Here is a 57,671-nt window from a genome sequence, read left to right on the forward strand (position 1 = left end):
CCCGCGGACTCCCCCCACACCCACCCCGACCGCACCCTCGCCCACTCCGGCACGGCCAGGAGCCGCCCGCCCCGCCGCCAGAAAGACCCCGGCGGCGGACTCCTCATGGGACGCCCCTTCGGCGTGCCCGTCTACGTCGCGCCCAGCTGGTTCCTCGTCGCGGCCCTCATCACCTGGGTGTTCGGCGGCCAGCTGGACCGCGTCCTGCCCGAGCTCGGCGCCGCCCGCTACCTCGTATCGCTCTTCTTCGCGGTCGCCTTCTACGCCTCCGTGCTCGTGCACGAACTCGCCCACACCGTCGCCGCCCTGCGCTTCAAGCTGCCCGTACGCCGCATCCAGCTCCAGTTCTTCGGCGGCGTCTCCGAGATCGAGAAGGAAGCCGAGACCCCGGGCCGGGAGTTCGTCCTGGCCTTCGTCGGCCCACTCCTCTCCCTCGTCCTCGCCGGCCTCTTCTACCTCGCCATGCAGCCCGTGGAACCCGGCACCGTCCCCGGCGTCCTGCTGGCCGGCCTGATGATCTCCAACCTCATCGTGGCCGCCTTCAACCTCCTGCCCGGCCTCCCCCTCGACGGCGGCCGCATGCTCCGCGCGGTCGTCTGGAAGATCACCGGCAAGCCCATGAGCGGCACCATCGCCGCCGCCTGGGTCGGCCGCGCCCTCGCCGTCTCCGTCCTCATCGGCCTCCCCCTGCTCACCCAGTCCGGAGCACTCGGCTCCAACGCCGAGGACAACGTCGGCATGGACACCGTGATGGACGCCCTGCTCGCCGCCATCCTCGCCGCGATCATCTGGACCGGCGCCGGCAACAGCCTCCGCATGGCCCGCCTGCGCGAACACCTCCCCGAACTACGCGCCCGCAACCTCACCCGCCGCGCCGTCCCGGTCGAGACGGACACCCCGCTCTCGGAGGCCCTGCGCCGCGCCAACGAAGCAGGCGCCCGCGCCCTGGTCGTCGTCGACGCCGACGGCGAACCCCTCTCCCTCGTCCGCGAGGCCGCCATCGTCGGCGTCCCCGAACACCGCCGCCCCTGGGTCGCCGTCAGCGGCCTCGCCCAAGACCTCACCGACGGCATGCGCGTCTCCGTGGAACTCGCCGGCGAGGACCTCCTGGACACCCTGCGCGCCACCCCCGCCACCGAGTACCTGGTGGTGGAGGAGACCGGAGAGATCTACGGCGTCCTCTCCGCCGCCGACGTCGAGCGCGCCTTCGTCAAGGCCATGGCCCGCCCCAACTGAAATCCAAGTGGTCGGCGCCCTCCACAAACCCCGGTAGTCTGTTCACATGTCCGAACCGACCGGTGCCGCCCGCAGGCGCGGGCCCTTCAAGGTCGGGGACCAGGTTCAGCTGACCGACCCCAAGGGCCGCCACTACACGTTCACGCTCGAGGCCGGGAAGAACTTCCACACCCACAAGGGTTCCTTCCCGCACGACGAACTGATCGGTGCTCCCGAGGGCAGCGTTGTCCGCACCACCGGGAACGTCGCCTACCTCGCGCTGCGCCCCCTGCTCCCCGACTACGTCCTGTCCATGCCCCGCGGCGCAGCCGTCGTCTACCCGAAGGACGCGGGGCAGATCCTCGCCTTCGCAGACATCTTCCCCGGCGCCCGCGTCGTCGAAGCCGGCGTCGGCTCCGGCTCGCTCAGCAGCTTCCTGCTGCGCGCCATCGGCGACCAGGGCATGCTGCACAGCTACGAGCGCCGCGAGGACTTCGCGGAGATCGCCCAGCAGAACGTGGAGCGCTACTTCGGCGGCCCGCACCCCGCCTGGCAGCTCACCGTCGGCGACCTCCAGGACAACCTGTCCGACACCGACGTCGACCGCGTCATCCTCGACATGCTCGCCCCCTGGGAATGCCTGGAAGCCGTCTCCAAGGCGCTGGTCCCCGGCGGCATCCTCTGCTGCTACGTCGCGACCACCACCCAGCTCGCCCGGACCGTCGAATCCATCCGCGAGATCGGCAGCTTCAACGAGCCGACCTCCTGGGAATCGATGATCCGCAACTGGCACGTCGAAGGCCTGGCCGTCCGCCCCGACCACCGGATGATCGGCCACACCGGGTTCCTCCTCACCGCCCGCCGCCTCGCGGACGGCGTCGAGCCGCCCATGCGCCGCCGCCGCCCCGCCAAGGGCGCCTACGGCGAGGACTACACCGGACCGAACGCCGACGGAGGCTCCGGCCGCTGAGACGGCCCCGTGCCGCGTACAACGCAACGGCGCCGTGACCGAGTTCCCGACAGTCTCCCGGAACTCGGCCACGGCGCCCTTTCATTGACACCGCACCAGAAAACGCAAGGCCGCGAGCCGACAAGCACCGCCCCCGCCGTTCCGCCGCGCTGTGACGTGTGGCACCATGCTGGCCACCCCCACCGGCACCAGCCCTCTCGGGAGTCACCCTCAGTGCAGCAATCCGCGGTCCCGGAACTCGCTCACACCCACACCCGCCCCATCCACTGGGTCGCCACCGCCACGGCAGTCGCCGGCGTCATAGCGTTCTCCTCGGTGCTCCAGCCCAATCCGGCCACGGCCGCCCAGGCCGCCGGCCCCCAGTCACACAGCGCCCCCACCACCATCACCGCCCCCGACCCCACCGCCGTCGACTTCCCGATCGAATGCGGCCCGGTCAAGGCACTGGTGGTGAAGAAGGCCTCCGGCGACCTCGACGGCGACGGCAGGCCCGAGACCGTGGCGGTCGTCCACTGCGACGCCCCCATGGGCACCCCACCCGACGGCGTCTACGTCCTCACCCAGGCCGCCGACGCCAAGACCCCGCGCGTCGTGGCGACCCTCGTGGACCCCAAGGACCGCATCACCGTCAAGACTCTCACGGTCTCCGACGCAACGGTCGCCGCCGACATGGTCGGCTACTCCTCCGACTCCGTACCCAGTTGCTGCCCCGACGTGAACACAAGCGCCAAGTGGCAGTGGAAGGACGGCGCGTTCGTCCGCTCCACACCCGCAGGCGCCCACAGCGTCTGATACGCGCGCAGGGCCCCGACGACTCAATCCGCCTCGGGCCCGTAGACCTCGACCAGGTCCGACACCCGGCGCACATGGATGCACTCGCCAGGACACTCCTTGGCCGAGTCCACCACGTCCGTCAGCAACGGCAGCGGCACCGGCGTCGTCGCGCCCTTGGCCTGCAACAGCTCGTCGCCCGCGCCCTTCACATAGGCCAGACCGTCGATGTCCAGCTCGAACACCTCGGGCGCGTACTGCGCACAGATGCCGTCGCCGGTACAGAGATCCTGATCGATCCAGACCTCGAGAGCCTCACCGTCGGCCACGGCTTCCTGCTGCACGCTCATGTCTCCTGCCCCATCGGATGCTGAACACCCACGACCCTACCCCCGGCCACCCGCGCCCGACCGGCCCTCGCAAGACGGCCCGGACAGTGACACGTCCCACCCGTCCGTACACGCTCCGTCAACGAACTCAAGACGTGAACGAGCCGCACCGGAGCCCCGGCGGAGCGGACCACAGGCGTCCGAGCCGCCGTTCCACGGCCTCCCGACCGGCGACGCTGTGGGCAACTCGGGCCCACCGTGGAAGATTTCGAGCACTCCGACCTTGGAACAGTCCGCTTCTGAAGCACGTTCACTGGGTATCCACACGGCGTAGAGGGATGGCGCAGGGTGACCGACGACACACCTTGACACTCATGGTGATCTAGGGGTTTCAATCGACACCCACCCAGGTAGGGTCTGGAAGCGTCCAGCTCCCCTTGGAGGAGGTGAGGACCGTGGCAGCCCACGACGACGACATGAACCGCGGCATCCGCCCGGGACGAGGGTCCGACGACCCGGCCGGGCAGATTGCCTACCTTGAGCAGGAGATCGCCGTCCTGCGACGCAAGCTCGCCGACTCTCCGCGGCACACGAGAATTCTCGAAGAGCGGATCGTCGAACTGCAGACCAATCTGGCCGGCGTGTCCGCCCAGAACGAGCGACTCGCCAACACACTCCGCGAGGCCCGCGACCAGATCGTGGCCCTCAAGGAGGAAGTCGACCGGCTCGCACAGCCCCCGGCCGGCTTCGGTGTCTTCCTGCAGGCCAACGAGGACGGCACCGCCGACATCTTCACCGGAGGACGCAAACTCCGGGTCAACGTCAGCCCCAGCGTCGAACTCGAAGAACTCCGGCGCGGCCAGGAACTGATGCTCAACGAAGCACTCAACGTGGTCGAGGCCATGGAGTTCGAGAGCGTCGGCGACATCGTCACCCTCAAGGAGATCCTCGAGGACGGCGAACGCGCACTGGTGCAAGGGCACACCGACGAGGAGAGGGTGGTACGGCTCGCCGAGCCACTGCTGGACGTAGTCATCCGTCCCGGCGACGCCCTGCTCCTCGAACCCCGTTCCGGATATGTCTACGAAGTCGTACCCAAGAGCGAGGTCGAGGAACTCGTCCTCGAAGAGGTCCCGGACATCGGCTACGAGCAGATCGGCGGTCTGGGCGGCCAGATCGAGGCCATCCGCGACGCGGTCGAGCTCCCGTACCTCTACCCCGACCTGTTCAAGGAGCACGAACTGCGGCCGCCCAAGGGCGTCCTGCTCTACGGACCCCCCGGATGCGGCAAGACGCTCATCGCCAAGGCCGTCGCCAACTCGCTCGCCAAGAAGGTCGCCGAAGTGACCGGGCAGGCCACGGGCAAGAGCTTCTTCCTCAACATCAAGGGCCCCGAACTCCTCAACAAGTACGTCGGCGAGACCGAGCGACAGATCCGCCTCGTCTTCCAGCGTGCACGTGAGAAGGCCTCCGAGGGCACACCCGTCATCGTCTTCTTCGACGAGATGGAATCCCTCTTCCGCACCCGCGGCTCCGGTGTCAGCTCGGACGTGGAGAACACCATCGTCCCGCAGCTGCTCGCCGAGATCGACGGCGTGGAAGGCCTGCAGAACGTGGTCGTGATCGGCGCCTCCAACCGCGAGGACATGATCGACCCCGCCATCCTGCGCCCCGGCCGCCTGGACGTGAAGATCAAGATCGAGCGTCCCGACGCCGAGGCCGCCAAGGACATCTTCGGCAAGTACCTGACCGAGCGCCTCCCGCTGCACTCCGACGACGTCGGCGAGCACGGCGGCAGCAGGTCCACCACGGTCCAGAGCATGATCCAGACCGCCGTGGAACACATGTACGCGGAGTCCGAGGAAAACCGCTTCCTGGAAGTCACCTACGCCAACGGCGACAAGGAAGTCCTCTACTTCAAGGACTTCAACTCCGGCGCCATGATCGAGAACATCGTGGGCCGCGCCAAGAAGATGGCGATCAAGGACTTCCTCGACCACAACGCCAAGGGCCTTCGCGTCTCCCACCTCCTCCAGGCCTGCGTGGACGAGTTCAAGGAGAACGAGGACCTGCCCAACACCACCAACCCGGACGACTGGGCCCGGATCTCCGGAAAGAAGGGCGAACGGATCGTCTACATCCGTACCCTCATCACCGGAAAGCAGGGCGCCGACACCGGACGCTCCATCGACACGGTGGCCAACACCGGTCAGTACCTGTAAAAGCGGGGCGGCTGCGGGTGCCCTCACCGGGTACCCGCAGCCGACTGTTTTTCAGGCAACTAACCGGAACAAGAGGCGTGCAAGGCAATGACGCAAATGATCTCCCCACCAGCGCAAAGCCGTTCTAGGCTCTTCGGTACCGCCGAGTCGCGCAGTGCGGGGACGGGCACCGCACACGCACCGGAGCGCCAGCGGTACTTGAGCGCCGCCCCCGACCGAGGGCGCCGCCGGGCAAGGAGGGCCGCATGACTGTACGGCGAGTAATGGGCATCGAGACGGAGTACGGGATCTCCGTCCCCGGCCACCCCAACGCCAATGCCATGCTCACCTCGTCCCAGATCGTCAACGCCTACGCGGCGGCGATGCACCGGGCCCGACGGGCCCGCTGGGACTTCGAGGAGGAGAACCCGCTGCGGGACGCGCGGGGCTTCGACCTCGCCCGCGAATCCGCCGACTCCAGCCAGCTCACCGACGAGGACATCGGCCTCGCCAACGTCATCCTCACCAACGGCGCACGCCTGTACGTCGACCACGCACACCCCGAGTACAGCGCCCCCGAGGTCACCAACCCACGCGACGCCGTCCTCTGGGACAAAGCCGGCGAGCGCATCATGGCGGAAGCCGCCGAGCGCGCGGCACAGCTCCCCGGCGCCCAGCCGATCCACCTCTACAAGAACAACACCGACAACAAGGGCGCCTCCTACGGCACGCACGAGAACTACCTGATGAAGCGGGAAACCCCCTTCTCGGACATCGTGCGCCACCTCACCCCCTTCTTCGTCTCCCGCCAGGTCTTCGCCGGAGCCGGCCGCGTCGGCATCGGCCAGGACGGCCACGAACACGGCTTCCAGATCAGCCAGCGCGCCGACTACTTCGAGGTCGAGGTCGGCCTCGAGACCACCCTCAAGCGCCCCATCATCAACACCCGCGACGAGCCGCACGCGGACGCCGAGAAGTACCGCCGCCTCCACGTGATCATCGGCGACGCGAACCTCTCGGAGATCTCCACCTACCTCAAGCTCGGCACCACGGCCCTGGTGCTGTCCATGATCGAGGACGGTTTCATCGCCGTCGACCTGGCGGTGGACCAGCCCGTACGCACCCTCCACCAGGTCTCCCACGACCCGACGCTCCAACGCCTGGTCACCCTCCGCAGCGGCCGCACACTCACCGCGGTCCAGCTGCAGATGGAGTACTTCGAGCTCTCCCGCAAGTACGTGGAGGAGCGCTTCGGCGCGGACGCCGATGAGCAGACCAAGGACGTCCTGGCCCGCTGGGAGGACACTCTCAACCGGCTCGAGAACGACCCCATGAGCCTCGCCGGCGAGCTGGACTGGGTCGCCAAACGCGAACTCATGGAGGGCTACCGGCGCCGCGACGACCTCGACTGGGACGCCGCGAAACTCCACCTCCTCGACCTCCAGTACGCCGACGTACGGGCCGAGAAGGGCCTCTACAACCGTCTCGCCGCCCGCGGCAGGATCAAGCGCCTCCTGGACGAGTCCGACGTCGAGCGGGCCCGTACGAAGCCGCCGGAGGACACCCGCGCGTACTTCCGGGGCCGTTGCCTCGAGCAGTACGCCGACGACGTCGCCGCGGCCTCCTGGGACTCGGTGATCTTCGATCTGCCGGGCCGGGACTCTCTGCAGCGCGTTCCAACCCTGGAACCGCTTCGCGGAACGCGTAATCACGTCAAGGAGCTCCTGGACCGCTGTCGCACCGCGGAAGACCTGGTCAGGGTCCTCTCCGGCAACTGAGCGGGTACCCGGAACGAGACCGCCGGACAGGGTGGAAATCCCATCGTCCGGGAATCATCGAGGTGGCCCCCGTACGTTGAGGAAACTGCGGGGCCGATGTCAGACCAGGCTTGTAGGGTCTGATCATCACCGATCGGCGGATAGCCGACCTGGCGACCATGTCGGGCGAAACGAGCGGGGTGAGGGTTATGTCAACCAAGGACACCGGCGGCGGCCAGCAGAAGGCCACGCGTTCCACCGAGGAAGTCGAGGAGGCGGCACCGGAGGCGGCAGCCACCGAGGACCTCAAGGAGCGCCAGGAGAAGCTGAGCGACGACGTCGACTCGGTTCTGGACGAAATCGATGATGTGCTCGAGGAGAACGCAGAGGATTTCGTGCGCTCCTTCGTGCAAAAAGGCGGGCAGTAGGCCGCGTTTCCCTTCGAATCGAAGGCTTGTCGCTAGCGGGGGCTTCGAGTGGCAGAAGAGCAAGGCGTGAAGTGCTGTCCGCGGTGCAAGGAGGACAAGCCGCGGACAGCCTTCGCAAGCAACAAGGCAATGCGTGATGGCCTGCAGGTCTACTGCCGGGACTGCGCGTCGGCGTACCACCAGGCGCGGCAAGTCGCCAAGGGGCGCAACGTTCGGCCGCGGGTGGATGTACCAGTCGGCCACAAGCACTGCCGCACGTGCGGCGAGATCAAACCGCACAGTGAGTGGACACGTAATCGCAGTGCTTCGGACGGTTTCGCGACGCTCTGCAAGTCATGCAAGGCGATCAAGGGCCGTGCGGGCCACCTGAAGCGCCATTACGGCCTCACCGAAGCCGAGCGTGACGAGATGGTCGCATCTCAGATGGGGCTCTGCGTCATCTGCCTAAAGGCTCCAGCCGTACATGTGGATCATTGCCACAAGACGGGTAGGGTCCGTGGCGTACTGTGCTTCAACTGCAATTCGGCCATCGGCAAGTTGGGGGATGACCCCGACGCCGTCCGCCGGGCCGCCGCTTACTTGGAAGGAATCGCGTGGAAGCCAACACTCGTAGCACCGGGCGTCTACCGGCTGCCTTCCTGACGCCTGGGTCCGCCTCTTTCATGGACTTCCTGTCCGACCACCAGCCGGAGATGCTGCCGGGCAACCGCCAACTGCCGCCGACCCAGGGCGTGATCGAGGCGCCGCACGGCACCACGATCGTCGGCGTGACCTTCCCGGGCGGGGTCGTGCTTGCCGGTGACCGGCGGGCCACGATGGGCAATGTCATCGCGCAGCGGGACATCGAGAAGGTGTTCCCGGCGGACGAGTACTCGGCCGTCGGCATCGCCGGTACCGCTGGTCTGGCCGTGGAGATGGTGAAGCTGTTCCAGCTGGAGCTGGAGCACTTCGAGAAGGTCGAGGGGGCGCAGCTCTCGCTGGAGGGCAAGGCGAACCGGCTGTCGACCATGATCCGTTCCAACCTCGGTATGGCCATGCAGGGCCTGGCCGTGGTGCCGCTCTTCGCCGGGTTCGACGTGGACCGTGGCAAGGGCCGAATCTTCTCCTACGACGTCACCGGTGGCCGCTCCGAGGAACACAACTTCGCCGCCACCGGCTCGGGCTCGATCTTTGCCCGGGGTGCGATGAAGAAGTTCTTCCATGACGGTCTGTCCGAGGCCGAGGCCACCATGTTGGTGGTGCAGGCCTTGTATGACGCGGCTGACGACGACTCGGCGACCGGTGGTCCCGATGTCGCGCGCCGGATCTATCCGATCGTCACCGTGATCACCGAGGACGGCTTCCGCCGGCTGACGGACGAGGAGTCCTCCGAGATCGCCCGCTCGATCCTGGAGCGGCGTCTGGAGCAGCCTGACGGTCCGCGGGCCGCGCTGCTGTAGCGGCGGATCCGGTGCTTGCAAGGTGATCGCAGTGACTTCGACAGAAAGGGACGGATAACCGGTGTCGACGCCGTTCTATGTCTCCCCCCAGCAGGCGATGGCCGACCGGGCGGAGTACGCCCGCAAGGGCATCGCCCGCGGTCGCAGCCTGGTCGTGCTGCAGTATGCCGACGGCATTGTCTTCGTCGGTGAGAATCCGTCCCGTGCGCTGCACAAGTTCAGCGAGATCTATGACCGGATCGGCTTCGCGGCGGCCGGCAAGTACAACGAGTACGAGAATCTGCGGATCGGTGGTGTGCGCTACGCGGATCTGCGTGGGTACACCTATGACCGTGATGACGTGACCGCCCGTGGTCTGGCCAATGTCTATGCCCAGACGCTGGGCACGATCTTCTCCAGTGCGGCCGAGAAGCCGTACGAGGTGGAGCTGGTCGTCGCCGAGGTGGGTGAGACGCCCGAGGGCGACCAGATCTATCGGCTGCCGCATGACGGTTCGATCGTGGACGAGCACGGTTCGGTCGCGGTGGGTGGCAATGCCGAGCAGATCAGTGGCTATCTCGATCAGCGTCATCAGGACGGCATGAGCCTCGCCGAGGCCCTCAAGCTGGCTGTCCAGGCCTTGTCCCGGGACACCAACGGCACGGAGCGGGAGATTCCCGCCGAGCGTCTGGAGGTGGCGGTGCTGGACCGTACGCGTCCGCAGCAGCGGAAGTTCAAGCGCATCGTGGGTCGTCAGCTCGACCGGCTTCTTGAGGCGGGCGGCGCGGCCACCGAGGCGGAGAGCTCCGAGGAGGAGTAGTCCCGCGTCTCACCTCGTCCTTGTGTGTGCCCCGGCCGTTGACTCGGCCGGGGCACAGCGCGTTCAGGGGGCGGTGGGGGGTGCGGTGGAGCCTCGTACGACCAGTTCGACGGGGATGTCGCCTGCGTCGGGTGTGTGGCCCTCCAGGACGGCCAGCAGGGCGCGCATGCCGTGCTCGCCGAACAGTTCGGCGTCGAGTCGTACGGTGGTCAGTTCGGGGTCGAGGGCGGCGGCGAGGGCGATGTCGTCGACGCCGGTGACGGAGACGTCGTCGGGGATGCGCAGGCCTTGTCGGCGTAGGGCTTTGTAGGCGCCGGCGGCCAGTTTGTCGTCGTCGCAGATCACGGCGGTGGGGTGGGGGCCGGGTGTGTGGAGGGCTGTCTCCGTGGCTGTCAGGGCGCCTTCGATGGACATGGGGGTGTGTGCTGTGTGCAGTGAGGTGCCAGGCACTGTTGCGAGGCGTGCGGCGAGTTCGCGTGCGCGTACCTCGAAGGTCCAGGAGGGGATGTCGGCGGCCAGGTGCAGGAAGCGTCGGTGTCCGAGGTTCAGGAGGTGGTCGGCGACCTGGCGGGTGCCGTCGGCGATGTCGAGGTTCACGGTGGCCGCGCCCAGGCTGCCGTGGGGGTCGCTGTCGAGCATCACGAGGGGGAGTTGGTCGCCGCGGATGGCGGTGAGGGCGTCGGCGGCCATGGAGGAGGCGAGGACGCCGTCGAGGGCGGCCTGGGCGGAGGCGAAGGGGTTTTTGGCGGGGCCGACGCCTTCGGGGGAGGGGTACAGGAGGACGCCGAAGCCGTGTGCGGCGGCGATGCGTGCGGCGCCGGTGTAGACGCCTGCGAAGAATTCCGTGGTGAGGGCGGGGACGACGAGCAGGACGGTGCGGGTGCGGCCGAGGCGGAGGTTGCGGGCGGCGAGGTTGGGTCGGTAGCCGAGTTCGTGGGCGGCTCGGCGTACCCGTTCCGCTGTGGCTTCGGAGACTCGGCCTCGCCATTTGTCGCCGAGGACCAGGGAGACGGCGGCCTGGGAGACGCCGACGGCTTGGGCGACGTCGCGGCTGGTGGGGCGTGCGCTGCCTCGTGCCACCGGCTGGCTGCTCCTTCGTCTGGACTCGTCGTCAGCGCACATGGTACGTATGACGGAGGACGTTATACGTAAAACCTCATGCGTCACCGGCGCACGTCACGGCACGGGAAGGGCGGGACATGGCCGCGGGATACCTGGAGATCCTCAGGGCGAGGCACGCCACGCGGTTGCTGGTCGGCACTCTCGTGGGCAGGCTGCCGAACGCCACCGCCGCCATCGCGATCGTGCTGTTCGTGCGTGCGGAGGGCGGCTCGTACAGCCTCGCCGGGGCGTTCGCGGCGGTCTACGGTGTCGCCAACGCCGTCGGGCAGCCCGTGCTGGGCCGGCTGGTGGACCTGCACGGCCAGCCCCGTGTCCAGCTGCCCGCGGCGATCGCCTCCGCCCTCGCGATGGCTGCCTTCGCGTTCATCGGCCCTGACAGGCTCGCGGCCGCCTGTGTCGCCGTGGCCGTCGCCGGGCTTTTCACGCCGCCGCTGGAGGGCGGACTGCGGGCGTTGTGGCCGAGTGTTCTGCGCAAGGAGGGGCAGGTGCACACGGCGTACGCGATGGACGCCGTGGCGCAGGAAGTCATGTTCACCCTCGGGCCGTTGCTGGTGACGGTGTGCACGTCGTTGTGGTCGGCCCGGGCCGCCTTGCTGGTCCTGAACGTCATCGGGGTGCTGGGCGCGCTGTCCGTGGTCGTCTCGCGGCCGTCGCGCGCGTGGCGATCTGCGCCGCGCGAGGCGCACTGGCTCGGCGCGCTGCGCTCGCCCGGACTGCTGGCGCTGCTGGGCGCGTTCCTGTTCGTCGGCATCGCGCTCGGGTCCATCACGGTCGCTTCGGTGCCGTACGCCGACGACCACGGCGGCGACGTGGTGTACGGCTGGCTGATGGCGGCGATCGGTCTGGGCGCCCTCGTCGGCGGCACCGTGTACGGCGCGCGGCAGTGGACCGGCGAGCCGGCGCGTCGACTACAGGTGCTGGTGGCCCTGCTGGCGGTGTGTTACCTGCCGTTGCTGCTGATGCCCGGCGCGGTCGCCATGGTGCTGCTGACCGTGGTCGCCGGGGTGTTCCTCGCGCCCGCCATCGCCTGTGCCTTCGTGCTGGTCGACCATCACGCGCCGCGGGGCACGGTCACCGAGGCTTTCTCCTGGCTTGTGACGACGTTCACCGTGGGTGCCTCGGTCGGAACGGGCGTCGCGGGGCCGGTCGTAGAGGCCGGAGGGGCGTTGTGGGGGTTCGCCGTGCCGGGTGTCGCGGGGGGTGTCTCCCTGCTTGTTCTGCTGGCCACCGGACGGGTCCTCGCAGCTCCTGGTGGGCGGGGGGTGGTTGCGGCTTCATCGGAAAATGATCCAAACCGTGCCGTCGAACCCCGTTTCAGCACAGGGGATCGGGCGTAATGTTCAGTCATGGACCGCCGCATTTTCGGGCTGGAGAACGAGTACGGCGTCACGTGTACGTTCAGGGGACAGCGACGCCTGTCTCCCGACGAGGTGGCGCGGTACCTCTTCCGCCGTGTCGTGTCATGGGGCCGCAGCAGCAATGTCTTTCTGCGAAACGGCGCCCGCCTCTATCTCGATGTCGGGTCACATCCGGAATACGCGACTCCCGAATGTGACAACGTGACGGAACTGGTCACGCACGACAAAGCAGGCGAGCGCATTCTCGAAGGACTCCTGGTGGACGCCGAACGACGCCTGCACGAGGAAGGAATCGCGGGCGACGTCTACCTCTTCAAGAACAACACGGACTCGGCCGGAAACTCCTACGGGTGCCACGAGAACTATCTCGTCGCCCGCCACGGGGAGTTCTCCCGGCTCGCGGACATCCTCATTCCCTTCCTTGTCACCCGCCAGCTGCTCTGTGGCGCAGGCAAGGTTCTGCAGACCCCGCGTGGTGCCGTGTACTGCGTCAGCCAGCGGGCCGAGCACATCTGGGAGGGCGTCTCCTCGGCGACGACGCGTTCCCGGCCGATCATCAACACGCGCGACGAACCGCACGCCGACGCCGAGCGTTACCGCCGCCTGCATGTCATCGTGGGCGACTCGAACATGTCCGAGACGACCATGCTCCTCAAGGTCGGCGCGACCGACCTCGTGCTGCGCATGATCGAGGCGGGCACCGTGATGCGCGACCTGACGCTGGAGAACCCGATCCGGGCCATCCGCGAGGTCAGCCATGACATCACCGGCCGGCGCAAGGTGCGTCTGGCCAGTGGCCGGGAGGCCTCCGCGCTGGAGGTGCAGCGCGAGTACTACGAGAAGGCCGTGGACTTCGTGGAGCGCCGCGGCATCCGTACCGGAACGGTCGAGCAGGTCCTGGAGCTGTGGGGCCGGGTGCTGGACTCGATCGAGGCCGAGGACCTCGACCGGATCGGCACCGAGATCGACTGGGTCATGAAGTACAAGCTCATCGAGCGGTACCGGGCCAAGCACAACATGACCATGTCCCACCCGCGGGTCGCGCAGATAGACCTCGCGTATCACGACATTCACCGTCGTCGTGGTCTCTACTACCTTCTGGAGAGGAAGGGTCAAGCAGCCCGTATCTGCAACGACTTGAAGATCTTCGAGGGCAAGTCGGTGCCCCCGCAGACCACTCGGGCCCGTCTTCGCGGTGACTTCATCCGCCGGGCTCAGGAACAGCGCCGGGACTTCACGGTCGACTGGGTGCATCTCAAGCTCAACGACCAGGCCCAGCGCACGGTGTTGTGCAAGGACCCGTTCCGTTCGGTCGACGACCGGGTCGAGAAGCTGATCGCCGGTATGTGAGCAATGCGTTCCGGATCGCCTTCCGGAACGCCACACGGGCGCCGTACGTTATCCGTACGGCGCCCTTCTCACGCCGTAGAGTTGCGCGCACGCCATCCACAAGATCGACCGATTACGAGGCTCTTACCGTGCGCCGACGCTCACTACTGATTGCCGTACCCGCAGGAATGGCCACGCTCGCCGCGTGCAACGAGGACGACGGGGCGAGTTCGGCGGAGAGCGGCGACAGCGCGTCGCCGTCCGCCTCGGCCACGTCCGGCGCGCCGGCGCCGAAGATCGTGGACGGGCCGCTGCCGGCGATCACCGCGGGCGCGAAGTTCGGTGAGAAGCCCACCGTCGCCAAGGGCAGCGGTGACCCGTCCGGCCAGCTCGCGGTGAAGACGCTCATCGCGGGCAACGGCCGGACGGCCGCGGAGGGCGACTTCCTCGTGGCGAACTACCTCGGCCAGATCTGGGACACGGCCAAGGTCTTCGACAACTCCTTCGACCGGGGCGCCGCGCTCGCCATCCAGCTCGCGCAGGCCGGTGTCATCGACGGCTGGCGGTACGCCCTGGTCGGCAGGAAGGTCGGCAGCCGCGTCGAGTTCTCCGTCCCGCCCACCTGGGGCTATGGCAAGGCGGGCTACGCGGAGGGTGGCATCAAGGGCACCGACACGCTGGTGTTCGTGGTGGACATGAAGGGTGTGTACCCGGTCACGAGCTCCGCCAAGGGCACGGACGTGGCGCAGGACGACGTCGATCTGCCCAAGGTGGGTACGAACACGGACGGCAAGGCGCCCTCCGTCGAGATCCCCAAGAAGGATGCGCCGAACAAGCTCGTGTCGGCCTATGTCATCGAGGGTGACGGCGAGGAGGCCGCGGCCGACAGCAGTCTGCTCGTGCAGTACAAGGGGGTGCTGTGGGACTCCGGCAAGGAGTTCGACTCGACGTATGCCAGGAAGACCCTGACGTCGTTCTCGCTGGACGGCGTCGTCAAGGGCTGGAAGCAGGGTCTGACCGGCAAGAAGGTCGGCAGTCGCGTTCTCATCGTCATCCCGCCGGCCCTGGGCTACGGCGACAACCCGCCGAGCGGCAGCGGCATCGAGAAGGACTCGACGCTGGTCTTCACGGTCGACATCCTGGCGAAGCTCTGACCCCCTCGGGGTGTAAGACTGTGTGGGTTGCCTTTCCGCAGACAAGCAGGAGCTAGAGACGTGAGCATCGAGAAGCCCGAGATCGACTTCCCTGAGGGCGAAGCCCCGGCGGACCTCGAGATCAAGGACATCTGGGAGGGTGACGGCGAGGTCGCGCAGGCCGGTCAGAACGTGACCGTGCACTACGTGGGCGTTGCCTTCAGCACCGGCGAGGAGTTCGACGCCAGCTGGAACCGTGGTACGCCGTTCAAGTTCCCCCTCGGTGGCGGCCGCGTCATCAAGGGCTGGGACCTCGGCGTGCAGGGCATGAAGGTCGGCGGCCGTCGTCAGCTGACGATCCCCGCGCACCTCGCTTACGGCAACCAGAGCCCGACCCCGGCCATCAAGCCGGGTGAGACGCTGATCTTCGTCGTCGACCTGGTCGGCGTCTGATCGTCGTACGATCACTGTCGATCATCTGGGGTCCATGCCTGTCCGGGCATGGGCCCTCGGCTTTTGCCACGCCACTGCGGGGCGGTACGGTCATCGTCAGTAAGCACCATAGGGAGGCGAAGGGCGTCGATGGCCATTGCCAAGGCCGAGCGGCTGATGAACCTGGCGCTGTGTCTGCTGGGGACGCGCAGGCCGCTGAGCAAGCGTGAGCTGCGTCAGTCCATCGAGGCCTACCTGGAAGCGAATTCGGACGACAGCTTCAACCGGATGTTCGAGCGCGACAAGGACGATCTGCGCGAACTCGGGCTCGTCATCGAGACCGTGGAGAACCTCGACGGCGACGTCGGTTACCTCGCCCGCCGCGACAGCAACCGGCTGCCTCCCGTCACCCTCGACGCCGAGGAGGCCGCCGCCCTCGGTCTCGCCGCCAAGGTGTGGCAGCAGGCGCGGCTCGCGGGCGCGGCCAGTGGCGCCCTGCAGAAGCTGCGTGCGGCCGGGCTGCCCGAGGACTTCGACCCGTACGAGGCGCACGGCGCCCTCGAGCCGCGGATCCCCGTGCACGAGGCCGCGTTCGAGCCGCTGATGCTGGCCTGCCGCGACCGCCGTCCGGTCGTCTTCGAGTACCGCAAGGCCACCGCCGCGCACCCCGAGACCCGGCATGTCGAGCCGTGGGCGCTGGAGTGCTGGCGCGGCCACTGGTATCTGGCCGGCTGGGACCGCGACCGGGGCGCCGAGCGGGTCTTCAGGCTGTCCCGGATCACCGGCAAGGTGCGTTCGCGCGGCGCCCGTTTCACCGCCGAGGTGCCGGACGTGGTGACCGTCCGCGAGACCGTCGCGAGCTGGGCGGGGGAGAGTGCCGACCGCAGTGCGCTGATCCGGCTGCGCGCGGGCGCCGGTTACCCGCTGCGGGCGAAGGCCGCCGCGGTGCGGGAACTGGGCGACGGGTGGGACGAGTTGGAGATTCCGTACGGCCATGGGCTGGACGCCTGGCTGGTGGAGTTCGGCCCGGACGTGGTCGTCCTGGAACCGGCCGAACTGCGGGCCGATGTGGTGGACCGGCTGCGTGCCGTGGCCAAGGGCTGAGGGGGAGCGAGCAACACAGTGGCAGGCAAACCGGTCAGGCCCGTCAACGCCATCGACCAGACCCGGCGGATGCTCTCCCTGGTGACCTATCTGAAGGAGCGGCCCGGCGCCCGTGTCGAGGACGTCGCCCGTGCCTTCGGGATCACCGAGGACGAGCTCGTCTCCGACCTCGACGTGCTGCCCATGTGCGGCACCAGCTTCCGCGGCGGCGACCTCCTCGACATCGACACCGACGGCGAGCGCATCTGGTGGCACAACCCCGATGACGTCGCCGAGCCGCTGCGGCTCGCCGCCGACGAGGCCACCGCGCTGCTCGTCGCCGCCCGGGCCGTCTCGACCCTGCCCGGTCTGCGCGAGGGCGACCGGCAGGCGCTGCTGCGGGCCACGGCGAAGGTGGAGACCGCGGCGGGGGAGCAGGCGGGCGCCAGCTCCCGGCTGTCGGTGACCTTCGAGTCCGAGGGCGGGGTCTTCGCCGATGTCGACCGCGCGATCTCCGAGCGGCGCCGGCTGTGGATCCGCTACTACTCACCCGCCCGCGACGAGGTCACCGAGCGCGAGATCGACCCGATCCGCCTGGTCAGCGTCGGTCACACCTACGTCGAGGCCTGGTGCCGCCGCTCCGAGGCACGCCGCACCTTCCGGCTCGACCGGGTCGCCGAGATCAAGATCCTCGACGAGCCGTCCGCGCCGCCCGAGATAGAGCTGCGGGACCTCTCGGAGGCGCTGGTGCAGCCGGCTGCCGAGGACCCGGAGGTCGTCGTCGAGGTGAGCCCGGGCGGGCGCTGGGTCGCCGAGTACTACCCGCACGACAGTGCGGATGAGCTCGCCGACGGCGGGCTGCGTATTACCCTGCGCACCCCCGACCCGACGTCCCTGCGGCGCCTGGCGCTGCGGCTCGGCCGCGACGGCCGTATCGTCTCGCCGCCCGAGCTCGCCGACAGCGCCCGGCAGGCGGCCCGCGAGGCGCTGGCGGCGTACGACGGGGTCGAGACGCAGGGTTCACACCGAACTCACACGAACGACGACGGGCAGTACGACAGGCAGGAGCAGGAGCTTTGAGCGAGTCGGCGGCGTCTGGTGTGCAGGGGATCTCGGTGGCGTCCGCGTTCTCGGGAATGCGGAGCGTCTCACCGATGGTGTTCCGGGCGGGCTGCCCGGACTGCCGCGGCCGGTTCGAGCTCGCCGCCGGGGCCCTGCGGCTGGTCGTCGGCGCCACCAGCAAGACCACCTTCTACTCCTTCACCTGCCCCGACTGCGCCGCCTCCGTCCGCAAGCCCGCGGGGGAGCGGATCGTCGAGCTGCTGACCGGGGGTGGGGTCAGCACCTTGCGGCTCCACTCCACCCTCTAGGCTCGGCACCATGTTCTGGCCGATGTTCGCGATCGCTGTGGGTTTCCTGGGACTCGTCGTGCTCGGAGTGCTCGCCGTGCGGGTGTTCCTGGAGGCGCAGCGGCTGGGCCGGCAGGTCGCGGACTCGGCGCAGCGCATCGGCCGGGCCGCGGAGGATCTGGAGCGGGCCGCGGTGAGTACCGCCCGCTCTGTGGACACGCTGTGAGTCCTGCTGTGCACGGGATGTGAGTCCTGCGCCGGAAGCGTTTTGGGTCACTTCGCCCTGTCACCCCGGGGGGCCGGGCAGGTACGCTGCTGGTCGCGGACCGGAGAACGAGGCCCGGGTCGCGGTCCGGGAGTACGCACGGGGATTGCCTCACGTTCACCCCTGAGCGTTACGATCGCTGACAACACGATCGTTCGGACACCTGTCCGACCGGTCGGACAGCACCCCACCCCAGCCGCCTCGGTGAGAAGGTAAAGACTTATGTTCGGAAGGCTCGGCGCCCCCGAGATCATTCTCATCCTCGTCGTCGTCATCCTGCTGTTCGGCGCGAAGAAGCTTCCCGACATGGCGCGCTCGCTCGGCAAGTCCGCCCGCATCCTCAAGAGCGAGGCGAAGGCGATGAAGTCCGAGGGCCAGGACAACGCGACCGCCGCGTCCGCCCCGCCCCAGGACGACCAGCAGCCCCAGTCGCAGCGCACCATCCAGGCCGCCCCCGGCGATGTGACCAGCTCCCGCCCGGTCACCGAGCCGACGGACACGACCAAGCGCTGACGCAGGGCCGGTGACCTCCGGCCCGCTGCACGAGATGGGAACGTGGGTTGCTGAAGTCTGCCCGCAATGAGGAGAAGGATCCCGAGGGGCGGATGCCCCTTGCGGATCACCTTCGTGAGCTCCGCAACCGGCTCGCGAAGGCACTGCTGGCCATCGTCCTCGTGACGATCGTCGCCGCCTTCTTCTACAACGACATCATCAACTTCCTGACGAAGCCGATCCTGGACTCGATCGGCTGCGAGCAGAGCTTCGCGGAACTCGCCAGGTCGGCCTCCTCCGACCAGCAGACCGCTGAGAAGTGCGCCCGGATCACCATCAACGGTCTGCTCGCGCCCTTCAACCTGGCTCTCCAGGTCTCGTTGATGGCCGGTATCGTGGTCGCCTCGCCGATCTGGCTGTACCAGCTCTGGGCGTTCGTCGCCCCGGGTCTGCACCGGCACGAGAAGAAGTACGCCTACGCCTTCGTCTTCACCGGTGCCCCGCTGTTCTTTCTCGGCGCCTACTTCGCGTACTCGGTGCTCCCCACCACCGCGAAGGTGCTGATCGACTTCACGCCGAGTGGCAGCATCGACAACCAGCTTCCGCTGGACGATCTGCTCCAGCTCGTCACGCGCATGGTGATCGTCTTCGGCCTCTCCTTCGAGCTGCCCCTGCTGCTGATCTTCCTGAACCTCACCGGGATGATCACCGGCAAGCGCATGCTCGGCTGGTGGCGCGGGATGATCATGGGTATCACCGTGTTCGCCGCCGTCGCGACACCGAGCACCGACCCGCTGAGCATGCTGGCGCTGGCCGGCCCCATCTGGGTGCTGTACTTCGGCGCGACGCTGTTCTCCCTGGTCAACGACAAGCGTCGGCGCCGCCGCGACGCCGAGGGCCCCGACGACGACGAGGCCTCCGACCTGGACCTCACCCCCGAGGACATCGGCGAGATCGAGACGGTCTCCGCCAGCCGGGCACTGCCCGAGCAGGCGTCGGGACCGGACCGGGTCAACGGTTATGACGACGTGACCTGAAGATCGGGTAGCCGCTCGTAGGGTCAGTGACGTGACCAGCGAGATCACCCTCTTCGTCAACCCCACCGCGGGTCGCGGCCGGGGCGCCCACGCGGCGCAGCCGGCCGCTTCCGCTTTGCGGGCGGCCGGTTTCTCCGTGCGGACGGTCCTCGGGGAGAACGCCGAGGACGCCCTCACACGCGCGCGCGGCGCCGTCGCGGACGGCACCGGCGCCCTGGTCGCCGTCGGGGGCGACGGCATGGCCAACCTGGCCCTGCAGGCCGTCGCCGGCACCCGCACCCCGCTCGGCCTGGTCGCCGTCGGCACCGGCAACGACCTCGCCCGCGCCCTGGGCCTGGCCGTGCGGGACCCGGCCGCCGCGGGCCGACGGATCGCCGAGGCGCTCAAGGGCGGCTACCTGCGTGACATCGACCTGGGGCGGGCCGGCGGCCGCTGGTTCGGCACCGTCCTCGCCTCCGGCTTCGACCTTCGCGGCAACGACCGCGGCAACGACCGCGGCAACCGCATGCGATGGCCGATGGGCCGCTTCAGGTACGACCTGGCGACGGTCGCCGAGCTGGCCGCCTTCAAGCCCGTCCCGTACCGGATCAGGCTGGACGACGGCGAGGTCCAGGAGATCGAGGCGACCCTCGTCGCGGTCGGCAACGGATCGTCGTACGGCGGGGCATGCGGATCCGTCCCGGCGCCGACCTCACCGATGGGCTGTTCGACATCACCGTGGTCGGGGACTGCGGCCGGGCCACGCTGCTCAAGGTGTTCCCGAGCGTGTACCGCGGCACGCATGTCGACCATGCCAAGGACACCGTGCACCGGGCCGCGAAGGTCGAGATCAGCGCCGTGGCGGGGGTCCGGGGGCATCCCCCGGGTGAACACAGCACCGGGTACGCCGACGGGGAGCCGCTCGGGCCGCTGCCGCCGACCGCGCGTTGCATTCCGGGAGCGGTACGCGTCGCGGGGCCCTGAAGTGCACGGACCCGGGGTTTGACAAGACGGGATCCGGATAATGATCGTCCTGTTGTCAGTGGGGCCCGGTACGCTCGAAAGCACGATGACAGAGGACCTCTCACCGGCCGAGCGGTACGCGGCCGCGCGCGTGCGCGCTGCCGAGCAGGCCACCGCGCTCGCCGACTTCCGCGAGATGTACGACTTCGGCCTCGACCCCTTCCAGATCGAGGCCTGTCAGGCGCTCGAGTCGGGGAAGGGCGTGCTGGTGGCCGCGCCCACCGGCTCGGGCAAGACGATCGTGGGCGAGTTCGCCGTCCACCTCGCCCTGCAACAAGGCAAGAAGTGCTTCTACACGACACCCATCAAGGCGCTGTCGAACCAGAAGTACGCCGACCTGTCGCGTCGTTACGGCGCCGACAAGGTCGGCCTGCTCACCGGCGACAACAGCGTCAACTCCGATGCCCCGGTGGTCGTGATGACCACCGAGGTGCTGCGCAACATGCTGTACGCGGGCTCGCAGACCCTGCTCGGTCTCGGGTACGTGGTCATGGACGAGGTGCACTACCTCTCCGACCGCTTCCGCGGTGCCGTCTGGGAGGAGGTGATCATCCATCTCCCGGAGTCGGTCACCCTGGTCTCCCTCTCGGCGACCGTGTCCAACGCCGAGGAGTTCGGCGACTGGCTCGACACCGTCCGGGGCGACACCGAGGTGATCGTCTCCGAGCACCGGCCCGTGCCGCTGTTCCAGCACGTGCTCGCCGGGCGGCGGATGTACGACCTGTTCGAGGAGGGCGAGGGCCAGAAGAAGGCCGTCAACCCCGACCTCACGCGGCTGGCCCGCATGGAGGCGCAGCGCCCGTCCTACCAGGACCGCAGACGTGGCCGTGCGATGCGCGAGGCCGACCGGGAGCGCGAGCGCAGACAGCGGTCGCGGGTGTGGACCCCGGGGCGCCCCGAGGTCATCGAGCGGCTCGACTCCGAAGGGCTGCTGCCGGCGATCACCTTCATCTTCAGCCGGGCCGCCTGTGAGGCCGCCGTACAGCAGTGTCTGTACGCCGGGCTGCGGCTCAACGACGACGAGGCGCGGGGCCGGGTGCGCGCTCTCGTCGAGGAGCGCACCGCCGCCATTCCGACCGAGGATCTGCACGTCCTGGGCTACTACGAGTGGCTGGAGGGCCTGGAGCGCGGTATCGCGGCCCATCACGCGGGCATGCTGCCGACCTTCAAGGAGGTCGTCGAGGAACTGTTCGTGCGGGGCCTGGTGAAGGCCGTGTTCGCGACCGAGACGCTCGCGCTGGGCATCAACATGCCCGCGCGGTCGGTGGTGTTGGAGAAGCTCGTCAAGTGGAACGGCGAGCAGCACGCGGACATCACGCCGGGCGAGTACACGCAGTTGACCGGGCGTGCCGGGCGGCGCGGTATCGACGTCGAGGGTCATGCCGTCGTGCTGTGGCAGCGCGGAAGCAGCCCTGAGCATCTGGCAGGCCTCGCGGGCACGCGTACGTATCCGCTGCGGTCCAGCTTCAAGCCGTCGTACAACATGGCGGTCAACCTCGTCGAGCAGTTCGGGCGGCACCGGTCGCGTGAGCTGCTTGAGACGTCCTTCGCGCAGTTCCAGGCCGACAAGTCGGTCGTGGGGATCTCGCGGCAGGTGCAGCGCAACGAGGAGGGGCTCGAGGGCTACAAGGAGTCCATGACCTGCCACCTCGGCGACTTCGAGGAGTACGCGCGACTGCGGCGCGAGCTGAAGGACCGCGAGACCGAGCTGGCCCGGCAGGGCGCCAGCGAGCGGCGGGCCGAGGCGGCCGTCGCGCTGGAGAAGCTCAAGCCCGGTGACGTCATCCATGTGCCGACGGGCAAGTACGCCGGGCTGGCACTGGTGCTGGATCCGGGGCTGCCCGCCGGGCGGTCCAACGGGCATCGCGGGTTCGAGCACCACGACGGGCCGCGCCCGCTGGTGCTGACCGCCGAGCGGCAGGTCAAGCGGCTCGCCTCGATGGACTTCCCGGTGCCCGTCGAGCCGTTGGAGCGGATGCGGATCCCGAAGTCCTTCAACCCGCGCTCGCCGCAGTCGCGTCGGGACCTCGCCTCCGCACTGCGTACCAAGGCGGGGCACATTCCGCCGGAGCGGGCTCGCAAGAAGCGGGCGCAGGCCGCCGACGACCGTGAGATCGCGCGCTTGCGGACGGCCATTCGGGCCCATGCGTGCCATGGGTGCGACGAGCGTGAGGACCATGCGCGGTGGGCCGAGCGGTACCACCGGCTGCTGCGGGACACCTCGCAGCTGGAGCGGCGTATCGAGGGCCGTACCAACACCATCGCGCGGACCTTCGACCGGATCGTGGCGCTGCTGACCGAGCTGGACTATCTGCGGGGCGACGAGGTCACCGAGCACGGGAAGCGGCTGGCGCGGCTTTACGGTGAGCTCGATCTGCTGGCCAGTGAGTGTCTGCGGGCCGGGGTGTGGGAGGGGCTTTCCCCCGCTGAACTCGCCGCGTGCGTCTCCGCGTTGGTGTACGAGGCGCGGGTCGGTGACGATGCGATGGCGCCCAAGCTGCCGTCCGGCAAGGCGAAGGCCGCGCTCGGGGAGATGGTGCGGATCTGGGGGCGGCTCGACGCGCTGGAGGAGGACTTCCGGATCAGTCAGACCGAGGGTGTGGGGCAGCGGGAGCCGGATCTCGGGTTTGCCTGGGCCGCCTATATGTGGGCTTCCGGGAAGGGGCTCGATGAGGTGCTGCGTGAGGTGGAGATGCCGGCGGGGGACTTTGTGCGGTGGTGCAAGCAGGTGATCGATGTGTTGGGGCAGATCTCGGCTGCGGCGCCTGTTTCTGGTGGGCAGGGGTCTACGGTCGCGAAGAACGCGCGTAAGGCTGTCGATGAGCTGCTGCGGGGGGTTGTCGCCTACTCGTCGGTGGGGTGACGGGTGCGTTGGCGGGTGCGGGGTGACTGTGGCTGGTCGCGCCCACGCGGCGGAGCCGCAAATCGATACAGCCCCGCGCCCCTGAAGGGGCGCTGCCTACTCGGCGTTCACATATGAGCGCCAACTGCCGTATGACGTGATGTCCTCGGCGTCCTTCAGCGCGCTTGGTTCGCACAGGAAGCCGGGGACCGCGGATCCATCTGCCAGCACCACGCTGCCCAGGGTCATCGGGCGGGGGAGTGCGGACAGCAGGCGGCCCAGGCCCTCTGCCGGTAGGCGCCACAGTTCTGCCTCGATCGCGGCCCCGCCCTCGCCGACGTACACCAGGCCCGGCTTGGGCGGGGTCGTCGGCAGGGCGTACAGGCGGTATGCGGCGGCCGTGGTGGTCGTACGGTCCAGGCGGGCTCCCAGGGCCAGGAGTTGGGGGTTCAGTGGCTGGCCCGAGAGGTGGGCGCCCACCACGGCCAGCCGGGTCTCCGGCTGGAGCAGCGCGGCGATCCGTGTCAGCCGTTCGTCCGTGAACGCCGGGCCGATCAGCATCACGCCGAAGGGAAGGCCGCTCACCTCGCCCGCGGGGACGGCCACTGCCGCCAGGTCGAAGAGGTTGGTGGAGTTGGTGAAGCGGCCGAGGCGGGCGTTGGCGCCCAGCGGGTCGGCGGCGACCTCGGCGAGGGTGGGGTGGCCCGGTGTGGTGGGCAGCAACAGGGCGTCCGCGTCGGTGAGTTCGGCCTCGGCCCGGGCCCTCAGGGTCGCGAGCCGGTCCTGGTCGGTGTAGAGCTGGTGGGCCGGGATGTCGCGGGCGCGGGTGATGATGCCGGCGACGGTGGGGTCCAGGCCGGTGCCACCCTCTGACGCCAACTTGTCGACAAAGCTCCCCACCGCGGTGTAGCGCTCGGCGACGAAGGCGCCCTCGTAGAGCATCGCGGCGGCTTCGGTGAAGGGGGAGAGGTCGATGGGGTGGATCGACGCGCCGGCCGTGAGGAGCTGCTCCACCGCCGCCTCGTACGCCTGCGCCCAGCCCTCGTCCAGCTCGCCGAGCTGGTCGCGCGACGGGACCGCGACGCGCCACGGTCCCGGCTTTCGCTGGGGGAGCGGGGGCAGGTCGCGGTCCGGCGGGGAGGTCATGAACGACAGCGCCTGTTCGGCTTCCGGGAGGGTGCGGGCGAAGACCGTCACGCAGTCGAGGGAGGCGCAGGCCGGGACGACGCCGGCCGTCGGGACCAGGCCCCGGGTGGGCTTGAGGCCGACGATGCCGTTGAAGGCGGCCGGCACCCGGCCCGAGCCCGCGGTATCGGTGCCGAGAGCGAGGTCGACGATGCCGAGGGCCACCGCGACGGCCGAGCCGGAGCTGGAACCGCCGCTGATGCGTGCCGGGTCGTGGGCGCCCCGTACCGCGCCGTGGGGGGAGCGGGTGCCGACCAGCCCGGTCGCGAACTGGTCCAGGTTCGTGGTGCCCAGGACGATCGCACCCGCCGCCCTCAGCCGGGCCACCACCGGTGCGTCGGCCTCCGGGTGGTAGGCGTACGCCGGACAGCCCGCGGTCGTGGGCAGCCCCGCGACGTCGATGTTGCCCTTGGCGGCGAGGAGCCGACCGGCCAGCGGGAGGTGCTCGCCGGCGGCCACGCGCTCGGCCAGGGCATGTGCCTCCGCCTCGACCTCGTCCTGCGGGCGCAGGTCGATCCAGATCTCGGGGCGGTCCACCGCCTCGATGCGTGCGTAGGCGGCTCGGACTCTCGACAGCATGTGTTCCTCTCTCAGTTCACAGGTTTCAGTTCACTGGTGCGAGCACGACCAGCGCCGTCCCCGCCTCCACCTGATCGCCCGGCCTCGCCAGGATCTCCGTCACCACGCCGTCCATCGGCGCGTGCACCCTGGACTCCATCTTCATCGCCTCCAGCGCGAGCAGTGGCTGGCCGGCGGTGACCTCGTCGCCCGGCTCGACGTTCAACTGCCAGACGGAGGCCGTGAATTCTGCTTCGACGATCCGGCCGCCCTCGGGGATCTCGACGGACGCCGCGGGCGGGGCCGGAGCGCTCACCGCGTCCGCGCGGGCGAACTCGCCCGCGGCCTCCCAGGCGTCCCGCTCGGCCGCGAAGGCCGCCTGCTGGCGGGCCCTGAACTCCGCTGTGGACTCGGCGTTCTCGGCGAGGAACGTCCGGTACGCGGAGAGAGAGAAGGTTCCCTCCTCGATCCGTGGCACGAACCGCCCGGACGTGATGTCGGCCCGCAGTTCCAGGAGTTCGTCGGCGTCGACCGGATACCACTTGATCCGGTCGAAGAACCTGAGCAGCCAGGGCGAGCCCGGTTCGAACGCGCCGCGCTGCTGCCACCCCGACCACACCTGGGTCGTGCGGCCCACGAACTGGTAGCCGCCGGGTCCCTCCATGCCGTAGACGCACAGGTAGGCGCCGCCGATGCCGACGGAGTTCTCCGCGGTCCAGGTACGGGCCGGGTTGTACTTGGTGGTCACCAGACGGTGCCGCGGGTCGAGGGGAGTGGCCACGGGCGCGCCCAGGTAGACGTCGCCCAGGCCCAGTACGAGGTACTCCGCGTCGAAGACCGTGTCGTAGACGTCGTTCACCGAGTCCAGGCCGTTGACCCTGCGGATGAACTCGATGTTCCACGGGCACCATGGGGCGTCGTCCCGTACCCCCGCCATGTAGCGGGCGATCGCCTCGCGGGTCGCCGGGTCGTCCCAGGACAGGGGGAGGTGGACGGTCCGGGAGGGCACGACGAGCTCGTCGCTCGGGGGGAGGGACGCGGTGATCTCCCGTACCGCGGCGAGGAGTTCGTGCTGCGGGAGCCGCCGTGGGTCCGTCTGGATCTGGAGGGAGCGGATGCCGGGTGTGAGGTCGGTGACCCCGTCCGGACAGGCGTCGGCCACCGCCTCCATCAGCGCGTGGACGCGCATGCGCAGCGCCAGGTCGAGCTGCATCGGGCCGAACTCGACGAGCAGGTTGTCGTCGCCGCTGCGGCGGTAGGTCACATCGCCGTCGCGGGCGAGGACGCCACCGTCGACGATGGCCGGCCGGGGCTCTCCGGCGACGTCCACCGGCATGAACCGCACGGTGTCGCCGGGCCGCAGCTGGCCCAGCTTCCAGCGCTCGCCGCTGAGCACGGTCGCCGGGCACACGAAACCGCCGAGCGAGGGACCGTCGGGGCCCAGCAGCACCGGCATGTCGCCGGTGTAGTCGACGGCGCCGACGGAGTAGGGGGTGTCGTGGATGTTGGACGGATGCAGGCCCGCCTCACCGCCGTCGGCGCGCGCCCAGCGCGGCTTCGGACCGATGAGGCGGACTCCGGTGCGGGCCGAGTTGAAGTGGACCTTCCAGTCGGCGGCGTAGAAGTCGTGGATGTCGTCCTCGGTGAAGAACTCCGGTGCCGCATGGGGGCCTTCGGCGGCGCCGATGTGCCAGGTCCGGGTGAACAGGGGCGGGTCGTCGACCGGCCTGCCCTCGGCCCGGCCGCCCCCGTGCAGGACGTCCCCCGTCCGCAGGGCCCGTCCGCCGTGCCCGCCGAAGCGGCCCAGCGTGAAGGTGCTCGCGCTGCCCAGGAACGCGGGTACGTCGAGCCCTCGGGCGAACAGCACATAGGTCCGCAGGCCGTGTTCCAAAGGCGCCCCGATGTCCAGCAGGGCCCCCGCGGGCACGGTCACCGGCTCCCACTGGGCGACCGCGGAGCCGTCCACGGTCACCGGAGCGGGTGCTCCCGTCACACACACGGTGGTGGTGTGGCTGAACCTCAACGACGGGCCGCGGAGGGTGCATTCGAGTCCCGCCGCGCCCTCGTGGTTGCCGAGTGCCTGGTTGCCGAGCCGGAAGGACAGGTCGTCCATCGGGCCGCACGGGGGCACCCCGACCTGCCAGTAGCCGGTGCGGCCCGGCCAGTCCTGCACGGTGGTGAGGGTGCCGGCGGAGACGACCTCGATCCGGGGAGTGCGGTCGCGCACCCCGGCAAGGGTCGCCGTCGAGTGGCTCGCCCCGGCGAAACGGGAGTCCGCGAGCGCCGCCCTGAGCAGGCCCAGGTTCGTCTCGATGCCGTCGACGCGGGTGCGGGCCAGCGCCTCGTCGAGCCTGTGCAGCGCATGGGCCCGGTCCGAGCCGTACGCGATCACCTTCGCGAGCATCGGGTCGTACGACGTCGTCACCTCGGTACCGGTCTCCACCCAGCCGTCGACGCGCACGCCCGGCGGGAACTCGACCCGCGTCAACAGGCCCGCGCTGGGCCGGTGTTCGCGGGACGGGTCCTCGGCGTAGATCCGGGCCTCGACGGCGTGACCGCGCGGGCTGTCCGGCTCGCGCACGACGTCCCTCTCGCCGCGGGCCAGCCGCAGCATCCAGGCGACCAGGTCGACGCCGTAGATCTCCTCGGTGACCGGGTGCTCCACCTGGAGGCGGGTGTTGACCTCCAGGAAGTACGCCTCCTCGCGGGCGGCGTCGTAGACGAACTCGACGGTTCCGGCGGAGCGGTAGCCGACCGAGGCGCACAAGTCGACCGCTGATCGGGCGAGGTGCTCACGCACGTGGTCCGGCAGCCCCGGTGCCGGCGCCTCCTCCAGCACCTTCTGGTTGCGGCGCTGCAAAGAGCAGTCGCGGTCGCCGAACGTGACGACTCGGCCCTCTCCGTCGCCGAAGACCTGCACCTCGACATGGCGGGCGTGCTCGACCAGGCGCTCAAGGAAGAGGCCTGATGCGGACGCTGCGGAGAAGGAGGCGGCGGCGACGCGCCGCACACGCTCCCAGGCGTCCGCGAGGTCCTCGCCGGAGCGACATGCCGCCATGCCGATACCGCCGCCACCGCCGGTCGCCTTGAGCATGACGGGATAGCCGATGGCCTCGGCCTGCGCGAGGGCCTCGGTGAGCGACGCCAGCAGTCCTGTCCCCGGCGCCAGCGGTACCCCCGCCGTCTCGGCCGCCGCCCGTGCCGTGTGCTTGGCGCCGAAGAGCTCCAGCTGCTCCGGTGTCGGGCCCACGAACACGATCCCGGCCTCCTCGCAGCGCCGTGCGAAGGCCGCGTCCTCGGACAGGAAGCCGTATCCGGGGTGGACGGCCCCCGCCCCCGTGTCCTTGGCCGCCCTCAGCACCAGGTCCGCGTCGAGGTACGACTCCTTGGCGGGCGCGGGCCCCAGTCGTACGGCCTCGTCCGCGAGCCGCACATGGGGTGCCGAGCGGTCCGGGTCGGAGTACACGGCGACCGTGCGCAGGCCGAGTTCGCGGGCGGTGCGGATGATCCGTACCGCGATCTCGCCCCGGTTGGCGACGAGGAGGGTGTCGAAGGTCATCCGGTGGCCCCGATCGTCATCTCCACCGCGGTCGGCTCGAAGCCGTTGCAAGGGTTGTTGATCTGCGGGCAGTTGGAGACGAGGACCAGTACGTCGCACTCGGCGCGCAGGGTCAGCTTCAGACCGGGGGCCGAGATGCCGTCGACGATGCCGAGGGTGCCGTCCTTGTCGACCGGCACGTTCATGTACCAGTTGATGTTGGAGACCAGGTCGCGCTTGCCCAGGCCATGACGGGCGCCCTCCGCGAGGAAGTTGTCCACGCACGCGTGCTGCGACCAGGTGTGGTGGCCGTACCGGAGGGTGTTGGACTCCTTGGAGCAGGCGCCACCGACCGTGTCGTGGCGGCCCACCTCGTCGTCGACCACGGTCATCAGCGGGGTGTGCTCGTTCGACATCAGCACGGTGCCCGTGGTCAGGAAGACGTTGCCCTGGGCGTGGATCGTGTCGGGCGCGCTGTAGCGGACGGCTGTGTCGTGGGCGTCGTAGACGAGGAAGTCGACGGCCTGGTTGCCGTGCAGATCGGTGACGGTGAGGGTCTCCCCGGTGCGGACGACCGCGGACCAGGCGGCACGGGCGGGAACGACGGTCGTGCTCATGCGAGCCCCCTCGCGGCAAGGAATTCGGCGGTGTTGAGGAAGGCGCGGCGGCCCTCGGGGGTGGCGTCCCACAGCGGGTCGCCGGGCTTGGTCGCGGCGGCCCGCCAGGCGAGCACCTCCAGCGGGGTGCTGACGTAGTCGGGGCGCGGGTCGGCGGGGTGGGGCACGTTGGCGAGGAGCACGGTGACGTCCTGCTCGGCCCGCAGCGTCACGCTCGCGCCCGGGCCCGCCGATCCGCTGAAGTCGAGGGCGCCGTCCTCACGGACCTCCACGCCCTGGAAGAAGGAGAGCGACGGCGGCAGATCGCGCGGGGCGAGTCCGTTCTTCGCGGCCGCCAGCTTGAACAGCTCCCGTCCGGCGGGGGAGTCGGACTGCGGGGTGCCGTCGCCGTACCGCTCGGTGTTCCGGACGAGGGTGGAGGTGCCGCACAGGGCGTCGTGGCGGCCGGAGGTGTCGGCCACCAGTGAGGCGAGGACCCGGCCCTGGTCGGACAGGAGCAGCACGCCCTCACCCAGATAGGCGTTCCACTGCACCTTCACCGTGTCGGCGACGTTCAGCCGTTCCCAGGGCCGGTCCGCCGCGTACAGCAGCAGATGTGCGCAGGCGTCGCCGTGCAGGTCGGTCAGGCGCAGCTCGGTGCCGCGGGCGAGTACGCGGTGCGTGTAGTTGCCGCCCGCCACCGTCTCGGCCCAGACCAGGGGCCCTGCCTCACGGGGCGGTTGCGGCCAGTCCGCGGCCGGCACGACGGGCATGGCCTCGGCGTGGGCGCCCTCCTGGGCGCGGGCGTGATCGCGGGCTCCGTAAGTGGTCGATGTCGCCATCGCGGGACCTCCGGCTCCGGTGCTATTTCTGTCGTGCGACAGAAATTAGGAGCGGGGTGGGTCGCGGGGATTGCCCGGGGGTTGCGGGGTGGTTACCGAGCCCTCACCCGTGCCGGCCGGGTGCTGCCGAAGATCACCGGATGGTGCCCTGTGCGAGGATCGGCGTATGGGAACGACGGGTGGACGGCGGGTCGGCAGACCGCGCGCCGCACAGCGGCCGGACAGCGGGCTCGAGCCGCGTGACGAACTGCTCGCCGCCGCCGCCGAGTTGTTCACCACCCGGGGTTACGCGGCCACCACCACCCGGGCCGTCGCCGAACGTGCGGGCATGCGTCAGGCGTCCATGTACCACTACGTCTCCGGCAAGGAGGAGCTGCTCGCCCGGCTCCTGGAGTCCACGGTCACCCCGTCGCTCGGGTACGCCCGCGAGCTCCTGGCCGACGACGCGACCACGGCAGAGGACCGGCTGTGGGAGCTGTGCCGTGCGGACGTGGAGCTCCTGTGCGGCGGCCCGTACAACCTGGGCGGCCTCTATCTGCTGCCCGAGGTGCGTGCCGAGCGGTTCGCCGGCTTCCATGCCGTGCGCGCCGAACTCAAGGACGCCTACCGGCAGTTGCTCGCCGCGACCGGCGCCGGTGGCGCGCTCGCCAAGAGCGAGCTCGATCTCCGTACGGATCTGTTGTTCGGGCTGATCGAGGGGGTCATCCTCGTCCACCGCTCGGACCCCGACCGCCCGGTGGCGGTGTTTGCGGAAGCCACCGCGGACGCGGCGCTGAGGATCGCGGGCACCTGACCTTCACCCGTCACGGTGAGTGGTTTTCGTATGCCTGTACGCCGTGACGCACCGTGTGCGAACGGAACCTCTGCGTGTAAATGGAGCTGAGGGTACTCCTTGTCCGCGCCCCATTTCAGGTGCTTGCTGAATATGACACGGCGATGATCCGGTCGGACTAAGCTCGCCCGCGGCGCACCGAGTTGAGATGTATTCGTGCGCTTGTTCCCTATGTATGCGCATCCAAGCCGATTCGTTTTCGAGGGCCTTACATGGTGAGTGTTCAATCCCCACCCGTACGCCGTGAACTTCCCTACGCGCGCGTGCTGTTGCTCCCCGCGATACTGATGGCCGCGGCCACCGGAGCCGCAGCCGCCGTGGTCCAGGAGCCGGCCCGCACGGCCGTCGCCTGGTGCGGCGCCGTCGCCACGCTCCTGGTGCTCGCGGCGGCTTCCGAAGTGGTGCGTCGCGGCCGGGCCCTGCGTGAGCTGCGCGCCGAGTACGCCCGTAACAGCGCGTATCTGGAACGACGGGTCGGCTCGCACGAGGAGGACATGCTCCGCCTCGCGAAAGAGATCACACCCGCCGCCATCTACCGGTTGCGATCCGGAAATTCCCCCGGTGAGGTGATTCGCCAACTCGGCGACATCGACCCCACCTACCGCGAACTCCCCGAGTCGCAGCTCATGCTGATCCACTCGGTGCTCGACATCATCGACCGCGAGGAAGCCCTCCGTGACTCCACGCAGCGCTCCTTCGTCTCCATCGCTCGCCGTGTCCAGGCGATCGTGCACCAGCAGAACAACGAACTCCGCGAGATGGAGGAGGACCACGGCCGCAACCCCGAGGTCTTCGACGACCTCCTGCGCATCGACCACGGCACCGCGCTGATCGGCCGCCTCGCCGACTCCATCTCCGTCCTCGGCGGCGGCCGCCCCGGCCGTCAGTGGCCCGATCCCGTCCCGCTGTACAGCGTGCTGCGCGGCGGCATGTCCCGCATCCTGGAGTACCGCCGCATCAAGCTGGACTCCATCGCCCAGGTCAACATCCGCGGCATCTCCGTCGAGCCGGTCATCCACGCCGTCGCGGAGCTCCTGGACAACGCCACCCGCTACTCGCCGCCGCAGACCAAGGTGCACGTCACCGCCAGCGAGGTGCAGACCGGCGTCGCCGTCGAGATCGAGGACGCCGGCGTCAGCTTCAGCGAGGAGGCCCGGGCCAAGGCCGAGGGCATGCTGGAGAGCGCCAAGGCCGGTGTCGACCTCCAGGACCTGGGCGATTCCCCGCGCCTGGGCCTGGCCGTCGTCGGCCGGCTGTGCACGCAGTTCAACATGCAGGTCTCGCTGCGCTCCTCGGCGTACGGCGGTGTCCGCGCCGTCCTGATCGTGCCACGCGAGATGATGACCAGCGATCCGGCCCCCGGACTCGCCCACGGCATCGGCGCCGGTGCCGTACCGAAGACCGAAGGTGCGCTCGAAGGTCCCAAGCGCGCACCGAAGAGGCGGCGTCCCACCAGCCCGCGCATCCCCATCGGCGTGTCCATGGAGGACGACGTCCCCGAGGTCACCGAGTGGACCGCCGGCGGGCTGCCGCAGCGCCGCAGCCGGGTCAAGACGCCGCTCGCCCAGCGGTTCGCCGAGCAGGCGGCCATCGAGAAGGCCGAGCGGGAGGGCAAGCCGACCATCTGGTCGACGCCCGCCCCCGCCCCCGAGCCGGAGAAGAAGGAACCCGAGCCCGGACTGTGGGTCGAGGCCTTCTGGAACGGACTCAAGGGCGCCCCCGCCCCGAGCGCACCCACCCAGCAGACCACCGAGCCGGCCCGGACCGAGGCCGACGACGAGAGGGACCACACGTGATCCAGCAGCGCGCCAACTTCGACTGGATGCTCAAGGACCTCGCCGACGGGGTACCAGGCATCGAGATGATCGTGGTGCTCTCCGCCGACGGCCTGCGCATCGCGCGCTACGGCGGCGACCCGGACGCCGCCGACCGTGTCGCCGCGGCCTGTGCGGGGCTCCAGAGCCTCGCCCACGCCGTCGCCCACGAGATCCCGGACAGCGACGGCCGGATGAAGATGGTCATCATCGAGATCAACGGCGGCTACTTCTATCTGATGGCCGCGGGGGCCAACGCCTATCTCGCGGTGCTGTCCGACGTGGTCGCCGAACCCGGTCTGATGAGCAACCGCATGCGCGACCTCGTCGTCAGAATCGGCGCCCATCTCACCAGTCCGCCCCGGCGGAACGGGCAGACCGTATGACTCCTCCGCAACGCCAGCGGCGGTACCCCAGTCAAGCACCGGAAGAACCGCCCCCGAATCCCGCGGGCGAGGGCACCGGAAAGCGCCCCCCGGAACGGCTCTACGTGGTCGCCGGACCGGACGGGGAGCGGGCCGACCTCGACCTGGTCGCGTTAATCGTGGCGCGCGCCGACCCTCCGCCCTCCGCCACCCCTGAGCAGACGGCGATCCTCCGACTCAGCACGGCCCCGATCTCGGTCGCCGAGCTCTCGGCCTATCTGAGCCTGCCGTTCAGTGTGATGACCGTCCTGCTCACGGAGATGCTGACGGCCGAACTGGTGACGGCGCGCGCCCCGATCGTCCGTCAGGCGCTCCCCGACCGTTCCCTTCTCGAAGCGGTGATGCATGGACTTCAAAGGCTCTGACACCATCCCCGGACCACGCACAGAGGATCAACTGCCGCACACGGCCCAGGCCGCGGTGAAGATCGTGATCGTGGGCGGCTTCGGAGTCGGCAAGACGACGATGGTCGGGTCGGTCAGCGAGATCAGGCCGCTGACCACCGAGGAGACCATGACCCAGGCAGGGATCGGGGTCGACGACAACTACGGCTCCGAGACCAAGACCGCCACCACCGTGGCCATGGACTTCGGCCGCATCAGCATCACCGACCAGCTCGTGCTGTATCTGTTCGGAACCCCCGGCCAGCAACGCTTCTGGTTTCTGTGGAACGGCCTGTTCGAGGGCGCGCTCGGTGCGGTGGTGCTGGTCGACACCCGCCGTCTGGAGGTCAGCTTCGACGTCATAGGACGGCTCGAGGAGCGCGGCGTGCCCTTCATCGTCGCCGTCAACTCCTTTCCGGACGGGCCCCGTTACCCCATCGCGGACCTGCGTGGCGCGCTCGACCTGGACGAGGGCATCCCCATCGTGGAGTGCGACGCACGCCGCCGGGCCTCCAGCCGCGACACCCTGATGACCCTGATGCGCTTCCTGCACTCGCTCGCGCTGACCGGCCGGCTCACCTGACCGCCCGGCGACCTCACCCGACCTCAACTCCCCAGCAACCGGATCCACTTCGGAGCGATCACAGTGACGCCTGAACCCCCATCCCTGACCGGTGCCGACCCCACGGCCGGCCCGCCTCCCGGCTGCCCCGCCCACGGCCGTGGCCCCGGCGGGCTGCACCGGCTGTACGGCCCCGAGGCGCAGGACCTCGAAGGCCTCTACGAGAAACTCCGCGAGGAACACGGCCCGGTGGCGCCCGTCCTCCTCCACGACGACGTACCGATGTGGATCGTCCTCGGCCACGCCGAGAACCTCCACATGGTGGGTACCCCCTCGCACTTCTGCCGGGACAGCCGCATCTGGACCCCGCAGATCGAGGGCATGGTCAAGCCCGACCACCCGATGATGCCGCACATCGCCTGGGCGCCCATCTGCTCCTACGCCGAGGGCGACGAGCACCTGCGCCTGCGCGGCGCCGTCACCGGCGCCATGTCGACCATCAACTACCGCGCCATCCGGCGCCACATCAACCGCTACACCCAGCGCCTGGTCAACGAGTTCTGCGAGCAGGGCGACGCGGACCTCATCGCCCAGTTCGCCGAGCACCTGCCGATGGCCATCATGTGCGAGATCTTCGGCATGCCGGCGGAGTACAACGACCGGCTCGTACAGGCCACCCGCGACCTCCTCAAGGGCACCGAGACCGCCAACTCCAGCCAGGCCTACGTCATGGGTGTTCTCCAGGGCCTCGCCGAACGCCGCCGCAAGCAGCCTGGCGACGACTTCGCCAGCCACCTCGTCCTGCACCCGGCGAAACTCACCGACGAAGAGGTCACCACCCACCTGTGGCTCGTCCTCATGGCGGCCTACGAGGCCACGGTCAACCTCATCGGCAACGTCCTGCGTGAGGTGCTCACCAACCCGGGCTTCCGCGCCCAGCTCAACGGCGGACAGATGACGGTGCCGCAGGCGGTCGAGCAGTCGCTGTGGGACGAGCCGCCGTTCAGCACGGTCTTCGCCTACTACGCCAAGCAGGACACGGAGTTGGGCGGCCAGCGCATCCGCAAGGGCGACGGTCTGCTGTTCGGCATCGCGCCGGGCAACGTCGACCCACGGGTCCGGCCCGACCTCGAAGCCAACATGCAGGGCAACCGCTCGCACCTCGCCTTCGGCGGCGGCCCGCACGAGTGCCCCGGTCAGGACATCGCCCGTGGCATCGCCGACACCGGCGTCGACGCGTTGCTGATGCGGCTGCCGGACGTCCAGCTCGACTGCGACGAGGACGAGTTGGAGTGGCGGCAGTCGATCTCCTCGCGCCACCTCGTGGAACTGCCCGTCCGGTTCGCGCCCAAGCCGCAGCAGGACATCATGCAGAAGCCGGGCCACGCCCCGGTTCCGCAGCAGCGGCCCAACTGGCAGGTCGGCACGGAGCGGCCGCAACCCGCGGCCGTCGAACCCCAGCCCCAGCCCCAGCCCGCCGCCCCGCCGCAGCCGGCGCCGACGCCCGAACCGGCCCGCCCGATGGGCGCCTGGCGCCGCTTCCTGCGGTGGTGGCGGGGTTACTGACCGGCCCGGTCGCCGTGCTCCGCCCAGGCCTCCAGCACCCGAGTGCTCCGGAACCGGTGCTCCACCCCCGTGAGCGGATCGGTGAAGTCCAGCGCCCGCGCCAGTAGTTGGAGCGGATGCCGGAACTCCCCGGCCGGCACGGGGGCGGCGACCTCCGGATACAACGGGTCACCCAGGATGGGAACGCCGAGGGCGTTCATGTGGACGCGCAGCTGATGTGTCTGGCCGGTGGTGGGCGTGAGCCGGTACCGGCCCAACCCGTCACGCCGGTCGAGGAGTTCGACACGGCTGACGGCGTTCGGCTCGCCCTCGACCTCATAGGCGGCCAGCACCCCGCGCTCCTTCACGATTCGGCTCCGCACGGTCCGAGGCAGGGCGAGCGCGGCATCGTAGGGCGCGACGGCCTCGTACTCCTTGCGCACCTTCCGGTCCCGGAACAGGGACTGGTAGGCGCCCCGCTCCTCGGGCCGCACCGTGAACAGCACCAGTCCGGCGGTGAGCCGGTCGAGCCGGTGCGCGGCCCCGAGCTCCGGGATGCCGAGTTCCCGGCGCAGTCGCGCGAGCGCGGTCTCGGTGACATGGCTGCCGCGCGGCGTGGTGGCGAGGAAGTGCGGTTTGTCGACGACGACGATGTGTTCGTCGCGGTGCACGAGCTCCAGGGGGAAGGGCACGGGCACCTCGTACGGCAGCTCGCGGTGGAACCACACGTACATGCCGGGCACGTACGCGGCATCGGGTGCCACGGGAGTGCCGTCCGCCCCGACAATGAGCCCCCGGGTGAACATCCCCTCGACGACTCCGGCGCCCGCACCCCTGAGCCGCTCCACCAGGTGCTCCCGCACGGTGGCCCAGTCGCCCTCGCCCGGCAGGCGCACCCGCACCGGGTCCACCCCGTCGCGCTGGGGCAGCGGGGAGGGCGGGGGAGCGGTACGCCGTCTCATCGGGATCAAGAGTACGGGGTGCCTCCGGCGGTGGGCGGGGGCGACTAAGGAGGTGGGGCGATGTGTTGGCGGTCGCGTGTGGCGCCGTGGGGGCTGGTCGCGCAGTTCCCTGCGCCCCTTTGGGGCGCTACTGCTGACGTTGCCTGTAAAGGAGCCGCCAAGCCACGCCCAGTACCAGCGTCGCTCCCAGGAACAGGACCGTGAACCACTGGAAGTACCAGTGGCCGCCCGCCGGGTCGTACACCTCCGCCCTCGGCCAGGCCAGGTTGATCGTCATGAACAGGCCGTAGAGCAGGGCGAGGGCGTTGACCGGGACTCCCCAGCGGCCCAGGGAGAAGAGCTTGCCGCCCCTTTCGTCCGTGCCCTGCGAGGTGAAGCGGCCGCGGAGGCGGGCGACCAGGAGGGGGCCGGTGACCATCGCGTACGCCAGGTACAGCATCACGATGCAGGTCGTGCCGATGGCGAGGAACGCCTCCGGGGAGGCGAAGTTGAGGAGCAGCAGGGCCGCGGCGAGCAGACCGACCACCAGGGCGGGAGCGTTGGGCATACCGGTGCGGGGGTGGACGCGAGCGAGGCGGGCCGCGAAGGGGAGTTGGCCGTCGCGGGCCATGGAGAACAGCATCCGGCAGGCCGCCGTCTGGATGGCGAGGGTCGCCACCGCGATCGCCACGACCACGTCCGCCAGCAGCAGCTTGCCGACCCCGTCGCCCAGGCTGCTGGTGAGGACGTAGCTCAGCCCGTCGACCGCCAGGCGACCGTCGGTCAGGCTCGGCGCCGCCAGTAGGCCGCCCAGCACGATCAGACCCCCCAGGAGGCCTGCCGCGCCGAGTGCCGTGAGGATCGTGCGGGGTGCGGTGCGCCGTGGATCGCGCGTCTCCTCGCTCATCTCACCCGCGCTGTCGAAGCCGATCATGACGTACGCCGCCGTGAAGGAACCCACCAACAGGGCACCGAACAGGCCGGACTGGGCCGCGCCCTCGGTGTGGAAGGTGATGCCGGGCGTGCGCTCGGAGTGGGTGAGCAGCAGGACGACGATCAGTACCGCGCCGATGATCTCAGCCGTCACCCCGACCCGGTTGATCACGGACATCACCCGGTTGTCGAGCACGTTCACGAGTGTCGTCAGCACGAGCAGGAGCACGCCCAGGAGCGCCGCGTTGGCCGCGCCGTCCGCCGACGTCGGCGCCGGATCGGTGCCGATCAGCTGGAAGCCCGACCAGATCGCCGGCAGCACCATCTGCAGTGCCAGCGCGGCCGCCGCGACCACCACGATCTGCCCGATCACCATGATCCAGCCCGCGAACCAGCCGAAGGTGAGGTTCGACAGCCGTGTCGACCACTGATAGATCGCGCCGGAGATCGGATAACGCGCGGCCAGCTCCGCGAAGCAGGCGGCCACCAGCAACTGCCCGACCAGCACCGCCGGCCAGGCCCAGAAGAAGACGGGGCCGCCGAACGCGTACCCGAAGGCGAAGAACTGGAAGACCGTCGTCAGGACGGAGATGAAGGAGAACCCGGCCGCGAACGACGCGTACCGGCCCAGGCTGCGGTGGAGTTCCTGGCGGTAGCCGAACTCGGCGAGCGAGTGGTCGCCGGGGGAGTGCGGTGGATCGGGGCGGACTTCGGAGGGGCTGGTCGTCGTCACGGCGGCACCTGCCTTCGGCGGCGGAAGAGCGGGACAGCGGTGCGGGCGCTGAATTCCTGTCGGGCGACAGAAATTAGGGAGCCGCTGTTTCGCCCGCGTGACGCGGCCATGTCGAAGGTGGGCCCAAGTCCTCACCTCCCTTGCGCACGCCGTCAAAACGCGATACATCGTGTCTATTGACGGGCTGTCGTAGATCACGATATATTCGGCTACGAATATTCGGATCGAAGTAGAGATGTGAGGTGAATCGGCCCATGAGGCGGCGCAAGCTCCGCAACCCCCTGGCGCTCGCCGTGCTGGCGACCCTGTGGCAGAAGCCGATGCATCCCTACGAGATCGCCCAGACCCTGCGCCGCCAGGGCAAGGACTCCAGCACGAAGATCAACTACGGCTCGCTCTACACGGTCGTGCAGAACCTCGAAAAGCATGGCTTCGTCGAGGTCACGGACGTGGAGCGGCAGGGCAACCGGCCCGAGCGGACGGTCTACGGCATCACCGATGCCGGCCGTCAGGAGACCACCGAGTGGATGTCGGACCTGGTCGCCTTCCCGGCCAAGGAGTACCCGATCTTCGAGACCGGGCTCTCGCTGCTCGGCGTGCTGCACCCCGACGACGTGATCTCACTGCTGGAGGAGCGGCTCGAGGCCCTGGAGGTCCGGATCGCCTCCGGCCGGGGCGCCCTGGAGAAGCTGTACGAGACCCTGCCCCGGCTCTTCCTCGTGGAGAACGAGTACCAGCTCCACATGATCGAGGCGGAAGCGGCATGGGTCCGCGGCTTCCTCGACGAGATCAGGAAGGGCGAACTGCCCGGCATCGAGGAGTGGAAGGGCTTCCACGAACCGTGACCTGACGAAGAACAGGCCCCGGCACGGCTGTTGGAGCAGCCCGCCGGGGCCTCGAACCCCGAGCTGAATCCGCCGTGAGGCACATCCAGGCGATCGAGGTGCGGCACACCCAGGATAGCCCGGTGCTCCTCACGCGGATCAGCTGTCATCCGCTCACCCAGGAGAGCACCTGTCATGAACACCCGTGCGCCCGCAGTCGCGGCGCGTCAGCTGATCAAGACCTACCCGGGTGATGTCACCGCCCTCAACGGCATGGACATCACCGTCGAACCCGGCACCGTCTTCGGCCTTCTCGGCCCCAACGGCGCGGGCAAGTCCACCACTGTCAAGATCCTCACCACCCTGGCCCGCCCCGACTCCGGCACGGCCACCGTCGCCGGGCACGACGTGCTGCGCCACCCGGGCCGAGTGCGCCGCGCGATCGGCGTGGTCGCACAGAACTCCGGCGCCGACCCCGGGGCCACCGGCCGCGAGAACCTCCGACTGCAGGGCAGGCTCTACGGGTTGAGGGGAGCCGGCCTCGACAGGCGCGTCGCCGAGCTCCTGGACCGCTTCACCCTCACCGACGCCGCGGACCGTCGGGCCAAGGGCTACTCCGGCGGTATGCGGCGCCGCCTCGACGTCGCCCTCGGCCTGGTGCACCGCCCCGAGGTGCTCTTCCTCGACGAGCCCACCACCGGTCTCGACCCCGAGGCCCGCAGCGCGATGTGGGACGAGATCGGCCGGCTCTCCGGCGAGGAGGGGCTGACCATCCTGCTCACCACGCACTATCTCGAAGAGGCCGACCGGCTCGCCGAGCGCGTCGCCATCGTCGACCGCGGCCGGGTCGTCGTCGAGGGCACCCCGGACTCCCTCAAGGGTGAACTCCACGGCGACGCCGTCCACTTGGAGCTCCGCTCCGGCCTCGGCGAAGCCGGCCGTACGCTGCTCAGGAGCGCCCTCGGCGGACTGCCGGGCGTGCACGAGGTCCTGGTCGACGGGCACCGGGTCAGCGTCCGCGCCGACGACGGAGCGGCGGCGGTGCCCGCCCTCCTGGGCGCACTCGAGCGCGCCGGAGTCGATGTCGCCGCAGCGACCGTGGCCCGCCCCTCGCTCGACGACGTGTACCTGCGTTACACCGGCCGCCGTTACTCGGAAGCCGAGGCGGCCGAGGGAGCGGGGGAAGCCGGCCGGCCTGACGGCCTCGCCCTCGCGGGAGGTGCCCGATGAGCACCGCCGTCTCCCAGACCTGGTACATGACGCAGCGTCAACTCATGGTGTTCGCACGGCAGCCCGCGTACGCGGTCATCACTCTGATCCAGCCGGTGATCTGGCTGTTCCTGTTCGGCAGTCTGTTCCGCGAGGTCGTCGAGCTCGGCGGTTTCGGCGCCACCTCGTATCTCGACTACCTCGTCCCCGGCGTGGTCGTGATGAGCGCGCTGAGCTCCAACATGTGGGCCGGGATGACCACGCTCGACGAGATCCAGCGCGGCACCCTGGACCGCTTCCTGACCACCCCGGTCAGCCGGGCCGCGCTGATGAACGGCAACGTCGTCAACAACGGCCTGGTCACCGCCGCGCAGTCGGTGATCATCGTGCTGCTCGGGCTGCTGGGCGGGGCGGACTATCCGGGCGGGATCGTCGGGATCGCGGTCCTGGTGCTCGCCTCGGTGCTGCTGGGCACGGTCTTCGGGGCGCTGTCCAACGCGCTGGGCATGCTGGTGCGGGAGCGGGAGTCGATCATCGGGATCAACACGTTCCTGCTGCTGCCGCTGACGTTCCTGTCCTCCGCCTTCATGGCGCCCGCCCAGATGCCGGGGTGGATGCGGCACATCGCCGACTTCAACCCGCTCGACTGGGCGATGGTGGCGGGGCGTTCGGCGCTGTCCGAGAACCCCGACTGGAGTGATGTGCTCGTCCGGGGCGGTGCGCTGTCGGCGCTGGCGGTGGCGGCGGTGTGGCTGTCGATCCGGACGTTCCGGTCGTACCAGCGGTCCGTGTAGCGGTGTGGGAGGGCGCCGCTGCGCCCTCCCACACCGCCTATCTGCCCCAGCGGACTAGGCGGGCGTGCTCTCCTGCTCCGCCTCGATCCGTGCGTTCCAGTCCCGCTTCGAGGCCTGCCAGCCGTCCTCGTTGTGGCCGAGCCGCCAGTACCCGGAGATCGACAGGTCCTCGCGCGCGATCTCGCGCTCGACGCGCAGCAGGTGCCGCAGCTGCTTCACGCAGTGCGCCTCGCCATGGACGAAGGCGTGCACCCGGCCCGCCGGGAACTCCAGCGCCCGCACGGCCTCGGTCAGCGCCTCGCCGACCGGCCGGTCCCCGCGGTGCAGCCAGACGACCTCCACATCGGAGTCGATCTTCTGCTCCTCCTCGGGCCCGGAGACCTCGATGAAGGCGTACGCCGTGGCGCCGTCGGGCAGCACCTCCAGGGAGCGGGCGATCGCGGGCAGCGCGCTCTCGTCCCCGGCGAGCAGATGCCAGTCGGCGGCCGGATCGGGGGTGTAGGCGCCGCCCGGGCCGCTGAACCGGACGGTCTCGCCCGGCTGCACGCCGGCCGCCCAGGGGCCGGCGAGGCCCTCGTCGCCGTGGATCACGAAGTCCAGGGTCAGCTCACGGTGTTCGGCATCCCAGTGGCGCACGGTGTACGTCCGCGTCACCGGCCACTGCTCGCGCGGGAACTCCTCGCGGATGCGCTCCATGTCGAAGGGCTCCGGGTAGGTCGCACCCCCGGCCGGGAACAGCAGCTTCACATAGTGGTCGGAGCAGGTGTCCGCCGAGAAGTCGGCGAGACCCTCACCTCCGAGCACCACACGCTGCATGTGCGGGGTCAGCCGCTCGGTGCGGACGACCTGAGCGGAATGCGGCTTCCGCGGCTTGCGTCCCGGTCGTTCTGCCATGGCGGCCTCCCTGACTCTTCGCTTAGGCTTACCTAAGTTAGCATCTTCCCCTACTTAACACCCCTTGTATGAGGCCAAGATTAAGCCATTGCGGAGAGTATGGATTCCTCCTGAAGAGAAGCTCATTCACTCAGAAGAGAACATGATTTACGGTGCCAGGGTCGTCAGCAGCCGCTGAAGCGACCCGCCCAGCCCCCAGCGCGCCGCCAGCCGCTCCACCGCCGCCGGATCACGCGGGCCGCGCGGCACCGCCGTGTCGACGTCCGGCAGCGGCACGTCGTCCGCCACTCGAACGACCTTGGGCGCCACCGCGACATAGGGCCGGGACTCGTCCAGACGCTTGCGCTGCGAGGGCGTGAGCTTGGCCTTCGGGTCGTCGACCGCCGCCATGATCCCGGCGACATCGCCGAACTCGGCCAGCAGCTTGGCGGCCGTCTTCTCCCCGATACCGGGCACCCCCGGCAGACCGTCGCTCGGGTCGCCGCGCAGCAGCGCCAGATCCACGTACCCCCGCCCGTCGACCCCATACCTCTCGCGCAGCCACGCCTCGTCCGTGAGCTGGAGGGTACCCACGCCCTTGAGCGGGTACAGCACCCGCACCCCGCGCCCGTCGTCCACCAGCTGGTACAGATCGCGGTCCCCGGTGACGATGTCGACCGGGCCCTTGGCCCGAGCGGTGAACGTGCCGATCACATCGTCCGCCTCGTACCCCGCGACGCCCACGCGCGCGATGCCGAGCGCGTCGAGGACCTCCTCGATGACCGGGACCTGCGGCGACAGGGTGTCCGGCACCTCCTCCTCGTCCGGCCCCACCTCGCGCTCCTCGGCGACGCGGTGCGCCTTGTAGGAGGGGATCAGGTCGACTCGCCACTGAGGACGCCAGTCGGCGTCCATGCAGGCCACCAGCTCGTCGGGGCGGTGGTCCTTCACCAGGCGGTCGATGAATTCCAGCAGCCCGCGCACGGCGTTCACCGGCGTGCCGTCCGGGGCCTTCACGGACTCCGGGACGCCGAAGTAGGCGCGGAAGTAGAGGGAGGCGGTGTCGAGGAGCATGAGTCGTCCGGTCACGCCTCGCATCATGCCGTACGGCGCCGACAGTCACGGGTCCCCAGCGATGTGAAGCCTCCACGGCGATCCCACGGACTGGTTGTGAACTGAACCACTTGGGCGTTTGGCCTGGTCGGTCGAGGGCAGGCGCCGCCACTGACCCCCGCCCCCGAGCCAAGAGGTACGCGTGTCAGCCAGCCTAGAGGCCGAACATCTCTACAAGGTGTTCGGCAGACGACCGAGTGAGGCAGTCGAGAGACTGCGCGATGGAGCCGACCGGGAGGAGCTGCGCGCCGACGGCACCACCGCCGCGGTCGTCGACGCCTCCTTCACCGTGGAGCCCGGCCAGATCTTCGTCGTCATGGGCCTGTCCGGATCCGGCAAGTCCACCTTGCTGCGCATGCTCAACGGCCTCCTCGAACCCACCGCCGGACACGTCCGCTTCGACGGTCAGGACCTGACCGCGCTCGGCGACCGCGACCTGCGCGCGGTCCGGGCGAGGAAGATCAGCATGGTCTTCCAGCACTTCGCGCTCTTCCCGCACCGCAGCGTCCTGGAGAACGCCGCCTACGGTCTCGCCGTACAGGGCGTCCCCCGCGCCGAGCGCGAGAAGCGCGCCACCGAGGCCCTGGCCCTGTGCGGTCTGGCCGGCTGGGAGAAGTCCTGGCCCGACGAGCTGTCCGGCGGCATGCAGCAGCGCGTCGGCCTGGCCCGCGCGCTGGCCACCGACGCCGACCTGCTCCTCATGGACGAGTCCTTCAGCGCCCTCGACCCGCTGATCCGCCGCGACATGCAGGACCAGCTCCTGGAGCTCCAGAAGACCCTGAAGAAGACCATCGTCTTCATCACCCACGACCTCAACGAGGCCATGCGCCTGGGCGACCGCATCGCCGTCATGCGCGACGGCCGTATCGTCCAGATCGGCACCGCGGAGGACATCCTGGTCCGGCCCGCCGACGACTACGTGGCCTCCTTCACCCAGGACGTCGACCGCTCGCGGGTCCTGACCGCGGGCGCCGTCATGGACCCGGACGTCGTCGGTGACGAGGTCAGCTGTCGCTGCGAGACCGCGACACCGGACACCCCGTTCACCGAACTCTGCGCGATCAGCGCCCGGCTGACACACCCCGTCGCCGTCCTCGACAAGACCGGGAAACTCGTCGGCCGCGTCCCGCGACAACGCCTCGTCGCGTTCCTCGGCGACGAGCAGTCCGAACCGGTTGCCTGCGACTCGCCCCGGGACAAGGGCGGCGACAAGGCGGTGGCCCGTGCCTAGGATCCCGCTCGGCGACTGGGTCAACGACGCGGTCGACTGGCTGCTCGGCCACATGGCCTGGCTCTTCGACTTCCTCAAGACCGTCTTCACCGGCACCTACGACGGTATCGACGCCGTCCTCCAGGCGCCCCAGCCCCTGCTCCTCGCGGGCATCTTCGCCGTCATCGCCTTCTGGCTGCGCGGCACCACGGCCGGCGTCCTCACCTTCGCGGGCTTCGCCTTCATCGACTCCCTCGAACTGTGGGACGACGCGATGGTGACCCTCTCGCTGGTCCTCGTCGCCACGATCATCGCCCTGGTGATCTCCGTGCCCGTCGGCATCTGGGCGGCCCGCTCCGACCGCGTCAGCGGACTGGTCCGGCCGGTCCTGGACTTCATGCAGACGCTGCCCGCGATGATCTACCTCATCCCGGCGATCCTCTTCTTCGGCACCGGCGCCTCCGCGGGCATCGTCGCCACCCTGATCTTCGCGCTCGCCCCCGGCGTGCGCATGACCGAGCTGGGCATCCGCCAGGTCGACAAGGAACTGGTCGAGGCGGCCGAGGCGTTCGGCACGACTCCCAGGGACACCCTCCTGCGGGTCCAGCTCCCGCTCGCCCTGCCCACCGTCATGGCCGGCGTCAACCAGGTCATCATGCTCGGCCTGTCCATGGCCGCGATCGCCGGCATGGTCGGCACCGGCGGCCTCGGCGGACGCGTCAACGAGGCCATCGGACAGCTCGACGTGGGCCTCGGGTCCGAGGCGGGCGTCGCCATCGTGATCCTCGCGATCTACCTCGACCGCATGACCGGCGCCCTGGGTACCCAGGTCTCCCCGCTGGGCCGCCGCGCCGCCGCCAAGGCACGCGCCGCACAGGGCCTGAAGATCTGGTCCTACCGCCCCCGTCCGCAGGTCGCCGTCATCGGCGTGGTGGTCCTCGCCCTCGTCGCGGGCGGCATGGGGATGTTCGGCGGCAAGGACGACAGCGCCACCCCGGTCGGCGAGAACGTCGGTCAGGGCAAGAAGGTCAGCATCGGCTACATCCCCTGGGACGAGGGCGTCGCCTCCACCTTCCTCTGGAAGGAGCTCCTGGAGGAACGCGGCTTCGAGGTGGACGCCAAGCAGCTCGACGCCGGCCCCCTCTACACCTCCCTGGCCTCCGGCAACGTCGACTTCCAGACCGACGCCTGGCTCCCGACCACCCACGCCGAGTACTGGAAGAAGTACGGCGACCGGCTCGACGACCTGGGCTCCTGGTACGGCCCGACCTCCCTGGAGCTGAGCGTCCCCTCGTACATGAAGGGCATCGACTCCCTGGCGGACCTCAAGGGCAGGTCCGCCGAGTTCGGCGGGAAGATCACCGGCATCGAGTCCAGCGCCGGAATGATGGGCCTGCTCAAGAGCAAGGTCCTCAAGGACTACGGCCTCGACAAGGAGTACAAGGTCGTCGACAGCTCCACGCCGGCGATGCTGGCCGAGCTGAAGCGGGCGTACAGCAAGCAGGAACCGGTCGTCGTCACGCTCTGGTCGCCGCACTGGGCGTACAGCGACTACAAGCTGAAGAAGCTCAAGGACCCGAAGGGCTCCTGGGGCAAGGGCGACGGGGTGCACACGGTGGCCCGCAAGGGCTTCGCCGACGACAACCCGGTCGTCGCCAAGTGGCTGAAGGACTTCAGGATGAGCGAGAAGCAGCTCACCGGTCTGGAAGCCGAGATCAACAAGGCGGGCAAGGGCAAGCAGCAGGACGCCGTACGCGCCTGGCTGAAGGCCAACCCCGGTGTGCTCGACAAGCTCGCACCGGTCGCCGGCACCGCCGCCCCCGCCGAGGCGAAGCGGCCCGTCGACGTGGCCTGGTTCCCCTGGGACGAGGACATCGCCGTCACCTACCTCTGGAAGAACGTCCTGGAGCGGCGCGGCTACAAGCTGAACCTCAAGCAGATGGACGTCGGCCCGGTCTACACCGGCCTCGCCTCCGGGGACCTCGATCTCAACTTCGACGCCTGGCTGCCGTACGCGCAGGCGAACTACTGGGACAAGAACAAGGACAGACTCGCCGACCTCGGCACCTGGTACGAACCGACCTCGCTGGAGGTCGCGGTGCCCTCGTACGTCAAGGGCGTCAAGTCGTACGAGGACCTCAAGGGCAAGGCCGACCTCTTCGACGGGAGGATCATCGGCATCGAACCGGGCACCGGCGAGATGAACCTCCTCAAGAAGAAGGTCCTGCCGGGCTACGGCCTGGACAAGGAGTACGACGTCGTCGACGGCTCCACGCCCGCGATGCTGGCCGAGCTCAAGCGCGCGTACGCCAAGAAGCAGCCCGTGGCAGTCGTGCTCTGGTCGCCGCACTGGGCGTACAGCCAGTACGACCTGACCAAGCTGAAGGACGACAAGAAGCTCTTCGGCGAGGGCAACACGATCCGGACCATCGCCAACGAGAAGTTCCCCGAGCAGTACCCGCAGCTCACCAAGTGGATCAAGAACTTCCGGATGAGCGAGGACGAGCTCGGCACCCTGGAGGCCGAGATCAACCAGCGGGGCCAGGGCCACGAGGAAGAGGCCGTCGCCGCCTGGCTGAAGGAGCACCCGGACGTCACGGAGCGGATGACTCCGCAGTAGCCGCCCTGTCGAAGCCGCCCGAGGGGCGGGCTCCCCACGCGACCTGACGGCGTGTGGCGAGGCCCGCCCCTCGGGCATGTCCGGGGCCCGCGCATCCGTACGCGGTCCATGAGAAGGATCCGGACAACCACATAGAGCTATGCCGCCCCCTGAGCCTCATGGGTCGGTCGTGGTCAGCCGGTTCGTCCTGACGGCGCAAACCCCGCACGGAGCGGGTGGAGAGCTGATCTACTGGCCGGAGTTGGCGAGATGGCCCGCACGGGGTTTACGGCAATGTGACGGGCGCATGAAACGGTTTGCCGAACATGCGTAGGGTGCAGACAACTCATCAGAGAGTGTGAACGGACCGACGGGCGAAGGAGGGAGCCGGAGCGATGGGCGACCACAAAGAACAACCCTTGCGGGTCGGCGCGGCCGTCAGGCGGCGACGTCGTGCGCTGGAGCTCACCCTCGCCGTCGTGGCCGAACGCAGCGGCCTGTCGGTGCCCTTCCTGAGCCAGATCGAGAACGAGCGGGCGCGGCCCAGTCAGAGCTCCCTGGAGAAGGTGGCCGACGCCCTGCGCACCACCGCCGTGGAACTCCTCGCCGCCGCCGACCCGGCGTGCAGCGTCGACGTCGTGCGCGCCGACGACACCGAGCCGGAGTGCCGGACCCGGGTGCGTTCCCTGGTGCGTGGTCACCATCAGATGCATGCCCAGGAGTTCACCGGTGACCATGACGCCGGCCGTGAATTCCAGTTCCGCAACGACCAGTTGATGTACGTCGCCGACGGCGCGGTGGAGATCGAGGCGGAGGGCCGGGCGTACCGGCTCGGCCGCGCCGACACGCTCTACCTCACCGGTGGGGTACGGCACCGGTGGCGGGCGACCGTGCCCGAGACCCGGGTCGTGGTCGTCGCGGTGGCCGAGCACATCGAGGCGGTCCGGGACCGGCCGCGCACGTGAGGGTCGGGCAGTGAGGGTCGTCTCCCTCGTCCCCTCCCTGACGGAGGCGGTGGCCCGTTCCGCCCCCGGTGCCCTGGTCGGCGCCACGGACTGGTGCACCCACCCGGCGGACCTCGACGTCGCGCGCGTGGGCGGCACCAAGAACCCCAGGCCCGACCGCGTCCTCGCCCTCGCCCCCGACCTGGTGATCGCCAACGAGGAGGAGAACCGGGAGCCGGACCTCGCCGCCCTGCGCGAGGCGGGCGTCGAGGTCCTGGTGACCGAGGTGAGGGACGTCCCGCAGGCCTTCCGGGAACTGGCGCGGGTCCTGGAGGCGTGCGGTGCGCGGACACGCCCGTGCTGGCTGGACGAGGCGGAGTCGGCGTGGCAGGCGTTGCCGCAACCGTCGTACCGGACGACGGCCGTGGTCCCGATCTGGCGCCGCCCCTGGATGGTGCTGGGACGCGACACCTTCGCCGGTGACGTGCTGGCGCGTCTGGGCGTGGACCATGTGTACGCGACGCACCCCGAGCGCTATCCGCGGATCCCGATCGACGAGCTGAACGCGGCCGCACCGGACGTCGTCGTCCTCCCTGACGAGCCCTACCGCTTCACCGCGGACGACGGCCCGGAGGCGTTCCCCAAACTGCCCTGCGCCCTCGTCAGCGGCAGGCACCTCACCTGGTACGGCCCGTCCCTCAGCGAAGCGCCACGGGTGCTGACGAAGGCCCTGCGAGCAGCGCACCGCTGAGCAGCCCGCGCGCGGTGTGCAGGGCGGCGACGGCCCAGGCGGCCACGAGAACGACGTACAGCACGACGGCGAGCCACTGGAAGGCGAGCAGCCCGGTGTGCCGGGCCAGCCCCTCCGCCCCGGTGACACAGGTGCCGACCGGGAAGGTGAAGGCCCACCACGTCATCGCGAACCCCATGCCCTCCCGCCGGGCGCGCAGGACGTGCGTGGTGGCGAGCGCGAACCAGAGCAGCGCGAACCCCATGACCGGCACGCCGTAGAGCACGGCGAGGACGCCGAAGCCGCCGCTGTACGGCGTCGGTACGACACCGGGCGCGACGTCCGCGAACTTGTCGACGGCGGTGGTGGACTGCCCGAGCGGGCCCAGCACCAGGAACAGGGTCGGGGTGAGGGCCAGGGGCAGCGGACCGCCGGTGATGAGCCGTCCGAAGACGAGCGGCAGCATGAGCAGGGTCGCGAGGAGGCTGATCCCGAACATCGCCACGCACGCGAGCAGCAGGGTCTCCCGCGCCTGCCCGGCCGGGAGATGGGGCACGAGCAGCGGCCCGAGCGCGGCCGACACCATGGGCGCGACGAGCGGCAGCAGCCACACGGGAGTGGCCTGTGACGGCTCGATCCGATGGCGTACGGCCATGAGGTACGGGACGGCGACGGCCGCGGTGAGTCCGATGGCCGTGCCGGCGGTGAACAGCACGGCGTCCAGAGCGACCGCGGCTCGCGTGCCGATCCAGCCGGAGCCGACGGTGAGGGCGCCGCCGCCGACGGCGAGGAGGGCCATGGAGAGACAGCCGTAGAAGGGCGCCATGGCCGGGTCGAGGAGATGGGCGCGGGCCTGGTCCCGGTGGTGGGTCCAGTGCAGGGCGCGGGCGCAGAGCAGGACGACGAGAAGGGCGAGGGAGAGCGCCCAGACGCCGGTGAGGGCGGTGCGCAGACCGGGAACGGAGAGGGGCAGTCCGGCTCCGGCGGTGGCGACGATGGCGGTGCCCATGACGGTGGCGTACCAGTTGGGTCCGAGGTGACGGACGGCGATGGCACGCGGGGATCGTGCGGTGGCACGGGGGAGAAGAGGCTGGGCTGCGGTGACCATGATGCGACGATCGCGCGGTTGTGCGGCTGCCACCAGGGACGACGCCTCTATGAGGACATAAACTGGATTTATGAGCAGTGAGCGGGAGGGCTCTCCCTCGACCCCCGGTGGCATGCTGGCGCACCGCGTCCCCGACCTGGGGGCGCTGGAACTGCTGCTGGCGGTGGCCCGGCTCGGCAGCCTGGGTGCGGCGGCGCGGGAGATCGGCATCACCCAGCCGGCGGCCAGCAGTCGCATTCGCTCGATGGAACGTCAGTTGGGTGTGGCGCTGGTGGACCGCTCACCGCGCGGCTCCCGTCTCACGGACGCGGGCGCGCTGGTGACGGACTGGGCGCGGCGGATCGTGGAGGCCGCGGAGGCGTTCGACGCGGGGGCGCAGGCGTTGCGGGACCGGCGGGACTCGCGGCTGCGGGTGGCGGCGAGCATGACGATCGCGGAGTATCTGCTGCCGGGCTGGCTGTTGGCGTTGCGCGCCCAACGTCCGGACACGGCGGTGTCGTTGCTGGCCGGCAACTCGGCGGCGGTGGCCTCCCGGCTGCTGGCGGACGAGGCGGACCTGGGGTTCGTGGAGGGCCTGAACGTACCGACGGGCCTCGACTCGGTCGTGATCGCCCACGACCACCTGATCGTGGTGACGGCCCCGGCCCACCCCTGGGCCCGCCGCCGACGGCCGCTGGCGGCGGACGAGTTGGCGGCGACGCCGTTGATCCTGCGGGAGAAGGGTTCGGGGACGCGGCAGGTCCTGGACGCGGCGCTGGGCGGACTGGCGCGGCCGTTGATCGAGTTGTCGTCCACCACCGCGGTGAAGGCGGCGGTCGTGAGCGGCGCGGGGCCGGCGGTACTGAGCGAGCTGGCGGTGGGGGAGGAGCTGGCGATGCGTCGGCTGGTGCGGGTGCCGGTGGAAGGCGTGTCCCTGGCACGGGACTTGCGGGCGGTGTGGCCGACGGGGCATCGACCGGTGGGTCCGGCCAGGGAACTGCTGTCGCTGACGCGGGGGTAGGGGCAGCGCCGGCGAAAAACTCCTGGCCCGCCACCGCGGCCGACCCGCACCATGCTGTACATGCCACCCACCGCCCCGCCCGCCGCAGGCGCCCGCACTCCCTGGGAAGAGCTCCCACCCCGGGTCCGCGACGCCGTGGCCGACATCCTCGGTGAACCCGTCACCCACGCCACCACTCAACCCGGCGGCTTCTCCCCGGGCGCCGCGGCGCGCATCCGCACCGCCCGAGGCCGCCGTGCCTTCGTCAAGGCCGTCAGCGCGGACACCAACGCCACGGGACCCGTGTTCCACCGCAGAGAAGCCCGCTACGCAGCCGCCCTCCCACCCGCCGTCCCCGCACCTCGCCTCCTCGGCACCTACGACGACGGCACCTGGGTGGCTCTGGTCTTCGAGGACGTGTCAGGCCGCCAGCCCCACGTGCCCTGGCGGCAGCCGGAGTTGAGACGCGTCCTCGACGCGGTGACAGACCTCGCCCGGACCCTCACCCCGTCCCCCGTGCGCGACGCGCCCCCCGCCTCCGCGTCCGCCGTCGGCACATACGGCGGCTGGCGGCGGCTCCTGGAGGAGACACACCCGGACCTCGACCCCTGGACCGCCGCCCACCTTCCGCACCTCGCCGAGCTGGCCGCCCCCTGGCCCGAGGCAGTCTTTGGCGACACCCTCGCCCACGGCGACCTGCGCGCCGACAACATGCTGCTCACCGACGACGGCCGCGTCGTCTTCGTCGACTGGCCGCATGTCGTCCGCGGTGCCGCATGGCTCGACCTGCTCCTCATGCTCCCGTGCGTCAGAGCCCAGGGAGGCCCCGACCCGCAGGAGCTCTTCACCGCGCACCCACTGGGCCGCGACGCCGACCCGGACGCCGTCACCGCCGCCCTCGCGGGCCTCGCCGGCTACTTCGTCCACCAGTCGCTGCAGCCCCCGCCGCCGGGCATCCCCACCGTCCGCGCCTTCCAGCGCGCGCAGGGCGAAGCGGCGTCGAACTGGCTGCGAGGCCGGATCGGATAGACCCCGGTTCAGGCCCCCGCCGCCTCCACCAGCCCCCGTACCACCCGCAGATCGTCACCCATCTCCGGATGCCACTGCACCCCCAACACCCAGTCGGAGGAAGGCAGTTCCACGGCTTCCACCGTGCCGTCCGGTGCGTGCGCCGATACGAGGAGACCGGTGCCCAGACGGTCCACGGCCTGATGGTGGTATGTCGGTACGGACGTCTCCTCCGGGACGACACCGGCGTACAACGTCCCCGGCACCGGCTTCACGGAGTGCCACCCGAAGACACCGACCACCTCCGCGTGCCCCTCGATGTGCTGGACGAGCGTGCCGCCGAGGGCGACGTTCAGCAGCTGCATGCCCCGGCAGATGCCGAGCAGCGGGATGCCCGCGGCGAGGGCCGCGTCGATGAGGGCGAGCTCCCAGGCGTCGCGCTCCGGTGCCGGCGGCCCGGTACGGGGCTCGCGCTCGGCGCCGTAGTGCACCGGCTCGACGTCCGGGCCGCCCGCGATCACCAGCCCGTCGAGGCGCGCCACGGCCCCGGCGGCATGCTCGGGCGCGTCCGGCGGAAGCATCGCGGCCAGCCCGCCCGCCCGCTGCACGAGCCGCGGATACCCGACGGGCAGCAGCGCCGCCGCCAGCTCCCACACACCCCAGCGTGCCCCGGCCTCCAGATACGTACTGATGCCGATCAGCGGCCTGCCCGCCATGCGCCCTCCCGGTCCGGCAAAGGATTGTTTCCATACCTTTGTCGAGAGATGCCCGCGGAGGCAAGACCCCCAGGCCGCACGGAAGGCGCCGTCACGCCAGGAACCCCCTGAGCAGTGCCGCCGTCCCGCCGCAGTGCTCGCGCATCATCTCCCGCGCCCCGTCCGCGTCCCCGTCCAGCACCGCCTCCACCAGCGCGGTGTGCTGGCGTTGGGAGTGTTCGAGGTTGCGGACGAGGAGCGGGATGCAGTCCAGCAGGTCGTTCACCGTGGCCCGGACCGCCGCGTACTGCGCGGTCAGCGACGGTGAGCCGCACAGCTCGGCCAGCGTCAGGTGCAGCATCGTGTCCAGGCGCCGATAGTCCGCCAGCGGAGCGTCCTGGGTGCGGGCCAGCGCCTCGCGCAGCCGTTCCGCCTGGTCGTCGGCGAGCCCGTGCGCAGCGCACAGACCCGCCGCCCCCACCTCCAGCACCTCGCGGAACCGGAGCACGTCCTCGATGTCGACCGCGGAGATCCGCCGCCGCAGCTCGTCCTCGCCGCCGGCGTCCGACTTCCGCAGCACGAACGTCCCGCCGTACCGACCGCGCCGCGACTCCACCAGCCCCTGGTCCTGGAGCACCTTCAACACCTCGCGCAGCGTCACCCGGCTGATCCCGAGCCGCTCCGCCAGCTCCCGCTCGGCCGGCAGCCGCTCACCCCCCGGCACCAGACCGAGCCGTACGACCTGCAGGATCTGCTCCAATGCCTCCTCGAAGCCGTTGCCCGCCCGTACCGGCCGCAGCACCGGCGTCAACCGGTCCTCCAGGTCGCCCTCCGGATCCAGCGACATCCCGTCGTACCCCCTTCCCAAGCAATGGTTCTCCGCAATACCTTATGGCTTCCGGCCCGGCCGAAAAAAGCGCAGAAGCCCGAAGGAGCTCTCCCGTGGCAGATCGCACACCCCCGCTGAGCGTCGAGGAGCTGCACGCCCTTGTCGCGAGCGGTGAGATCGACACCGTCGTCCTGGCCTTCCCCGACATGCAAGGGCGGCTCCAGGGCAAGCGGTTCGCCGCCCGCTTCTTCCTCGACGAGGTCCTCCACCACGGCACCGAGGGCTGCAACTACCTCCTCGCCGTCGACACCGAGATGAACACCGTCGAGGGCTACGCCATGTCCTCCTGGGACCGCGGCTACGGCGACTTCGCCATGCACCCGGACCTCTCCACCCTGCGCCGCGTCCCCTGGAACGCCGGCACGGCCATGATCATCGCCGACCTCGCCTGGGAGGACGGTTCCCCGGTCGTCGCCGCGCCCCGCCAGATCCTGCGCCGCCAACTGGAGCGGCTCGCCGAGCTCGGCTACACCGCCCAGGTCGGCACCGAGCTGGAGTTCATCGTCTTCAGGGACACCTACGAGCAGGCCTGGGACGCGGGCTACCAGGGGCTGACACCGGCGAACCAGTACAACATCGACTACTCGGTGCTCGGGACCGGCCGCATCGAGCCACTGCTGCGGCGCATCCGCAACGACATGACCGGCGCCGGCCTCACCGTCGAGTCCGCCAAGGGCGAGTGCAACCCGGGCCAGCACGAGATCGTGTTCAAGTACGACGAGGCCGTGGTCACCTGCGACCAGCACGCGATCTACAAGACCGGTGCCAAGGAGATCGCCGCCCAGGAGGGCGTGTCGCTCACCTTCATGGCCAAGTACAACGAGCGCGAGGGCAACTCCTGCCACATCCACCTCTCGCTCGCCGACGCCGCCGGAAACAACGCGATGGCGGGCCCCGACGGGATGTCGGACGTGATGCGGTACTTCCTCGCCGGGCAGCTCGCGGCCCTGAGGGACTTCTCGCTCCTCTACGCCCCCAACATCAACTCCTACAAGCGGTTCCAGCCGGGCTCCTTCGCCCCCACGGCCGTCGCGTGGGGCCACGACAACCGGACCTGCGCGCTGCGGGTGGTCGGCCACGGCCGCTCCCTGCGCTTCGAGAACCGGCTGCCGGGCGGTGACGTCAATCCGCACCTCGCCGTCGCCGGGCTGGTGGCAGCCGGGCTCTACGGCATCGAGCAGAAGCTGGAGCTGCCCGAGGCGTGCGCCGGCAACGCCTACACCGCCGACTTCGCCCATGTCCCGACCACCCTGCGCGAGGCCGCCGAGCTCTGGGAGAACAGCCCGATCGCCAAGGCGGCCTTCGGCGACGAGGTCGTGGCGCACTACAGCAACATGGCCCGCGTCGAACTCGAAGCCTTCGACGCGGCGGTGACCGACTGGGAGTTGCGCCGCTCCTTCGAACGCCTGTGATCCCGAGTGTCTGTGATCCCGAGTGTCTGTGAAAGGTTCTTCGTTGTCGTACGAGCATGAGCTGACCGTCCTCAACCCGGCCACCGAGGAGGTCGTCGCCACCGTCCCGGCGGCCTCCGCGGCCGACGTGGACGCGGCCGTCGCCAGGGCCGCCGCGGCACAGGTGAAGTGGGCCGGGGCCGCCCCCGCCGACCGCGCCCGGCTGCTGCGCCGGTTCGCCGACGTCGTCGACCAACACGTCGAGGAACTCGCTCGGTTGGAGGTCCGGGAAGCCGGTCACCTCCTCGGCAACGCCCGCTGGGAGGCCGGGAACGTCCGTGACCTGCTCGCCTATGCGGCCGGGGGAGTGGAGCGCCTGAACGGCCGCCAGATCCCGGTGTCCGGCGGCCTCGACGTCACGATCCTCGAACCGCTCGGCGTCGTCGGGATCATCGCGCCCTGGAACTTCCCCATGCCCATCGCCGCCTGGGGTACGGCCCCGGCGCTCGCCGCCGGCAACGCGGTGATCCTCAAGCCCGCCGAGACGACCCCGCTGACCGCCCTGCGGCTCGCCGAACTCGCCCTGGAGGCAGGGCTGCCGGAGGGTCTGTTCCAGGTGCTGCCGGGCCACGGACCGGTCGCCGGGACCGCTCTCGTCGAGCACCCCGGCGTCGCCAAGATCGTGTTCACCGGCTCCACCCGCACCGGGCGGGACGTCATGGAACGCTGCGCCCGCCGGATCAAGCCGGTCACCCTCGAACTCGGCGGCAAGAGCCCGAACATCGTTTTCGCCGACGCCGACCTCAAGACCGCCGTCGACCCCTTCTCCTTCCTCGACAACTCCGGCCAGGACTGCTGCGCCCGCACCCGCATCCTGGTCCAGGAGTCCGTGTACGACGAGGTCCGCGAGCTGCTCGCCGACGCGCTGGCCGCCGTCGTCGTGGGCGATCCGGCCGACGAGAAGACACAGATGGGGCCGCTGATCTCCCGTCAGCAGCTGGAGCGCGTACGGTCGTTCGTGCCGGACGACGCCCCGGGCCTGCGCGGCAGCGCCCCCGAAGGGCCCGGCTTCTGGTTCGCGCCGACCGTCCTCACGGGGGAGCGGCACGACTCCGAGGCGGCCCGGGAGGAGATCTTCGGACCCGTGGCCGTACTCCTGCCCTTCACCGACGAGCAGGACGCGATCCGGCTGGCCAACGACACCCCGTACGGCCTCTCCGGCTCCATCTGGACCCGGGACGTCGGCCGCGCGCTCCGCGTCTCCCAGGGCGTCCGGGCCGGCAACCTGTCCGTCAACTCCCACTCCAGCGTCCGCTACTGGACCCCCTTCGGCGGCTACAAGCAGTCCGGCGTGGGCCGGGAGCTCGGCCCGGACGCCCTGGCCGCCTTCACCGAAACCAAGAACGTCTTCATCAGCACGGAGGGCCCCGCACAGTGACCGCATCGACCGAAGAGATGGTCTGCCGACGCCTGGTCGGCCGTACCGCCGTCATCACCGGGGCCGGCAGCGGCATCGGTCTCGCCACCGCCCGCCGGCTCGCCTCCGAGGGCGCGCACGTGGTCTGCGGCGACGTCGACGAGCAGCGCGGCAAGGCGGCCGCCGAGGAGGTCGGCGGAGTCTTCGTGAAGGTCGACGTCACTGACCCCGATCAGGTCGAGACGCTGTTCAAGACGGCGTACGACACCTACGGCAGCGTCGACATCGCCTTCAACAACGCGGGCATCTCCCCGCCCGACGACGACTCCATCCTGGAGACCGGCCTGGAGGCCTGGAAGCGCGTCCAGGAGGTCAACCTGACCTCCGTCTACCTGTGCTGCAAGGCGGCGATCCCCTACATGCGGCGGCAGGGCAAGGGCTCCATCATCAACACGGCGTCCTTCGTGGCGAGGATGGGCGCGGCCACGTCCCAGATCTCCTACACCGCCTCCAAGGGCGGTGTCCTGGCCATGTCCCGTGAACTGGGCGTGCAGTTCGCGCGGGAGGGCATCCGCGTGAACGCCCTCTGCCCCGGCCCGGTCAACACCCCTCTCCTTCAGGAACTGTTCGCCAAGGACCCCGAGCGCGCCGCCCGCCGCCTCGTCCACATCCCGCTCGGCCGCTTCGCCGAGGCCGAGGAGATCGCCGCCGCCGTCGCCTTCCTGGCCAGCGACGACTCCTCGTTCGTGAACGCCAGCGACTTCCTCGTCGACGGCGGAATCTCGGGGGCTTACGTCACACCCCTGTAGGCCCGCGGCCTAGAGTGCCGGGATGAGCATGACGCCCCCGCCCGGCTGGTACCGCGACCCCGAGCACCCGCATCTGGAACGCTGGTGGGACGGTACGGCCTGGACCGAGCACCGGCGCGAGCCCGCACCCGCGGGCCCGCCGCCGGTGCCGGGACGGCCGCCGGGCGGCGAGGCCTCGGGACGCGCGAAGGTCATCGCCCTCACCACGGCCGGGGTGGTCCTGGTCGCGGCGATCGTGACGGGAGCGTTCGTCCTGCGTGACGACGGGGGCGCCGAGGGCAGCACGACGGTGACCGAGTCCATCACCCCCACCTTCGCCCCGACGAGCCGGACGCCCACTCCTACGCCCACGCCGTCGGAGTCCACCAGCGAACCCTCCGCCGACGACCCGGCCGTCGTCGAGGACCAGCTCAACGGCATCACCGTGCCGCTGCTCGACGGCTGGGTACGACCCCAGTACATCGTCGACGACGACGTCCTCATGTCCACCGACGGCACCTACGACTGCCCCGGCGACCCCGGAGTGTGCCGGCACGGTCTCGTCATCTCGCGCACGGTGACCTCCAACGACGAGACCTCCCCCGAGTCCCTCGCCAAGGCAGACATCTCCGACGCGGCCGACTACGCCTACGACCGCGACCTCGTCGGCAAGCGGCCCTTCGGCGGCATCGAGTCGCACGAGGTCGTGAAGTCGGGTCCGGTCGCCGTGGCCGGCCGTGCCGGGTATTTCGTCCGCTGGCGCGTCAAGACGGCCAAGGGGCCCGGCGGTTACGTCCAGTCCCTCGCCTTCCAGTCCAGCGTCGGCACCGAGTCCCCGGTCGTCGTGCGCTACGTCTTCG

General features: G+C 70.0%; 52 protein-coding genes and 1 pseudogene (1 of these 53 running past the window's edge). 40 read left to right on the plus strand and 13 right to left on the minus strand.

Annotation, left to right across the window (positions count from 1 at the left end):
* From TN53_RS29765 to TN53_RS29775, 3 genes are all read left to right on the plus strand, one after another.
* A partial coding sequence (locus TN53_RS29765; protein WP_052745334.1) for a site-2 protease family protein occupies positions 1 to 1,236 on the plus strand: 1,236 nt, incomplete at its 5' end.
* Positions 1,237 to 1,282: 46 nt separating this feature from the next.
* Positions 1,283 to 2,185 carry a tRNA (adenine-N1)-methyltransferase gene (locus TN53_RS29770; protein ID WP_046261810.1) on the plus strand — a complete coding sequence of 301 codons (903 nt, stop codon included), beginning with the start codon at positions 1,283 to 1,285 and terminating at the stop codon, positions 2,183 to 2,185.
* Positions 2,186 to 2,398: 213 nt separating this feature from the next.
* Positions 2,399 to 2,977, plus strand: coding sequence for a hypothetical protein (locus TN53_RS29775; RefSeq protein WP_046261811.1), 579 nt, complete (start codon positions 2,399 to 2,401; stop codon positions 2,975 to 2,977).
* A gap of 23 nt (positions 2,978 to 3,000) precedes the next feature.
* Here the strand turns inward: TN53_RS29775 and TN53_RS29780 are convergent, their stop codons facing one another.
* A complete protein-coding gene (locus TN53_RS29780; RefSeq protein WP_046261812.1) occupies positions 3,001 to 3,306 on the minus strand; it encodes a ferredoxin in 306 nt (101 codons plus the stop codon).
* Positions 3,307 to 3,740: 434 nt separating this feature from the next.
* Here TN53_RS29780 and arc point away from each other — a divergent pair, with 434 nt between their 5' ends.
* The 6 genes from arc (at position 3,741) to prcA (ending at position 9,909) form a co-directional block, all read left to right on the plus strand.
* Positions 3,741 to 5,507, plus strand: coding sequence for a proteasome ATPase (gene arc, locus TN53_RS29785; protein WP_046261813.1), 1,767 nt, complete (start codon positions 3,741 to 3,743; stop codon positions 5,505 to 5,507).
* A 245-nt stretch (positions 5,508 to 5,752) separates the two neighbouring features.
* Complete coding sequence (gene dop / locus TN53_RS29790; protein ID WP_420719139.1) at positions 5,753 to 7,264, plus strand: depupylase/deamidase Dop; 1,512 nt, start codon at positions 5,753 to 5,755, stop codon at positions 7,262 to 7,264.
* A gap of 188 nt (positions 7,265 to 7,452) precedes the next feature.
* The gene (locus TN53_RS29795; RefSeq protein ID WP_046261815.1) at positions 7,453 to 7,671 is read left to right on the plus strand and encodes a ubiquitin-like protein Pup; all 219 of its coding nucleotides are present in this window, start codon (positions 7,453 to 7,455) and stop codon (positions 7,669 to 7,671) included.
* 48 nt (positions 7,672 to 7,719) lie between these two features.
* Entirely contained in the window at positions 7,720 to 8,313 is a 594-nt protein-coding gene (locus TN53_RS45715; protein ID WP_046261860.1) for an endonuclease VII domain-containing protein, read from the plus strand.
* Positions 8,265 to 9,110, plus strand: coding sequence for a proteasome subunit beta (gene prcB, locus TN53_RS29805; protein ID WP_046261816.1), 846 nt, complete (start codon positions 8,265 to 8,267; stop codon positions 9,108 to 9,110). The genes TN53_RS45715 and prcB overlap by 49 nt, the downstream gene beginning before the upstream one ends.
* A gap of 61 nt (positions 9,111 to 9,171) precedes the next feature.
* Positions 9,172 to 9,909, plus strand: coding sequence for a proteasome subunit alpha (prcA, locus tag TN53_RS29810; protein WP_046261817.1), 738 nt, complete (start codon positions 9,172 to 9,174; stop codon positions 9,907 to 9,909).
* Positions 9,910 to 9,972: 63 nt separating this feature from the next.
* Here the strand turns inward: prcA and TN53_RS29815 are convergent, their stop codons facing one another.
* A complete protein-coding gene (locus TN53_RS29815; RefSeq protein WP_046261818.1) occupies positions 9,973 to 10,989 on the minus strand; it encodes a LacI family DNA-binding transcriptional regulator in 1,017 nt (338 codons plus the stop codon).
* A 119-nt stretch (positions 10,990 to 11,108) separates the two neighbouring features.
* Between TN53_RS29815 and TN53_RS29820 the strand changes: the two genes are divergently transcribed.
* The 12 genes and pseudogenes from TN53_RS29820 (at position 11,109) to TN53_RS29875 (ending at position 23,374) form a co-directional block, all read left to right on the plus strand.
* Positions 11,109 to 12,368 (plus strand): MFS transporter, encoded by a 1,260-nt coding sequence (locus TN53_RS29820; RefSeq protein ID WP_046261819.1) that lies wholly within the window; start codon positions 11,109 to 11,111, stop codon positions 12,366 to 12,368.
* A 9-nt stretch (positions 12,369 to 12,377) separates the two neighbouring features.
* Positions 12,378 to 13,739, plus strand: coding sequence for a Pup--protein ligase (gene pafA, locus TN53_RS29825; protein ID WP_046261820.1), 1,362 nt, complete (start codon positions 12,378 to 12,380; stop codon positions 13,737 to 13,739).
* Positions 13,740 to 13,867: 128 nt separating this feature from the next.
* The gene (locus TN53_RS29830) at positions 13,868 to 14,872 is read left to right on the plus strand and encodes an FKBP-type peptidyl-prolyl cis-trans isomerase (RefSeq protein WP_046261821.1); all 1,005 of its coding nucleotides are present in this window, start codon (positions 13,868 to 13,870) and stop codon (positions 14,870 to 14,872) included.
* A gap of 60 nt (positions 14,873 to 14,932) precedes the next feature.
* A complete protein-coding gene (locus TN53_RS29835; protein ID WP_046261822.1) occupies positions 14,933 to 15,304 on the plus strand; it encodes an FKBP-type peptidyl-prolyl cis-trans isomerase in 372 nt (123 codons plus the stop codon).
* A 129-nt stretch (positions 15,305 to 15,433) separates the two neighbouring features.
* Entirely contained in the window at positions 15,434 to 16,387 is a 954-nt protein-coding gene (locus TN53_RS29840) for a helix-turn-helix transcriptional regulator (RefSeq protein ID WP_046261823.1), read from the plus strand.
* Positions 16,388 to 16,405: 18 nt separating this feature from the next.
* Positions 16,406 to 17,446: a helix-turn-helix transcriptional regulator gene (locus TN53_RS29845; protein WP_046261824.1), complete on the plus strand. Its 1,041-nt coding sequence runs from the start codon at positions 16,406 to 16,408 to the stop codon at positions 17,444 to 17,446.
* Positions 17,443 to 17,736, plus strand: coding sequence for a hypothetical protein (locus TN53_RS29850; RefSeq protein ID WP_046261825.1), 294 nt, complete (start codon positions 17,443 to 17,445; stop codon positions 17,734 to 17,736). The genes TN53_RS29845 and TN53_RS29850 overlap by 4 nt, the downstream gene beginning before the upstream one ends.
* A gap of 10 nt (positions 17,737 to 17,746) precedes the next feature.
* Positions 17,747 to 17,941 (plus strand): hypothetical protein, encoded by a 195-nt coding sequence (locus tag TN53_RS29855; RefSeq protein ID WP_046261826.1) that lies wholly within the window; start codon positions 17,747 to 17,749, stop codon positions 17,939 to 17,941.
* Between the two features lie 261 nt (positions 17,942 to 18,202).
* Positions 18,203 to 18,493, plus strand: a complete 291-nt coding sequence (gene tatA, locus TN53_RS29860; protein WP_046261827.1) for a Sec-independent protein translocase subunit TatA — start codon at positions 18,203 to 18,205, stop codon at positions 18,491 to 18,493.
* Positions 18,494 to 18,540: 47 nt separating this feature from the next.
* The gene (gene tatC / locus TN53_RS29865; protein ID WP_095046806.1) at positions 18,541 to 19,509 is read left to right on the plus strand and encodes a twin-arginine translocase subunit TatC; all 969 of its coding nucleotides are present in this window, start codon (positions 18,541 to 18,543) and stop codon (positions 19,507 to 19,509) included.
* Positions 19,510 to 19,540: 31 nt separating this feature from the next.
* Positions 19,541 to 20,472, plus strand: a pseudogene (locus TN53_RS29870) (diacylglycerol kinase family protein).
* 40 nt (positions 20,473 to 20,512) lie between these two features.
* Entirely contained in the window at positions 20,513 to 23,374 is a 2,862-nt protein-coding gene (locus TN53_RS29875; RefSeq protein ID WP_046261829.1) for a DEAD/DEAH box helicase, read from the plus strand.
* Between the two features lie 96 nt (positions 23,375 to 23,470).
* On the opposite strand, the gene atzF is transcribed toward TN53_RS29875, so the two are convergent.
* The 4 genes from atzF to TN53_RS29895 are packed head-to-tail and all read right to left on the minus strand — an operon-like array spanning position 23,471 to position 30,072.
* Complete coding sequence (atzF, locus tag TN53_RS29880) at positions 23,471 to 25,117, minus strand: allophanate hydrolase (RefSeq protein WP_046261830.1); 1,647 nt, start codon at positions 25,115 to 25,117, stop codon at positions 23,471 to 23,473.
* A 25-nt stretch (positions 25,118 to 25,142) separates the two neighbouring features.
* Positions 25,143 to 28,655 carry a 5-oxoprolinase/urea amidolyase family protein gene (locus TN53_RS29885; protein WP_046261831.1) on the minus strand — a complete coding sequence of 1,171 codons (3,513 nt, stop codon included), beginning with the start codon at positions 28,653 to 28,655 and terminating at the stop codon, positions 25,143 to 25,145.
* Complete coding sequence (locus tag TN53_RS29890) at positions 28,652 to 29,251, minus strand: urea amidolyase associated protein UAAP2 (protein ID WP_046261832.1); 600 nt, start codon at positions 29,249 to 29,251, stop codon at positions 28,652 to 28,654. The genes TN53_RS29885 and TN53_RS29890 overlap by 4 nt, the downstream gene beginning before the upstream one ends.
* A complete protein-coding gene (locus TN53_RS29895) occupies positions 29,248 to 30,072 on the minus strand; it encodes an urea amidolyase associated protein UAAP1 (RefSeq protein WP_046261833.1) in 825 nt (274 codons plus the stop codon). Before TN53_RS29895 ends, TN53_RS29890 begins: the two co-directional genes overlap by 4 nt.
* Before the next feature lie 166 nt (positions 30,073 to 30,238).
* Here TN53_RS29895 and TN53_RS29900 point away from each other — a divergent pair, with 166 nt between their 5' ends.
* The 6 genes from TN53_RS29900 to TN53_RS29925 all read left to right on the plus strand — a co-directional run bounded on the left by TN53_RS29900 (position 30,239) and on the right by TN53_RS29925 (position 35,654).
* A complete protein-coding gene (locus TN53_RS29900) occupies positions 30,239 to 30,865 on the plus strand; it encodes a TetR/AcrR family transcriptional regulator (protein WP_046261834.1) in 627 nt (208 codons plus the stop codon).
* A gap of 251 nt (positions 30,866 to 31,116) precedes the next feature.
* Complete coding sequence (locus TN53_RS29905) at positions 31,117 to 32,700, plus strand: sensor histidine kinase (RefSeq protein WP_095046807.1); 1,584 nt, start codon at positions 31,117 to 31,119, stop codon at positions 32,698 to 32,700.
* Complete coding sequence (locus TN53_RS29910) at positions 32,697 to 33,104, plus strand: roadblock/LC7 domain-containing protein (RefSeq protein ID WP_046261836.1); 408 nt, start codon at positions 32,697 to 32,699, stop codon at positions 33,102 to 33,104. The genes TN53_RS29905 and TN53_RS29910 overlap by 4 nt, the downstream gene beginning before the upstream one ends.
* A complete protein-coding gene (locus TN53_RS29915; protein WP_046261837.1) occupies positions 33,101 to 33,508 on the plus strand; it encodes a DUF742 domain-containing protein in 408 nt (135 codons plus the stop codon). The genes TN53_RS29910 and TN53_RS29915 overlap by 4 nt, the downstream gene beginning before the upstream one ends.
* Positions 33,489 to 34,109, plus strand: a complete 621-nt coding sequence (locus TN53_RS29920; RefSeq protein ID WP_046261838.1) for a GTP-binding protein — start codon at positions 33,489 to 33,491, stop codon at positions 34,107 to 34,109. Before TN53_RS29915 ends, TN53_RS29920 begins: the two co-directional genes overlap by 20 nt.
* A gap of 63 nt (positions 34,110 to 34,172) precedes the next feature.
* Positions 34,173 to 35,654: a cytochrome P450 gene (locus TN53_RS29925; RefSeq protein ID WP_046261839.1), complete on the plus strand. Its 1,482-nt coding sequence runs from the start codon at positions 34,173 to 34,175 to the stop codon at positions 35,652 to 35,654.
* Here the strand turns inward: TN53_RS29925 and TN53_RS29930 are convergent.
* Both TN53_RS29930 and TN53_RS29935 read right to left on the minus strand, forming a co-directional pair.
* Positions 35,648 to 36,595 carry an RluA family pseudouridine synthase gene (locus TN53_RS29930; protein WP_046261840.1) on the minus strand — a complete coding sequence of 316 codons (948 nt, stop codon included), beginning with the start codon at positions 36,593 to 36,595 and terminating at the stop codon, positions 35,648 to 35,650. The genes TN53_RS29925 and TN53_RS29930 overlap by 7 nt on opposite strands.
* Before the next feature lie 127 nt (positions 36,596 to 36,722).
* Positions 36,723 to 38,240 (minus strand): amino acid permease, encoded by a 1,518-nt coding sequence (locus TN53_RS29935; protein ID WP_046261841.1) that lies wholly within the window; start codon positions 38,238 to 38,240, stop codon positions 36,723 to 36,725.
* Between the two features lie 254 nt (positions 38,241 to 38,494).
* Between TN53_RS29935 and TN53_RS29940 the strand changes: the two genes are divergently transcribed.
* The 3 genes from TN53_RS29940 to TN53_RS29950 all read left to right on the plus strand — a co-directional run bounded on the left by TN53_RS29940 (position 38,495) and on the right by TN53_RS29950 (position 41,067).
* The gene (locus tag TN53_RS29940; RefSeq protein WP_046261842.1) at positions 38,495 to 39,085 is read left to right on the plus strand and encodes a PadR family transcriptional regulator; all 591 of its coding nucleotides are present in this window, start codon (positions 38,495 to 38,497) and stop codon (positions 39,083 to 39,085) included.
* 174 nt (positions 39,086 to 39,259) lie between these two features.
* Positions 39,260 to 40,294 carry a daunorubicin resistance protein DrrA family ABC transporter ATP-binding protein gene (locus TN53_RS29945; RefSeq protein ID WP_046261843.1) on the plus strand — a complete coding sequence of 345 codons (1,035 nt, stop codon included), beginning with the start codon at positions 39,260 to 39,262 and terminating at the stop codon, positions 40,292 to 40,294.
* A complete protein-coding gene (locus tag TN53_RS29950) occupies positions 40,291 to 41,067 on the plus strand; it encodes an ABC transporter permease (protein ID WP_046261844.1) in 777 nt (258 codons plus the stop codon). The genes TN53_RS29945 and TN53_RS29950 overlap by 4 nt, the downstream gene beginning before the upstream one ends.
* A 54-nt stretch (positions 41,068 to 41,121) precedes the next feature.
* On the opposite strand, the gene TN53_RS29955 is transcribed toward TN53_RS29950, so the two are convergent.
* Positions 41,122 to 41,961: a siderophore-interacting protein gene (locus tag TN53_RS29955; RefSeq protein WP_046261845.1), complete on the minus strand. Its 840-nt coding sequence runs from the start codon at positions 41,959 to 41,961 to the stop codon at positions 41,122 to 41,124.
* A gap of 147 nt (positions 41,962 to 42,108) precedes the next feature.
* On the minus strand, positions 42,109 to 43,038 hold the full coding sequence (locus TN53_RS29960) for a 5'-3' exonuclease (protein ID WP_234441726.1): 930 nt from the start codon (positions 43,036 to 43,038) through the stop codon (positions 42,109 to 42,111).
* Positions 43,039 to 43,195: 157 nt separating this feature from the next.
* Here TN53_RS29960 and TN53_RS29965 point away from each other — a divergent pair, with 157 nt between their 5' ends.
* The 4 genes from TN53_RS29965 to TN53_RS29980 all read left to right on the plus strand — a co-directional run bounded on the left by TN53_RS29965 (position 43,196) and on the right by TN53_RS29980 (position 48,557).
* On the plus strand, positions 43,196 to 44,284 hold the full coding sequence (locus TN53_RS29965) for a quaternary amine ABC transporter ATP-binding protein (protein ID WP_046261847.1): 1,089 nt from the start codon (positions 43,196 to 43,198) through the stop codon (positions 44,282 to 44,284).
* Positions 44,277 to 46,883, plus strand: a complete 2,607-nt coding sequence (locus TN53_RS29970) for an ABC transporter permease/substrate binding protein (protein WP_046261848.1) — start codon at positions 44,277 to 44,279, stop codon at positions 46,881 to 46,883. Before TN53_RS29965 ends, TN53_RS29970 begins: the two co-directional genes overlap by 8 nt.
* Positions 46,884 to 47,257: 374 nt before the next feature.
* Entirely contained in the window at positions 47,258 to 47,827 is a 570-nt protein-coding gene (locus TN53_RS29975; RefSeq protein WP_046261849.1) for a helix-turn-helix domain-containing protein, read from the plus strand.
* Positions 47,828 to 47,837: 10 nt separating this feature from the next.
* Entirely contained in the window at positions 47,838 to 48,557 is a 720-nt protein-coding gene (locus TN53_RS29980) for a helical backbone metal receptor (protein WP_046261850.1), read from the plus strand.
* Here TN53_RS29980 and TN53_RS29985 read toward each other — a convergent pair.
* Positions 48,505 to 49,644 (minus strand): TDT family transporter, encoded by a 1,140-nt coding sequence (locus tag TN53_RS29985; protein ID WP_046261851.1) that lies wholly within the window; start codon positions 49,642 to 49,644, stop codon positions 48,505 to 48,507. The genes TN53_RS29980 and TN53_RS29985 overlap by 53 nt on opposite strands.
* 70 nt (positions 49,645 to 49,714) lie before the next feature.
* On the opposite strand from TN53_RS29985, the gene TN53_RS29990 reads away from it, so the two are divergent.
* Positions 49,715 to 50,644, plus strand: a complete 930-nt coding sequence (locus TN53_RS29990) for a LysR family transcriptional regulator (RefSeq protein WP_046261852.1) — start codon at positions 49,715 to 49,717, stop codon at positions 50,642 to 50,644.
* A 60-nt stretch (positions 50,645 to 50,704) separates the two neighbouring features.
* Positions 50,705 to 51,652: a phosphotransferase gene (locus tag TN53_RS29995; RefSeq protein WP_046261861.1), complete on the plus strand. Its 948-nt coding sequence runs from the start codon at positions 50,705 to 50,707 to the stop codon at positions 51,650 to 51,652.
* Positions 51,653 to 51,660: 8 nt separating this feature from the next.
* Here TN53_RS29995 and TN53_RS30000 read toward each other — a convergent pair whose 3' ends face one another.
* Positions 51,661 to 52,347 carry a gamma-glutamyl-gamma-aminobutyrate hydrolase family protein gene (locus TN53_RS30000; protein ID WP_046261853.1) on the minus strand — a complete coding sequence of 229 codons (687 nt, stop codon included), beginning with the start codon at positions 52,345 to 52,347 and terminating at the stop codon, positions 51,661 to 51,663.
* Positions 52,348 to 52,438: 91 nt separating this feature from the next.
* The gene (locus tag TN53_RS30005) at positions 52,439 to 53,173 is read right to left on the minus strand and encodes a FadR/GntR family transcriptional regulator (protein WP_046261854.1); all 735 of its coding nucleotides are present in this window, start codon (positions 53,171 to 53,173) and stop codon (positions 52,439 to 52,441) included.
* Positions 53,174 to 53,268: 95 nt separating this feature from the next.
* On the opposite strand from TN53_RS30005, the gene TN53_RS30010 reads away from it, so the two are divergent.
* The 4 genes in view from TN53_RS30010 to TN53_RS30025 are tightly spaced (at most 43 nt apart) and all read left to right on the plus strand, a layout consistent with a single transcriptional unit that may run on beyond the window.
* Positions 53,269 to 54,627, plus strand: coding sequence for a glutamine synthetase family protein (locus tag TN53_RS30010; protein ID WP_046261855.1), 1,359 nt, complete (start codon positions 53,269 to 53,271; stop codon positions 54,625 to 54,627).
* A 43-nt stretch (positions 54,628 to 54,670) separates the two neighbouring features.
* Entirely contained in the window at positions 54,671 to 56,044 is a 1,374-nt protein-coding gene (locus TN53_RS30015; RefSeq protein ID WP_046261856.1) for an aldehyde dehydrogenase family protein, read from the plus strand.
* A gap of 17 nt (positions 56,045 to 56,061) precedes the next feature.
* A complete protein-coding gene (locus TN53_RS30020) occupies positions 56,062 to 56,832 on the plus strand; it encodes a 3-oxoacyl-ACP reductase (RefSeq protein ID WP_046261862.1) in 771 nt (256 codons plus the stop codon).
* Between the two features lie 28 nt (positions 56,833 to 56,860).
* Positions 56,861 to 57,671 carry the 5' portion of a DUF2510 domain-containing protein gene (locus TN53_RS30025; protein ID WP_046261857.1) on the plus strand. 116 nt of this gene lie beyond the right edge of the window, so 811 of the gene's 927 nt are visible here — the first part of the coding sequence; it begins with the start codon at positions 56,861 to 56,863; its stop codon lies off the right edge, out of view.

The organism is Streptomyces sp. WM6386 (genome assembly GCF_000972385.1).
GTDB lineage: Bacteria > Actinomycetota > Actinomycetes > Streptomycetales > Streptomycetaceae > Streptomyces.

Bases quoted from the DNA above. Each gene is read 5' to 3' on its own strand.
- TN53_RS29990 (WP_046261852.1), top strand. From the start codon at position 49,715: ATGAGCAGTGAGCGGGAGGGCTCTCCCTCGACCCCCGGTGGCATGCTG.
- TN53_RS29960 (WP_234441726.1), bottom strand. From the start codon at position 43,038: ATGCGAGGCGTGACCGGACGACTCATGCTCCTCGACACCGCCTCCCTC.
- TN53_RS30020 (WP_046261862.1), top strand. From the start codon at position 56,062: ATGGTCTGCCGACGCCTGGTCGGCCGTACCGCCGTCATCACCGGGGCC.
- TN53_RS29950 (WP_046261844.1), top strand. From the start codon at position 40,291: ATGAGCACCGCCGTCTCCCAGACCTGGTACATGACGCAGCGTCAACTC.
- TN53_RS29930 (WP_046261840.1), bottom strand. From the start codon at position 36,595: ATGAGACGGCGTACCGCTCCCCCGCCCTCCCCGCTGCCCCAGCGCGAC.
- TN53_RS29895 (WP_046261833.1), bottom strand. From the start codon at position 30,072: ATGGCGACATCGACCACTTACGGAGCCCGCGATCACGCCCGCGCCCAG.
- TN53_RS29795 (WP_046261815.1), top strand. From the start codon at position 7,453: ATGTCAACCAAGGACACCGGCGGCGGCCAGCAGAAGGCCACGCGTTCC.
- TN53_RS30005 (WP_046261854.1), bottom strand. From the start codon at position 53,173: ATGTCGCTGGATCCGGAGGGCGACCTGGAGGACCGGTTGACGCCGGTG.
- TN53_RS29995 (WP_046261861.1), top strand. From the start codon at position 50,705: ATGCCACCCACCGCCCCGCCCGCCGCAGGCGCCCGCACTCCCTGGGAA.
- TN53_RS29820 (WP_046261819.1), top strand. From the start codon at position 11,109: ATGGCCGCGGGATACCTGGAGATCCTCAGGGCGAGGCACGCCACGCGG.
- TN53_RS30000 (WP_046261853.1), bottom strand. From the start codon at position 52,347: ATGGCGGGCAGGCCGCTGATCGGCATCAGTACGTATCTGGAGGCCGGG.
- TN53_RS29900 (WP_046261834.1), top strand. From the start codon at position 30,239: ATGGGAACGACGGGTGGACGGCGGGTCGGCAGACCGCGCGCCGCACAG.
- tatA (WP_046261827.1), top strand. From the start codon at position 18,203: ATGTTCGGAAGGCTCGGCGCCCCCGAGATCATTCTCATCCTCGTCGTC.
- TN53_RS29945 (WP_046261843.1), top strand. From the start codon at position 39,260: ATGAACACCCGTGCGCCCGCAGTCGCGGCGCGTCAGCTGATCAAGACC.
- TN53_RS29940 (WP_046261842.1), top strand. From the start codon at position 38,495: ATGAGGCGGCGCAAGCTCCGCAACCCCCTGGCGCTCGCCGTGCTGGCG.
- TN53_RS29920 (WP_046261838.1), top strand. From the start codon at position 33,489: ATGGACTTCAAAGGCTCTGACACCATCCCCGGACCACGCACAGAGGAT.
- TN53_RS29890 (WP_046261832.1), bottom strand. From the start codon at position 29,251: ATGAGCACGACCGTCGTTCCCGCCCGTGCCGCCTGGTCCGCGGTCGTC.
- atzF (WP_046261830.1), bottom strand. From the start codon at position 25,117: ATGCTGTCGAGAGTCCGAGCCGCCTACGCACGCATCGAGGCGGTGGAC.
- TN53_RS29905 (WP_095046807.1), top strand. From the start codon at position 31,117: ATGGTGAGTGTTCAATCCCCACCCGTACGCCGTGAACTTCCCTACGCG.
- TN53_RS29855 (WP_046261826.1), top strand. From the start codon at position 17,747: ATGTTCTGGCCGATGTTCGCGATCGCTGTGGGTTTCCTGGGACTCGTC.
- TN53_RS29875 (WP_046261829.1), top strand. From the start codon at position 20,513: ATGATCGTCCTGTTGTCAGTGGGGCCCGGTACGCTCGAAAGCACGATG.
- TN53_RS29955 (WP_046261845.1), bottom strand. From the start codon at position 41,961: ATGGCAGAACGACCGGGACGCAAGCCGCGGAAGCCGCATTCCGCTCAG.
- TN53_RS29780 (WP_046261812.1), bottom strand. From the start codon at position 3,306: ATGAGCGTGCAGCAGGAAGCCGTGGCCGACGGTGAGGCTCTCGAGGTC.
- TN53_RS29770 (WP_046261810.1), top strand. From the start codon at position 1,283: ATGTCCGAACCGACCGGTGCCGCCCGCAGGCGCGGGCCCTTCAAGGTC.
- TN53_RS29915 (WP_046261837.1), top strand. From the start codon at position 33,101: ATGACTCCTCCGCAACGCCAGCGGCGGTACCCCAGTCAAGCACCGGAA.
- TN53_RS29985 (WP_046261851.1), bottom strand. From the start codon at position 49,644: ATGGTCACCGCAGCCCAGCCTCTTCTCCCCCGTGCCACCGCACGATCC.
- pafA (WP_046261820.1), top strand. From the start codon at position 12,378: ATGGACCGCCGCATTTTCGGGCTGGAGAACGAGTACGGCGTCACGTGT.
- dop (WP_420719139.1), top strand. From the start codon at position 5,753: ATGACTGTACGGCGAGTAATGGGCATCGAGACGGAGTACGGGATCTCC.
- TN53_RS29840 (WP_046261823.1), top strand. From the start codon at position 15,434: ATGGCCATTGCCAAGGCCGAGCGGCTGATGAACCTGGCGCTGTGTCTG.
- TN53_RS29885 (WP_046261831.1), bottom strand. From the start codon at position 28,655: ATGACCTTCGACACCCTCCTCGTCGCCAACCGGGGCGAGATCGCGGTA.
- TN53_RS29975 (WP_046261849.1), top strand. From the start codon at position 47,258: ATGGGCGACCACAAAGAACAACCCTTGCGGGTCGGCGCGGCCGTCAGG.